Origin of the sequence: Escherichia sp. MOD1-EC5495, assembly GCF_002965965.1 — a bacterium.
Classification (GTDB): Bacteria; Pseudomonadota; Gammaproteobacteria; order Enterobacterales; family Enterobacteriaceae; genus Escherichia; species Escherichia ruysiae.
The window spans coordinates 1-56,665 of sequence record NZ_PTRI01000026.1 but is presented as its reverse complement, the minus strand read 5'-3'; the positions used below and the strand labels follow the sequence as shown (position 1 = coordinate 56,665).

Below are 56,665 nucleotides of genomic sequence, written 5' to 3'. Positions count from 1 at the left end.
AACTCGCGACCCCGACCTTGGCAAGGTCGTGCTCTACCAACTGAGCTATTCCCGCGTACTACTTAATTTTTGCTTTCGTAATTTCGCATTTCTGCGTCGTTACGGGAGGCGCATTATACGAGAAATCTTTCCCTCTGCAACCCCCCTAAAAATTTTTTTTTGAGTTTTTATCTCAAGTGCTGAAATTATCAGCAAGACGTTCAATTTAGCGCCAAACCCACGCCGCCGCAAGTGGAATCCGGCGGTTACGTGACCAGGAAAAATTTTACAGCTTGATAAAATGCTCGCGGTAGTAAGCCAGCTCCGCCACCGATTCACGGATATCATCCATCGCCTGATGCGTCCCCTGCTTGGTAAAACCATCAAGAATTTCCGGCTTCCAGCGGCGCGCCAGCTCTTTCAGGGTGCTGACATCAAGATAACGGTAGTGGAAGTAGGCTTCCAGCTCCGGCATGTATTTAAACAGGAAGCGACGGTCCTGACCGATGCTGTTACCGCAAATCGGCGATTTTCCCGCAGGCACCCACTGTTTTAAAAATTCGAGCGTTGCCAGTTCAGCTTCCCGATCGCCCATCGTGCTCGCTTTCACGCGCTCCACCAGCCCGCTGGCGGTATGGGTACGGACATTCCAGTCATCCATCAGCGCCAGCTGTTCATCGGACTGATGTACTGCAATGGTCGGCCCTTCTGCCAGAATATTCAGGTTGGCATCGGTCACCAGCGTGGCAATCTCAATAATGCGATCGCGCTCGGGATCCAGACCGGTCATCTCAAGATCGATCCAAATCAGGTTGTTTTCATTGGCACTCATGCTATTTTCCACCCATTCACAGTGACTATATTGATCCACAATTGCGTGTATCATAGATGTTTTGCCCATCAGGGGCGACCAGGAGTCAGTACGATTGAGTAAAAATAAACTCTCCAAAGGCCAACAGCGCCGTGTGAACGCCAATCACCAGCGTCGTCTTAAAACGTCTAAGGAGAAGCCCGACTACGACGACAATCTGTTTGGCGAGCCTGATGAAGGTATCGTCATCAGCCGTTTTGGTATGCACGCTGATGTGGAATCCGCAGACGGCGAAGTTCACCGCTGCAATATTCGCCGTACCATCCGTTCGCTGGTAACCGGCGATCGCGTGGTCTGGCGTCCGGGTAAACCAGCGGCAGAAGGCGTAAATGTCAAAGGGATCGTGGAAGCGGTGCATGAGCGCACCTCGGTGTTGACGCGCCCGGATTTCTACGACGGCGTGAAACCTATTGCCGCCAACATCGACCAGATTGTCATTGTCTCCGCTATTTTGCCGGAGCTGTCGCTCAATATTATCGACCGTTACCTGGTGGCCTGCGAAACCTTACAGATTGAACCGATTATCGTGCTCAACAAGATAGACCTGCTGGACGACGAAGGCATGGCATTCGTCAACGAGCAGATGGATATTTATCGCAACATCGGTTATCGCGTATTGATGGTTTCCAGCCATACTCAGGATGGGCTGAAACCGCTGGAAGAGGCGTTGACCGGGCGCATCAGCATTTTTGCCGGACAGTCTGGCGTCGGCAAATCCAGTCTGCTTAACGCGCTGCTGGGGCTGCAAAAAGAGATCCTGACCAACGATGTCTCGGACAACTCCGGTCTCGGTCAGCACACCACCACTGCTGCCCGGCTGTATCACTTTCCGCACGGCGGCGATGTCATTGATTCCCCTGGCGTACGTGAATTTGGCCTCTGGCATCTGGCACCGGAACAAATCACTCAAGGCTTTGTCGAATTTCATGATTACTTAGGCCTGTGTAAATATCGCGATTGCAAACACGATACCGATCCGGGCTGCGCAATCCGTGAAGCGGTTGATGAGGGGAAAATCGCGGAAACTCGTTTCGAAAACTATCACCGTATTCTGGAAAGCATGGCGCAGGTAAAAACGCGTAAAAACTTTTCTGATACGGATGACTGACAATTAAGCTAACCGTCGTTAGAATCGTCCCCTTTTTTTCAGGATCCGGCATGAACGCCGGATCAGGAACGACAAAACAATGGCCTGGAGGCTACCTTGTTAAATTCATTTAAACTTTCGCTACAGTACATTCTGCCAAAACTATGGCTTACTCGCCTGGCGGGTTGGGGCGCAAGCAAGCGGGCAGGATGGCTGACAAAACTGGTTATCGATCTGTTCGTTAAATACTACAAGGTCGACATGCAAGAGGCACAAAAGCCGGACACCGCCAGTTACCGCACCTTTAACGAATTTTTTGTCCGTCCGTTGCGTGACGAAGTACGCCCAATCGATACCGATCCAAATGTCCTGGTCATGCCTGCCGATGGCGTTATTAGCCAGTTAGGTAAAATCGAAGAAGATAAAATCCTGCAAGCCAAAGGCCACAACTACAGCCTCGAAGCCCTGCTGGCGGGTAACTACCTGATGGCGGATCTCTTCCGCAATGGTACGTTTGTGACCACTTACCTCTCCCCGCGTGACTACCACCGCGTGCATATGCCGTGCAACGGCATTCTGCGGGAGATGATCTACGTGCCGGGCGATCTCTTCTCTGTGAACCATCTCACCGCTCAGAACGTGCCGAATCTGTTTGCCCGTAACGAACGCGTAATCTGCCTGTTCGATACCGAATTTGGCCCGATGGCGCAGATTCTGGTCGGTGCGACGATTGTTGGCAGCATTGAGACGGTCTGGGCGGGCACCATTACGCCACCGCGCGAAGGCATCATCAAACGCTGGACCTGGCCTGCAGGGGAAAACGACGGCTCCGTGGCACTGCTGAAAGGCCAGGAAATGGGTCGCTTTAAACTCGGCTCTACCGTTATCAACCTGTTTGCACCGGGTAAAGTGAATCTGGTTGAGCAACTGGCAAGCCTTTCTGTCACTAAGATTGGTCAGCCACTGGCAGTATCTACCGAACCCTTTGTTACCCCAGAAGCTGAACCTGCCCCGCTTCCTGCTGAAGAGATCCAGGCAGAACACGACGCCAGCCCATTGGTTGACGACAACAAAGACCAGGTCTAATCCATCAAAGGAAACGCTGACGTGCGCCTGATTATCACTTTTCTGATGGCCTGGTGCCTCAGTTGGGGGGCGTACGCCGCGACGGCCCCCGATAGCAAACAAATCACCCAGGAACTGGAGCAGGCAAAAGCGGCGAAACCCGCGCAGCCAGAAGTCGTAGAGGCGCTCCAGTCTGCCTTAAATGCGCTTGAGGAGCAAAAAGGCTCCCTTGAGCGCATCAAGCAATATCAGCAAGTTATCGATAATTACCCCAAACTCTCCGCTACTCTGCGCGCGCAGTTGAACAACATGCGTGATGAGCCGCGCAGCGTGTCGCCGGGGATGTCTACCGACGCGCTGAATCAGGAAATTCTCCAGGTCAGCAGTCAATTGCTGGATAAAAGCCGTCAGGCTCAGCAAGAACAGGAGCGCGCCCGCGAGATTGCGGATTCGCTGAATCAACTGCCGCAACAGCAAACCGACGCCCGCCGCCAGTTGAATGAAATCGAGCGTCGTCTCGGGACACTTACGGGAAATAGTCCACTTAATCAGGCGCAAAATTTCGCGTTGCAGGCCGACTCCGCGCGTTTGAAGTCATTGGTCGATGAGCTCGAACTGGCACAACTTTCTGCCAATAACCGTCAGGAACTGGCGCGTCTGCGTTCGGCACTGGCAGAAAAAGAGAGTCAACAACTGGATGCGTATTTGCAGGCATTGCGTAACCAGTTGAATAGCCAACGCCAGCTTGAGGCTGAACGGGCACTCGAAAGCACTGAATTACTGGCAGAAAGCAGTGCCGATTTGCCGAAAGATATCGTCGCTCAATTCAAAATTAACCGCGAACTGTCGGCGGCGTTGAATCAGCAGGCGCAGCGGATGGATCTCGTCGCTTCACAGCAACGTCAGGCTACCAGCCAGACGTTACAGGTTCGGCAGGCGCTGAATACACTACGCGAACAATCACAATGGCTGGGTTCGTCAAACCTGCTCGGCGAAGCACTGCGGGCGCAGGTGGCACGGCTGCCAGAAATGCCCAAACCGCAGCAACTGGATACTGAAATGGCGCAGTTGCGCGTGCAACGGTTACGTTATGAGGATCTCCTCAATAAACAGCCGCTGCTACGGCAAATCCATCAGGCCGACGGTCAACCACTTACCGCCGAACAAAACCGTATTCTTGAAGCACAATTGCGTACTCAGCGTGAGTTACTGAACTCCTTACTCCAGGGTGGCGACACGCTACTGCTTGAACTGACCAAGCTGAAAGTCTCCAACGGACAACTGGAAGATGCGCTGAAAGAGGTCAATGAAGCGACGCACCGCTATCTGTTCTGGACCTCTGACGTGCGCCCGATGACCATCGCCTGGCCGCTGGAGATCGCTCAGGATCTGCGCCGTCTGATCTCGCTGGACACCTTCAGCCAGTTAGGTAAAGCCACCATGATGATGCTGACCAGCAAAGAGACGATTTTGCCGCTGTTTGGCGCGTTGATTCTGGTCGGTTGCAGTATTTACTCGCGCCGCTATTTCACCCGTTTTCTTGAACGTTCGGCAGCGAAAGTCGGCAAAGTCACCCAGGATCACTTCTGGCTGACGTTGCGCACCCTTTTCTGGTCGATTCTCGTCGCATCACCGCTGCCAGTGCTGTGGATGACGCTGGGTTACGGCTTGCGCGAGGCGTGGCCTTATCCGCTGGCGGTAGCGATTGGCGATGGCGTAACGGCCACCGTGCCGCTGCTGTGGGTAGTGATGATTTGTGCCACCTTTGCCCGCCCGAACGGCTTGTTTATCGCTCATTTTGGCTGGCCGCGCGAACGGGTTTCCCGTGGGATGCGCTACTATCTGATGAGCATCGGGCTTATTGTGCCGCTGATTATGGCGCTGATGATGTTCGATAATCTCGACGACCGCGAGTTTTCCGGTTCGCTGGGACGTCTTTGCTTTATCCTCATTTGCGGTGCACTGGCGGTAGTCACACTCAGCCTGAAAAAAGCCGGTATCCCGCTGTATCTCAACAAAGAGGGCAGCGGTGACAACATTGCTAACCATATGTTGTGGAACATGATGATTGGCGCGCCGCTGGTCGCTATTCTCGCCGCAGCGGTGGGTTATCTGGCAACGGCGCAAGCTCTGCTGGCAAGGCTGGAAACATCGGTCGCCATCTGGTTCCTGTTGCTGGTGGTTTATCATGTTATCCGCCGCTGGATGCTGATCCAGCGACGCAGGCTGGCGTTTGACCGGGCGAAGCATCGCCGGGCAGAGATGTTAGCGCAACGTGCGCGTGGCGAAGAAGAAGCGCATCATCACAGTAGCCCGGAAGGGGCAATTGAAGTCGATGAAAGCGAAGTCGATCTCGATGCTATCAGCGCACAATCCTTACGGCTGGTGCGTTCAATCCTGATGCTGATCGCCCTGCTTTCGGTCATTGTGCTGTGGTCGGAAATCCATTCCGCTTTTGGCTTCCTCGAAAATATTTCGCTATGGGATGTCACATCCACAGTGCAGGGCGTGGAAAGTCTGGAACCGATTACCCTCGGTGCGGTGCTGATTGCCATTCTGGTGTTTATTATCACCACGCAGCTGGTGCGCAACCTGCCCGCGCTGCTGGAGCTGGCGATTTTGCAGCACCTCGATTTAACGCCGGGTACGGGCTACGCCATCACCACCATCACCAAATATCTGCTGATGCTGATTGGCGGGCTGGTCGGCTTCTCGATGATTGGTATTGAGTGGTCGAAATTGCAGTGGCTGGTCGCTGCGCTCGGTGTTGGTCTCGGCTTTGGTTTGCAGGAGATTTTCGCCAACTTTATCTCTGGCCTGATTATCCTGTTCGAAAAACCGATTCGCATTGGCGATACGGTGACGATTCGCGATCTCACCGGTAGCGTGACGAAAATTAACACCCGTGCCACCACCATCAGCGACTGGGACCGTAAAGAGATTATTGTGCCAAACAAGGCGTTTATTACTGAGCAGTTTATCAACTGGTCGCTCTCTGACTCAGTCACACGCGTGGTGTTGACGATTCCGGCTCCTGCCGATGCCAACAGTGAAGAAGTGACGGAGATCCTGCTAACCGCAGCACGCCGCTGTTCGCTGGTAATCGACAATCCGGCGCCGGAAGCCTTCCTGGTGGATCTGCAACAGGGGGTTCAGATTTTCGAATTGCGTATTTACGCCGCTGAAATGGGACACCGGATGCCGCTGCGCCATGAGATCCACCAGTTGATTCTGGCAGGCTTCCACGCCCACGGTATTGATATGCCATTCCCGCCCTTCCAGATGCGTCTGGAAAGCCTGAACGGTAAACAAACGGGAAGAACATTAACTTCTGCGGGTAGACGTCGCCAGGCGGGAAGTTTGTAATGTGTGAAGCTGCCAAATGACGCCAACGTGACTAATTTAGCAGCTTAGCATCATCTTCAGTTATCTCCGGCTCCGGAGAGTATCATCCATAACGCATTTCTTCCTGACAACTCATCGCCGGACTGGCGATGAGTTGTTATTGCAGACAATCAATCTAAAGTTAACTCAGGCTGACTCGCCATGCGGCTGCAATAGTTCTGGTAAATCGCCATCGCTAACAGAGAGAAGAAGACAGGGCCGCCAATCATCCACAATGTGCTGTCCCAGTCTCCGGCCTCAACCACTGGCTGGATGATGGTGAAGACGTTCGCAAAAGTCACCACCAGTACGACAACCACCGTCGCGATCATTGCCGACATATGCGTTTTGAAAATCACAAACGGTCTGTCGAGATCCTGACGCGCTTTAAAGAACGGGAAAGCCAGCGCGAGGAACAGATACGGAATGGTCATGGAAACGTTCGCCATCAGCGTCAGCTTGTTAAAGAATGCCGATGCGGTGCCGCCGCCAAAGGAAACCAGCAGGATGAAGACAGTAACCAACCCACACTGCATCCACATGGCAATGGACGGCATCCCCATGGCGTTCAGGCGCGTCATCGGCTCCGGCCACAAGGCTTTCGGCGTTCCCTGGATGATTGCTTTCAGTGGTGAATAGCAGAGCGTAAAGAACGCACCGGTGTAAGCGAGGAACATGGAAAGTCCGGTAATACGCGCAAACCATACGCCCAGCGACAATGACGCTTCAGGTGATAAATGCAGCGCGTTACCCAGCGACATCCCCAGGCTCTTCATCAGCACATAGGTAATATTGCCGAGGTTAACAGAACCATTACTTAATACCTGCTGCCAGTTAGTGCTGACGCCCCATAAGAATATTGCCAACGAATAACCGATTGAAATAACAATAGCGGCAAAAACAATACCTTTAGCAAAGTTCTTTTCTGGGTTTTCCGTTTTATCTACCAGTCCACCTACAGCCTCAATTCCGCCATAAGCAAAAATGGCAAATACGACAAAAGATAACATCGCCAGTCCGGACTGATATCCCGGATTCGGTGATGCCAGGAAATTAATATCCTGCGCGAAATGCCCACCATTTAATAACAAAATAGTAATGCTTACTAACAGCAATACTAAATTAAGACACATTACTGCAATACCGCCCACCGCAGTAATACGGGCAATTTTATTAATCCCTTTCGAGGCAACGACGGTAACCAGAATCATCCATGCTACAGCCAGCAGCCCAACCACCTGCGTAGGCTCAAGCCCAGCAATGCGCCAGTGCTGGGTCATATCGCTACCATAGAGGAAAGTAGAAAACGGCACCCAGACTTTAGCGGAGGTACTCACCATCCAAATGATATAAGAGGAAAACCACATAAATGTGCCGATGAAAGCAAAACGTGGTCCAACGCTATTATTCATCCAGGAATAGATACCGCCTTCTTCTTTGCGATAGGCAGCCCCCATTTCAGCCATCATTAAGGCGAATGGAATAAAGAATAATAATGCAGAAAATATATACCACGGAATCGCACTATATCCCATTAAATAATAAGCCGAAGGGCTATTCGCAAAACCGAATACTGAAGTAAAGATCATCAGTATGAGTCCAATTAGACTCATCTTTTTTATCGTGTGAGGCATGAAATCATCCTTCATTTCAGCGCGCATATTAAACGCGCCAACTAACTGCACTACCCACCGATTGGTGGGCAACAATAAAACTAAAACAGAATTGATACCCGGATGATAGCAAACATCCAGTCTTAAATTGTGCGCTTTAGCGGAAAAATGAAAACATATGCTACAGAATGGCGCTGACTACGCCATTCTATGTTGATTTATGGCTAATTTTTCAGAATTATGCCCGGTCGACACTAAAGGCGATCACTTCTGCCAGTGTCTCCGCGCCCAGTGCTAACATCACCAGGCGGTCAACACCTAACGCCACGCCGGAACAGTCGGGCATACCAACTTCAAGAGCTTCGATCAGGTTATGGTCGATAGGATGCTGCGGTAAACCACGTGCCGCACGTTTACGGTTATCCTGTTCAAAGCGTTGTTGCTGTTCACGGGCATCCGTCAATTCATGGAAACCATTCGCCAGCTCAATACCTTTGTAGTAGACCTCGAAGCGTTCTGCGACTCGATGATCCTCGGTACTGATTTGTGCCAGTGATGCCTGAGTGGCTGGAAAATGGTACACAAAAGTTGGTTTCTCTTTACCAATGTTCGGTTCCACACCAAAGGTAAACAACAGTTGCAGCAGCGTGTCGCGGTCTTCTTCGGTATCTGCAACGTTGCTGAGATCCAGCTTTGCCGCCACTTCCCGCAACTGCGTTTTATCAGCAGAGAGCGGATCAATTTCCAGATAACGCAAGAAGGCTTGCTGATAAGAAAGGCTTTCTGCTGCCGGGCAGTCCAGCACCTGTTGCAGAAGATCGTCCACCTCGTTCATCAACCGGTACATATCATAGTGCGGTCGATACCACTCCAGCATCGTGAACTCAGGGTTGTGATAACGACCCATCTCTTCATTACGAAAGCTGCGGCACAGCTGGAATACCGGACCACAACCGGCAACCAACAGGCGTTTCATATGGTATTCCGGGCTGGTCATTAACCAGAGATTCATCCCCTGCGAATGCCCGGGGCCAACGAAACGTGTCTCAAACGGGACCAGATGAATATCGGTTACCGTCGCCTGGCTCATACAAGGCGTCTCCACCTCCAGCACTCCACGATCGGCAAAGAAACGACGGATCTCCGCCATAATCGCCGCGCGCTTTAATAAGTTAGGAATGGATGCGCTCGGCTGCCAGGATGCCGTTTCGCTCATAGTAAAATCTCCAGTTTTTAACAAGGGCACGAAGTCTACTCGCAACGCGACGGCGAGACAAATTTTACGCAGGAATCAATCAACGGTGGGCAGTGACTAAAAAAACCACAACATGATGCTTTAGTAATTAAATTAATCATCTTCAGTGATAATTTAGCCCCCTGGCACGCTAAAAAAATCGATCTCGTCAAATTTCAGACTTATCCATCAGACTATACTGTTGTACCTATAAAGGAGCAGTGGAATAGCGTTCGCAGACCGTAACTTTCAGATACTTACCCTGAAGTACGGTGCTGCGGGATAAAAACAATCTGGAGGAATGTCGTGCAAACCTTTCAAGCCGATCTTGCCATTGTAGGTGCCGGTGGCGCGGGATTACGTGCTGCAATTGCTGCCGCGCAGGCAAATCCAAATGCAAAAATCGCACTAATCTCAAAAGTATACCCGATGCGCAGCCATACCGTTGCCGCTGAAGGGGGCTCAGCCGCTGTCGCGCAGGATCATGACAGCTTCGAATATCACTTTCACGATACAGTAGCGGGTGGCGACTGGTTATGTGAGCAGGATGTTGTGGATTATTTCGTCCACCACTGCCCAACCGAAATGACCCAACTGGAACTGTGGGGATGCCCATGGAGCCGTCGCCCGGATGGTAGCGTCAACGTCCGTCGCTTCGGCGGCATGAAAATCGAGCGTACCTGGTTCGCCGCCGATAAGACCGGCTTCCATATGCTGCACACGCTGTTCCAGACTTCTCTGCAATTCCCGCAGATCCAGCGTTTTGACGAACACTTCGTGCTGGATATTCTGGTCGATGATGGTCATGTTCGCGGCCTTGTAGCCATGAACATGATGGAAGGTACGTTGGTGCAGATCCGCGCTAATGCAGTAGTTATGGCAACCGGCGGTGCGGGTCGCGTATATCGCTACAACACCAATGGTGGCATCGTAACTGGTGACGGTATGGGTATGGCACTGAGCCATGGCGTTCCGCTGCGTGATATGGAATTTGTTCAGTATCACCCTACCGGCCTGCCGGGTTCCGGTATCCTGATGACCGAAGGTTGCCGTGGTGAAGGCGGTATTCTGGTCAACAAAAACGGCTACCGTTATCTGCAAGACTACGGTATGGGCCCGGAAACGCCGCTGGGCGAGCCGAAAAACAAATACATGGAACTGGGTCCGCGTGACAAAGTTTCTCAGGCCTTCTGGCACGAATGGCGTAAAGGTAACACCATCTCCACGCCACGCGGCGATGTGGTTTATCTCGACCTGCGTCATCTGGGCGAGAAAAAACTGCACGAACGTCTGCCGTTCATCTGTGAACTGGCGAAAGCGTACGTTGGCGTCGATCCGGTTAAAGAACCGATTCCGGTACGTCCGACCGCGCACTACACCATGGGCGGTATCGAAACCGATCAAAACTGCGAAACCCGTATTAAAGGTCTGTTTGCCGTTGGCGAATGTTCCTCTGTTGGTCTGCACGGTGCAAACCGTCTGGGTTCCAACTCGCTGGCGGAACTGGTGGTCTTCGGTCGTCTGGCGGGTGAGCAAGCAATGGAACGCGCATCTACTGCTGGTAATGGCAACGATGCGGCAATCAATGCCCAGGTTGCTGGCGTTGAGCAGCGCCTGAAAGATCTGGTTAACCAGGATGGCGGCGAAAACTGGGCGAAGATCCGCGACGAAATGGGCCAGTCCATGGAAGAAGGTTGCGGTATCTACCGTACACCGGAACTGATGCAGAAAACCATCGACAAACTGGCGGAACTGCAAGAACGCTTCAAGCGCGTGCGTATCACCGACACTTCCAGCGTGTTCAACACCGACCTGCTCTACACCATTGAGCTGGGTCATGGGCTGAACGTTGCTGAATGTATGGCACACTCCGCGATGGCACGTAAAGAATCTCGCGGCGCGCACCAGCGTCTGGACGAAGGTTGCACCGAGCGTGACGACATCAACTTCCTCAAACACACCCTCGCCTTCCGCGATGCTGATGGCACTACTCGCCTGGAGTACAGCGACGTGAAGATTACTACGCTGCCGCCAGCTAAACGCGTTTACGGTGGCGAAGCGGATGCAGCCGATAAGGCGGAAGCAGCCAATAAGAAGGAGAAGGCGAATGGCTGAGATGAAGAACCTGAAAATCGAGGTGGTGCGCTATAACCCGGAAGTCGATACCGCACCGCATAGCGCATTCTATGAAGTGCCTTATGACGCAACCACCTCATTACTGGATGCGCTGGGCTATATCAAAGACAACCTGGCACCAGACCTGAGCTACCGCTGGTCCTGCCGTATGGCGATTTGTGGTTCCTGCGGCATGATGGTTAACAACGTACCGAAACTGGCATGTAAAACCTTCCTGCGCGACTACACCGACGGTATGAAGGTTGAAGCGTTAGCTAACTTCCCGATCGAACGCGATCTGGTCGTCGATATGACCCACTTCATCGAAAGTCTGGAAGCGATCAAACCGTACATCATCGGCAACTCCCGCACTGCGGATCAGGGTACTAACATTCAGACCCCGGCGCAGATGGCGAAGTATCACCAGTTCTCCGGTTGCATCAACTGTGGTCTGTGCTACGCCGCGTGCCCGCAGTTTGGCCTGAACCCAGAGTTCATCGGTCCGGCTGCCATTACGCTGGCGCATCGTTATAACGAAGATAGCCGCGACCACGGTAAGAAGGAGCGTATGGCGCAGTTAAACAGTCAGAACGGCGTATGGAGCTGTACTTTCGTGGGCTACTGCTCCGAAGTCTGCCCGAAACACGTCGATCCGGCTGCGGCCATTCAGCAGGGCAAAGTAGAAAGTTCGAAAGACTTTCTTATCGCGACCCTGAAACCACGCTAAGGAGTGCAACATGACGACTAAACGTAAACCGTATGTACGGCCAATGACGTCCACCTGGTGGAAAAAATTGCCGTTTTATCGCTTTTACATGCTGCGCGAAGGCACGGCGGTTCCGGCTGTGTGGTTCAGCATTGAACTGATTTTCGGGCTGTTTGCCCTGAAAAATGGCCCGGAATCCTGGGCGGGATTCGTCGACTTTTTACAAAACCCGGTTATTGTGATCATTAACCTGATCACTCTGGCGGCAGCTCTGCTGCACACCAAAACCTGGTTTGAACTGGCACCGAAAGCGGCCAATATCATTGTAAAAGACGAAAAAATGGGACCAGAGCCAATTATCAAAAGTCTCTGGGCGGTAACTGTGGTTGCCACCATCGTAATCCTGTTTGTTGCCCTGTACTGGTAAGGAGCCTGAGATGATTAATCCAAATCCAAAGCGTTCTGACGAACCGGTATTCTGGGGCCTCTTCGGGGCCGGTGGTATGTGGAGCGCAATCATTGCGCCGGTGATGATCCTGCTGGTTGGTATTCTGCTGCCACTGGGGCTGTTTCCGGGTGATGCACTGAGCTATGAGCGCGTTCTGGCGTTCGCACAGAGCTTCATTGGTCGCGTATTCCTGTTCCTGATGATCGTCCTGCCGCTGTGGTGTGGTTTACACCGTATGCACCACGCGATGCACGATCTGAAAATCCACGTGCCTGCGGGCAAATGGGTTTTCTACGGCCTGGCTGCTATCCTGACAGTTGTCACGCTGATTGGTATCGTTACAATCTAACGTATCGCCAATGTAAATCCGGCCCGCCTATGGTGGGCCGTTTTGTATGGAAACCAGACCTATGTTCAAAACGACGCTCTGCGCCTTATTAATTACCGCCTCTTGCTCCACATTTGCTGCCCCTCAACAAATCAACGATATTGTGCATCGCGCAATTAATCCGCTTATAGAGCAACAAAAAATCCCTGGTATGGCGGTTGCGGTGATTTATCAGGGCAAGCCCTATTACTTTACCTGGGGCTATGCGGACGTAGCAAAAAAGCAGCCCGTCACACAGCAAACGTTGTTTGAGTTAGGTTCTGTCAGCAAAACATTTACGGGTGTGCTCGGTGGCGACGCTATTGCACGAGGGGAAATCAACCTAAGCGATCCCGCGACAAAATACTGGCCTGAACTTACTGCTAAACAGTGGAACGGGATCACGCTATTACATCTTGCAACCTACACCGCTGGCGGCCTGCCGTTACAGGTGCCCGATGAAGTGAAGTCCTCAGGCGACTTGCTACGTTTCTATCAAAACTGGCTGCCCACCTGGGCACCAGGAACACAGCGTCTGTATGCCAACTCCAGTATCGGTTTGTTCGGCGCGCTGGCTGTGAAGCCATCTGGTTTGAGCTTTGAACAGGCGATGCAAGCTCGTGTCTTCCAGCCACTCAAACTCACCCATACGTGGATTAATGTGCCGCCCGCAGAAGAAAAGAATTACGCCTGGGGATATCGTGAAGGTAAGGCAGTGCATGTTTCGCCAGGGGCGTTAGATGCTGAAGCGTATGGTGTGAAATCAACCATTGAAGATATGGCTCGCTGGGCGCAGAGCAATATGAATCCCCGTGATATCAACGACAAAACACTTCAGCAAGGTATCCAGTTGGCGCAGTCGCGCTACTGGCAAACTGGCGACATGTATCAAGGTCTGGGCTGGGAAATGCTGGACTGGCCGGTGGATCCAGACAGCATCATTAATGGCAGCGACAGTAAAATTGCGCTGGCAGCACGACCAGTAAAAGCGATTACGCCCCCTGCCCCTGCGGTACGTGCATCATGGGTACATAAAACAGGCGCGACCGGCGGGTTTGGTAGCTACATCGCATTTATTCCAGAGAAAGAGCTGGGGATTGTGATGCTGGCTAACAAAAACTATCCGAATCCAGCGAGAGTCGCTGCCGCCTGGCAAATTCTCAACGCTTTGCAATAACAACGCAGATGGTCCGAATTTTCGGACCTTTTATCCGCTTTTCCTTGCTGTCATCTACACTTAGAAAAAAACCAGTAAGGAAACATCTATGCGCCTGCTCCCTCTCGTTGCCGCAGCGACAGCGGCATTTCTGGTCGTTGCCTGTAGTTCACCTACACCGCCGCGTGGCGTTACTGTGGTAAATAATTTTGATACCAAACGCTATCTGGGTACGTGGTATGAGATTGCCCGTTTTGATCACCGTTTTGAACGTGGACTGGAGAAAGTGACCGCGACGTATAGCCTGCGGGATGACGGCGGCCTGAATGTCATTAATAAAGGCTATAACCCTGACAGAGAAATGTGGCAGCAGAGTGAAGGGAAAGCGTACTTTACCGGCACACCAACTCGCGCCGCGCTGAAAGTGTCGTTCTTTGGCCCTTTCTATGGCGGCTATAACGTCATTGCGCTAGATCGGGAGTACCGCCATGCGCTGGTTTGCGGCCCGGATCGCGATTACCTGTGGATACTCTCCCGCACCCCAACCATTTCTGACGAAGTTAAACAGGAGATGCTGGCAGTCGCGACCCGGGAAGGGTTTGATGTCAGTAAGTTTATTTGGGTACAGCAACCCGGCAGTTAATGGGTGCTAAGTTTCAGACCAATAATCCCCAGTACGATTAACGCCAGACTCGCCAGGCGCATCGGGTTAGCGGACTCACCGAGCAGTACAATGCCGGTAATCGCCGCACCGACTGCGCCAATTCCCGTCCAGACCGCATAAGCCGTCCCTACAGGTAACGATTTCATCGCCCAGGCAAGTAGCGCCATACTGATGATCATCGCCGTCACGGTAATAACACTTGGCGTCAGGCGACTAAAACCGTGGGTATATTTCAGGCCAACGGCCCATACCACTTCCAGCAGACCAGCAATAACTAAGATAATCCAGGACATATCAGACTCCGGAGAATTGGGGCCGTCCCCGGTGAAAAGACGCGTTTGCAGGTCGTCCTGCAAAGCTGATGGTGAAGGAGGTATTTTGCCGATTTAAGAGGAAATTTCAACGGTTACGGCAGTGATTACCGCCGAGAAAAACAAACGGCACGACAAATCTGCCGTACCGTTATTGCTTATTGCTGCGCTTTCGTCGCTGCGCCAGAAATCGCGTTACCGCCATCAGAGATGTCTTCACCAACGCCACGCGTGGTGTTGCAGGCGGTTAATACTGTTGAAAGCACCAGAACAGAAAAGATCGCTGCAATTGTCTTCTTAACCATAACGTCTTCCTTTTAGGTAATGTTATTTGTGTTTGCCTATAGCAAATTAATAATAGACAACATCACCAAAAATGACGGAAATCTGATGATTTTTAGGAAGTGAAGAATAAATTAGCTGGCAGCGCGGGAGATGGAATTACCAAGATGTTTGATGTCTTCGCCGAAACCCCGAGCGGTGTTACAGCCCGTAAGCAGCGTGCTGGCAAGCAAAACAAGAACGATAAGGCGTTTCATCATCTCTGACCTGAATAAGTGATGGTGCAGCCAGCAGGCCGCACCACAACCGCATTACTTCACGCGAGAGACGTATTCACCAGAGCGGGTATCCACTTTGATGACTTCGCCGATCTGTACGAACAGCGGAACTTTAACCACAGCACCAGTAGACAGGGTAGCCGGTTTGCCGCCAGTACCTGCGGTATCGCCTTTCAGACCCGGATCGGTATCAACGATTTCCAGTTCAACGAAGTTCGGCGGAGTAACGGAGATCGGCTGACCATTCCACAGAGTTACAATACACTCTGCCTGATCCAGCAGCCATTTAGCGTTGTCGCCAATTGCTTTCGCATCAGCAGACAGCTGCTCGAAGGTTTCGTTGTTCATGAAGTGCCAGAACTCACCGTCGTTGTACAGGTAAGTCAGGTTCATATCGACAACATCAGCGCCTTCAGCGGAATCAGTAGATTTGAAAGTTTTTTCTACGCGAGTACCAGTCAGCAGACGACGCAGTTTAACGCGAGCAAATGCCTGGCCTTTACCCGGTTTTACGAATTCACTCGCTTCAACCGCGTAAGGTTCGCCGTCTAACATGATTTTAAGACCAGCACGAAAATCGTTGCTATAGTACGTTGCCATAAGGCCCTCTGAAATTTGTTAATTGGTAGCTAAGCCACAAAATGGCGCATATTGTAACCCTAAATACCCCATCCAGAGAAGATTGGTTAACGCAACTTGCCGATGTTGTGACCGATCCTGATGAACTTCTGCGTCTTTTGAATATAGACGCGGACGAAAAACTGTTGGCCGGACGCAGCGCCAAAAAGCTGTTTGCCCTGCGCGTGCCCCGCTCATTTATCGATCGCATGGAGAAAGGCAATCCTGACGATCCACTTTTGCGTCAGGTACTTACCTCGCAAGATGAGTTTGTCGTCGCGCCCGGATTCTCCACCGACCCGCTGGAAGAACAGCACAGCGTAGTGCCTGGTTTGTTGCATAAATACCACAACCGGGCGCTACTGTTGGTTAAAGGCGGCTGCGCGGTAAATTGTCGCTACTGTTTCCGTCGCCACTTCCCGTATGCCGAAAATCAGGGCAACAAACGTAACTGGCAGGCGGCACTTGAGTATGTTGCGGCGCATCCGGAACTGGACGAGATTATTTTCTCCGGCGGCGATCCGTTGATGGCGAAAGATCACGAGCTGGACTGGCTGCTGACGCAACTGGAAGCAATCCCGCATATCAAACGTCTGCGCATCCACAGCCGTCTGCCGATTGTGATCCCGGCGCGCATCACAGAGGCGCTGGTTGAACGCTTTGCCCGTTCTACGCTGCAAATCTTGCTGGTGAACCACATCAACCATGCCAATGAGGTAGATGAAACATTCCGTCAGGCAATGGCTAAGTTGCGCCGCGTGGGCGTGACTTTGCTGAACCAGAGCGTTCTGTTACGTGGCGTGAATGATAACGCACAAACGCTGGCAAACCTGAGTAATGCGTTGTTCGATGCCGGCGTGATGCCGTATTACCTGCATGTGCTCGATAAAGTACAGGGCGCGGCGCATTTTATGGTGAGTGATGACGAAGCACGGCAGATTATGCGTGAGTTGCTGACACTGGTGTCCGGATATCTGGTGCCGAAACTGGCGCGCGAGATTGGCGGTGAACCCAGCAAAACGCCTCTGGATCTCCAGCTACGCCAGCAGTAACTGATTAACAGGGAAGTTAAACAGAAAATTGCCTGATGCGCTTCGCTTGTCAGGCCTACATCGTGCATTGAAACTCAATGAGCTGTAGGCAGGATAAGGCATTTATGCCGCATCCGCCAAGAGCAACGAATACGAGAACAGAGACAGGTCATTAAACAGGGAAGTTTAATCTTTGCCCGTTGCATAACCTTTAATTATTCATTTACGTTGCTATTTTTACTCTTTATATAGCCAACACCAATAATTAACTTTTCTTTTCTGTTTATATATAGAGTGAGCACTGCTATTTATGTTATTTTAACAACTATTACTAGCAAGCCCATTTACCTGGCTTATTAATTAAAATTAATTATTTGATTGAGAAATGGTTAGGGAGAACCTACATGGCCATAAGCATCAAGGGTGTTAATACCGGTGTTATTCGCAAGAGTAATAATTTCATTGCACTGGCGCTGAAAATTAAAGAGCCTCGCAATAAAGAATCGTTATTCTTTATGTCTGTTATGGAACTACGCGACCTACTGATTGCGCTAGAAAGTCGTCTGCATCAAAAGCATAAACTGGATGCTGATACACGTATTCAGTATGAGCAGGCTCGCGATAAAGTCATGAAGAAAATGGCAGAGAATATCCCAGAAATTCTGGTTAATGAGCTTAAAAATGCCGATATTAATCGCCGGGTTAACACGCTGGAACTTACCGAAAATCAGGGCGAAAATCTTACCTTTGTATTAACGCTACATGACGGTAGCAAATGTGAGTTAGTCGTTAATGAGTTGCAGATTGAAATGCTGGCGCGAGCAATCATTCATGCAATTAATAATGCTGAAATGCGTGAACTGGCATTGCGTATTACATCGCTATTAGATTTCCTGCCGTTATATGACGTCGACTGCCAGGACAATGGCAATCTGGAATATGACACCTATTCTCAGCCGGAATGGAAACATAATCTGTTTAGCCATTATCTGGCGGTGCTTTATCGCTTTAAAGATGAAAGTGGCAAAGAACAATTTAGCGGCGCGGTGGTGAAAACGCGTGAAGCGACAGCGGGTAAAGAAATTGAGGCTATCACACGCCGGATGCTTGATTTCAGTCCACGGCTGAAAAAACTCGCGGGTGTGCCATCTCAGGTTTACGTTCGTACAGTAGCAGCAAATAACGCCCAACCGCTGACTCAGGATCAATGCTTACGCGCAATACATCACTTACGAGTTCAGTCCATCAGCAAGGCCGCGCCACAGGCGAAATAATCTCATCTTTTTGAATGCGAGGCTGGAGCCATCCAGCCTGGAATTACTGATAACGTGATCGTTGATCATGCCGGATGCGGCGAAAACGCCTTATCCGGCCTACAAATTCTCGAATATTCAATCAGTTGCAATGCTCGATGTAGACCTGATAAGCGAAGCGCATCAGGCAATTACACGTTTGTCAGCCAGCCTCTGAATCACATCAGTTCGGGCACTTATAAACCTGGCCGATAATCTGGCTATCAGTCGGAACAAAACTGGACAACATCCCCTGCGACGGGCTGCTGATACCATAAATCACATTACCGCCCATTGCTGCCGCCTGGTTGCGCAGATCGTTTGCTGCACCGCGCATAGAACCGCCTTCTTCACCGTGTTGCCCGGAAAGCCAGTTACTTTGCTTACCTGTCGCAGTACCAATCAGTTGGCACTCGGCACCTGGCTGCTCGTCAACAATGCGTACACTCTGACCGGCAGCACTCAATTCGTTGCTGGAGCTACAACCCGCCATCAGTAACGCGGCACCGACAATCCCTGCTAAGTATTTTACGTGCATGTTATTCCCCATAATCAATGAGCTGGACGCAACTCGCGTCGTCCGTGTCTGAATCTTATACTAGAAAGATGACCAAAAGAAAAACCCCCAGACATTTCTGCCCGGGGGTTTCTTTATTTCTGCGAGGTGCAGGGCAATTACATCATGCCGCCCATGCCACCCATGCCGCCCATACCGCCAGCAGCGCCTAAGTCAGCTGCATCGTTTTTCGGCAGGTCGGTAACCATGCACTCGGTGGTGATCATCAGACCAGCCACAGAAGCTGCGTACTGCAGAGCAGAACGAGTTACTTTGGTTGGATCCAGGATACCCATGTCGATCATGTTGCCGTATTCTTCGGTTGCTGCGTTGTAACCGTAGTTGCCGTCGCCGCCTTTAACGGTGTTAGCAACAACAGACGGTTCTTCACCGCAGTTCAGGACGATCTGACGCAGCGGAGCTTCCATTGCACGCAGTGCAACTTTGATACCCACGTTCTGGTCTTCGTTCTGACCACGCAGGTCAGCCAGTTTAGACGCTACGCGGATCAGCGCAACACCACCACCAGCAACCACGCCTTCTTCTACCGCAGCACGGGTCGCGTGCAGGGCGTCTTCAACGCGTGCTTTTTTCTCTTTCATTTCAACTTCGGTAGCAGCACCTACTTTGATAACTGCAACGCCGCCTGCCAGTTTCGCTACGCGCTCCTGCAGTTTTTCACGGTCGTAGTCAGAAGTTGCTTCTTCAATCTGCTGACGGATCTGAGCAACACGGCCCTGGATTGCAGCTTCTTCACCCACGCCATCGATGATGGTGGTGGTATCTTTGTTGATCACAACACGTTTAGCCTGACCCAGGTCTTCCAGAGTCGCTTTTTCCAGCTCCATACCGATCTCTTCAGAGATTACAGTACCGCCAGTCAGGGTTGCGATATCCTGCAGCATTGCTTTACGACGATCGCCGAAGCCCGGTGCTTTAACCGCAGCGACTTTCACAATGCCGCGCATGGTGTTAACAACCAGAGTTGCCAGTGCTTCGCCTTCAACATCTTCAGCGATGATCAGCAGCGGTTTGCCTGCTTTTGCAACAGCTTCCAGAACTGGCAGCATTTCGCGGATGTTGGAGATTTTCTTGTCAGCCAGCAGGATGAACGGGCTTTCCAGTTCTACTGCGCCAGTTTCCGGCTTGTTGATGAAGTAAGGAGACAGGTAGCCACGGTCGAACTGCATACCTTCAACCACGTCCAGTTCGTCCTGCAGACCAGTACCGTCTTCAACGGTGATAACGCCTTCTTTACCGACTTTGTCCATCGCTTCAGCGATCAGTTTACCTACGGTTTCGTCGGAGTTAGCGGAGATAGTACCAACCTGAGCAATAGCTTTAGAGTCAGAGCACGGTACGGACAGCGTTTTCAGTTCTTCAACTGCAGCGGTAACGGCTTTGTCGATACCACGTTTCAGATCCATCGGGTTCATGCCCGCAGCAACAGCTTTCAGACCTTCAGTGATGATAGCCTGAGCCAGTACGGTTGCAGTGGTAGTACCGTCGCCTGCAGCGTCGTTCGCTTTAGAGGCAACTTCTTTCACCATCTGCGCACCCATGTTTTCGAACTTGTCTTCCAGTTCGATTTCACGAGCAACGGAAACACCATCTTTGGTGATGGTCGGTGCACCGAAAGATTTATCCAGAACTACGTTACGGCCTTTCGGACCGAGGGTAACTTTCACTGCATCTGCCAGTACGTTTACGCCGCGCAGCATTTTCACACGAGCGTCGTTACCGAATTTTACGTCTTTAGCTGCCATTATCTTTATTCCTTAAATTCGTATGTTCAGTGTCGTGCGCGGATTACGCTTCAACAATTGCCAGAATGTCGCTTTCGGACATGATCAACACTTCTTCATTGTCGATCTTCTCAGATTTCACACCGTAGCCATCGTTGAAAATAACGATGTCGCCAACTTTCACGTCCAGCGGCTTCACTTCGCCATTTTCAAGGATACGGCCATTGCCGACAGCCAGCACTTCGCCACGGGTAGATTTAGCCGCTGCAGAGCCGGTCAGAACGATGCCGCCAGCAGATTTAGTTTCAACTTCTTTACGCTTGACGATCACGCGATCATGCAATGGACGAATATTCATTGATAACTCTCCTTTGAGAAAGTCCGTATCTGTTATGGGTGACGCCGGAGCTTACGTGGTTTCCCGGCTGGTGACCAGAGAAATGGGGATGAGGCATCTCCCCTTCAAGGGGGAAAATGAAAAAAAATTCTGATCAGCACAAAATCGGGTGAAAACCCTGATTCACCTCACGTTTCATCGCAATTTCGACATCGCCGTCATAAGCGAATCTGATTGTGCTACCATCGAAATCCTGCGCAGTTGCCCAATATTTGGGCGCAATCGGACTTCAACCCATGAGTGGACTCAAACAAGAATTGGGGCTGGCCCAGGGTATCGGCCTGCTATCGACGTCATTATTAGGCACTGGCGTGTTTGCCGTTCCGGCGTTAGCTGCTCTGGTGGCAGGCAATAATAGCCTGTGGGCGTGGCCAGTTTTGATTATCTTAGTGTTCCCGATTGCAATTGTGTTTGCGATTCTGGGTCGCCACTACCCCAGCGCGGGCGGCGTCGCGCACTTCGTCGGTATGGCGTTCGGCTCGCGACTTGAGCGAGTCACCGGCTGGCTGTTTTTATCGGTTATTCCCGTGGGTTTGCCCGCCGCGCTACAAATTGCCGCCGGGTTCGGTCAGGCGATGTTTGGCTGGCATAGCTGGCAACTATTGTTGGCAGAACTCGGTACACTGGCGCTGGTGTGGTATATCGGTACTCGCGGTGCCAGTTCCAGTGCTAATCTACAAACGGTCATTGCCGGGCTTATCGTCGCACTGATTGTCGCCATCTGGTGGGCGGGCGATATCAAACCTGCGAACATCCCCTTCCCTGCGCCAGGTGATATCGAACTTTCCGCGTTGTTTGCTGCGTTATCGGTGATGTTCTGGTGCTTTGTCGGTCTGGAGGCGTTTGCCCATCTCGCTTCGGAATTTAAAAATCCAGAGCGTGATTTTCCGCGCGCTTTGATGATTGGTCTACTGCTGGCAGGATTAGTCTACTGGGGCTGTACGGTAGTCGTCTTACACTTCGACGCCTATGGTGAAAAAATGGCGGCGGCTGCATCGCTTCCCAAAATTGTGGTGCAGCTATTCGGTGTAGGGGCGTTATGGATTGCCTGCGTGATTGGCTATCTGGCCTGCTTTGCCAGTCTCAACATTTATATACAGAGCTTCGCCCGCCTGGTCTGGTCACAGGCGCAACATAATCCTGAGCACTACCTGGCACGCCTCTCTTCTCGCCATATCCCGAATAATGCCCTCAATGCGGTGCTCGGCTGTTGCGTAGTAAGCACGTTGGTGATTCATGCTTTAGGGATCAATCTGGACGCACTCATTATTTATGCCAACGGCATCTTTATTATGATTTACCTGTTGTGCATGTTGGCAGGCTGTAAATTATTGCAAGGACGTTATCGCGTACTGGCGGTGATTGGCGGGCTGTTATGCGTTCTGTTACTGGCAATGGTCGGCTGGAAAAGTCTCTATGCGCTAATCATGCTGGCGGGGTTATGGCTGTTTTTGCCAAAACGAAAAACGCCGGAAAATGGCATAACCACATAATCCGGCGTTTTGACATTAATCCTGGCGATCGTCTTTATGATCAAGACGGTCGTGGTCATTATCCTTTCGCTGATACTCACCATCAAAAGTATTACCACCACCGGTCCCGGCGCTAAAACCGCCGCCCGGCATTCGGGAGAAACGCAAATGCGGCATCAGCTTCACTGTCAGATGCTTTTGCACCGGCGGTAATAAAAGAAGAAGACCGAGGAAATCGGTGAAAAAACCCGGCAATAAAAGCAGCAAACCGGCAATGATCAACGAAACACTTTTAATCATCTCCGCCGCTGGGTTTTCACCCGCCGCCATTTTTTGCTGCATCAGCACGAAATTCTTAAAGCCCTGGTTACGTACCAGTGACATACCGATAACCGATGTGAATATAACCAATACGAGGGTCAGCAATACCCCCAGAACATGGGCAACCTGAATAAAAATTGAAATCTCAATATAGACATAAAGGAAGATGGCAATAAAAGGTAACCAGCGCAAAGGTTTCTCCTGTAATAGCAACCGGTTAAATCCGGACGCCTGAATGGGTTGCGAATCGCGTTCAGCTTATATTGTGGTCATTAGCAAAATTTCAAGATGTTTGCGCAACTATTTTTGGTAGTAATCCCAAAGCGGTGATCTATTTCACAAATTAATAATTAAGGGGTAAAAACCGACACTTAAAGTGATCCAGATTACGGTAGAAATCCTCAAGCAGCATATGATCCCGGGTATTCGGCCGATGCAGGGGATAATCGTCGGTCGAAAAACATTCGAAACCACATATATTCTGTGTGTTTAAAGCAAATCATTGGCAGCTTGAAAAAGAAGGTTCACATGTCAAACAACATTCGTATCGAAGAAGATCTGTTGGGTACCAGGGAAGTTCCAGCTGATGCCTACTATGGTGTTCACACTCTGAGAGCGATTGAAAACTTCTATATCAGCAACAGCAAAATCAGCGATATTCCTGAATTTGTTCGCGGTATGGTAATGGTTAAAAAAGCCGCAGCTATGGCAAACAAAGAGCTGCAAACCATTCCTAAAAGTGTAGCGAATGCAATCATTGCCGCATGTGATGAAGTCCTGAATAACGGAAAATGCATGGATCAGTTCCCGGTAGACGTCTACCAGGGCGGCGCAGGTACTTCCGTAAACATGAACACCAACGAAGTGCTGGCCAATATCGGTCTGGAACTGATGGGTCACCAGAAAGGTGAATATCAGTACCTGAACCCGAACGACCATGTTAACAAATGTCAGTCCACTAACGACGCCTACCCAACCGGTTTCCGTATCGCGGTTTACTCTTCCCTGATTAAACTGGTAGATGCAATTAACCAACTGCGTGAAGGCTTTGAACGTAAAGCTGTCGAATTCCAGGACATCCTGAAAATGGGTCGTACCCAGCTGCAGGACGCAGTACCGATGACCCTTGGTCAGGAATTCCGCGCTTTCAGCATCCTGCTGAAAGAAGAAGTGAAAAACATCCAACGTACCGCTGAACTGCTGCTGGAAGTTAACCTCGGCGCAACGGCAATCGGTACTGGCCTGAACACGCCGAAAGAGTACTCTCCGCTGGCAGTGAAAAAACTGGCTGAAGTCACTGGCTTCCCATGCGTTCCGGCTGAAGACCTGATCGAAGCGACCTCTGACTGCGGCGCTTACGTTATGGTTCACGGCGCGCTGAAACGTCTGGCTGTGAAGATGTCCAAAATCTGTAACGACCTGCGCTTGCTCTCTTCTGGCCCACGTGCCGGCCTGAACGAGATCAACCTGCCGGAACTGCAGGCGGGCTCTTCCATCATGCCAGCTAAAGTAAACCCGGTTGTTCCGGAAGTGGTTAACCAGGTATGCTTCAAAGTCATCGGTAACGACATCACTGTTACCATGGCAGCAGAAGCAGGTCAGCTACAGCTGAACGTTATGGAGCCGGTCATTGGCCAGGCCATGTTTGAATCCGTTCACATCCTGACCAACGCTTGCTACAACCTGCTGGAAAAATGCGTTAACGGCATCACTGCTAACAAAGAAGTGTGCGAAGGTTACGTTTACAACTCTATCGGTATCGTCACTTACCTGAACCCGTTCATCGGTCACCACAACGGTGACATCGTGGGTAAAATCTGTGCCGAAACCGGTAAGAGTGTACGTGAAGTCGTTCTGGAACGCGGTCTGTTGACTGAAGCGGAACTTGACGATATTTTCTCCGTACAGAATCTGATGCACCCGGCTTACAAAGCAAAACGCTATACTGATGAAAGCGAACAGTAATCGTACAGGGTAGTACAAATAAAAAAGGCACGTCAGACGACGTGCCTTTTTTCTTGTGAGTAGTAACTTAAAAATAACAATCTAATATCAACTTGTTAAAAAACAAGGAAGGCTAATATGCTAGTTGTAGAACTCATCATAGTTTTGCTGGCGATCTTCTTGGGCGCCAGACTGGGGGGAATAGGTATTGGTTTTGCAGGCGGATTGGGGGTGCTGGTTCTTGCCGCTATCGGCGTCAAACCTGGTAACATCCCGTTCGATGTCATTTCCATTATCATGGCGGTTATCGCCGCTATTTCTGCCATGCAGGTTGCTGGCGGTCTGGACTATCTGGTTCATCAGACAGAAAAGCTGCTGCGCCGTAACCCGAAATACATCACGATCCTCGCTCCGATCGTGACTTATTTCCTGACAATCTTTGCGGGTACTGGCAACATCTCTCTGGCAACGCTGCCAGTGATCGCTGAAGTTGCGAAGGAACAAGGCGTTAAACCTTGCCGTCCACTGTCTACTGCAGTGGTTTCCGCGCAGATTGCGATCACCGCATCGCCAATCTCAGCGGCAGTGGTTTACATGTCTTCCGTAATGGAAGGTCATGGCATCAGCTACCTCCATCTGCTCTCTGTGGTCATCCCGTCCACCCTGCTGGCGGTTCTGGTGATGTCCTTCCTGGTCACTATGCTGTTCAACTCCAAACTGTCTGACGATCCGATTTATCGTAAGCGTCTGGAAGAAGGCCTGGTTGAACTGCGCGGTGAAAAACAGATTGAAATCAAATCCGGTGCAAAAACTTCCGTCTGGCTGTTCCTGCTGGGCGTAGTTGGCGTGGTTATCTATGCAATCATCAACAGCCCGAGCATGGGCCTGGTTGAGAAACCGCTGATGAACACCACCAACGCAATCCTGATCATCATGCTCAGCGTTGCAACTCTGACCACCGTTATCTGTAAAGTTGATACCGACAACATCCTCAACTCCAGCACCTTCAAAGCAGGTATGAGCGCCTGTATTTGTATCCTGGGCGTTGCATGGCTGGGCGATACTTTCGTTTCCAACAACATCGACTGGATCAAAGATACCGCTGGTGAAGTGATTCAGGGTCATCCGTGGCTGCTGGCTGTCATCTTCTTCTTTGCTTCTGCTCTGCTGTACTCTCAGGCTGCAACCGCAAAAGCACTGATGCCGATGGCTCTGGCACTGAACGTTTCTCCGCTGACCGCTGTTGCTTCTTTCGCTGCGGTGTCTGGTCTGTTCATTCTGCCGACCTACCCGACGCTGGTTGCTGCGGTACAGATGGATGACACGGGTACAACTCGTATCGGTAAATTCGTCTTCAACCATCCGTTCTTCATCCCAGGTACTCTGGGTGTTGCCCTGGCCGTTTGCTTCGGCTTCGTGCTGGGTAGCTTCATGCTGTAATGACAAATCGCGGGGCGTTCACGCCCCGCTTTCTTTCCCGCCGACTAACATCCTTCCCTCGTCCGTTGTATAGTGACCTTTCTCTTGCGGTTCCATCTGTTCTTGCGAGGTGTTTATGCTTGATGATAAAAGTTCGAATACCGCGTCTGTCGTGGTGCTGTGTACTGCGCCGGATGAAGCGACAGCCCAGGATTTAGCCGCCAAAGTGCTGGCAGAAAAACTGGCGGCCTGCGCAACCCTGATCCCCGGCGCAACCTCTCTCTATTACTGGGAAGGTAAGCTGGAACAGGAATATGAAGTACAGATGATCTTAAAAACCGACAAAGCTCACCAGCAGGCGCTGCTGGAATGCCTGAAGTCTCATCATCCGTATCAAACCCCGGAGCTTCTGGTTTTACCTGTTACACACGGAGACACAGATTACCTCTCATGGCTCAACGCATCTTTACGCTGATCCTGCTACTTTGCAGCACTTCCGTTTTCGCCGGATTATTCGACGCGCCAGGACGTTCACAATTTGTCCCAGCGGATCAGGCTTTTGCTTTTGATTTTCAGCAAAACCAACATGATCTTAATCTAACCTGGCAGATCAAAGACGGTTATTACCTTTACCGTAAACAGATCCGCATCACGCCTGAACAAGCGAAAATTGCCGACGTGCAGTTACCGCCAGGCGTCTGGCATGACGATGAGTTTTACGGCAAAAGCGAGATTTATCGCAAGCGGCTGACGCTTCCAGTGACCATCAACCAGGCTACGGCTGGCGCGACATTAACTGTCACTTACCAGGGCTGCGCTGACGCTGGTTTCTGCTATCCACCAGAAACCAAAACCGTACCGTTAAGCGAAGTGGTTGCCAACAACGCAGCGCCACAGCCGATGTCTGTTCCGCAGCAAGAGCAGTCCGCCGCGCAATTGCCCTTTTCTGCGCTCTGGGCATTGTTGATAGGTATCGGCATAGCCTTCACCCCCTGCGTACTACCGATGTACCCACTGATTTCCGGCATCGTGCTGGGCGGTAAACAGCGGCTCTCCACCGCCAGAGCATTGTTGCTGACCTTTATTTATGTGCAAGGGATGGCGCTGACCTACACGGCGCTGGGTCTGGTAGTTGCCGCTGCCGGATTACAGTTTCAGGCGGCGCTACAGCACCCTTACGTGCTCATTGGCCTCGCCATCGTCTTTACGTTGCTGGCGATGTCGATGTTTGGCTTATTTACCCTACAACTCCCCTCTTCACTGCAAACGCGCCTCACGCTGATGAGCAATCGCCAACAGGGCGGCTCGCCCGGCGGTGTGTTTGTTATGGGGGCGATTGCCGGTTTGATCTGCTCACCATGCACCACCGCGCCACTTAGCGCGATTCTGCTGTATATCGCCCAAAGCGGTAACATGTGGCTGGGCGGCGGCACGCTTTATCTCTATGCGCTGGGCATGGGTCTACCGCTGATGTTAATTACCGTCTTTGGCAACCGTCTGCTGCCGAAAAGCGGTCCGTGGATGGAACAGGTCAAAACCGCGTTTGGTTTTGTGATCCTCGCGCTGCCGGTCTTCCTGCTTGAGCGGGTGATTGGTGATATATGGGGATTACGCTTGTGGTCGGCGCTTGGCGTCGCATTCTTTGGCTGGGCCTTTGTCACCAGCTTACAGGCCAAACGCGGCTGGATGCGCGTAGTGCAAATAATCCTGCTGGCAGCGGCGCTGGTTAGCGTGCGCCCACTCCAGGATTGGTTATTTGGTGCGACGCATACCGCGCAAACTCAGGCGCATCTCAACTTTACACCAATCAAAACGGTGGATGAGTTAAATCAGGCGCTCGTTGAAGCCAAAGGCAAACCGGTAATGTTAGATCTCTACGCCGACTGGTGCGTTGCCTGTAAAGAGTTCGAGAAATACACCTTTAGCGACCCACAGGTGCAAAAAGCGTTGGCTAACACGGTCTTACTTCAGGCCAACGTCACCGCCAACGACGCACAAGATGTGGCGCTGTTAAAACATCTAAATGTCCTTGGCCTGCCGACAATTCTCTTTTTTGACGAACAAGGCCAGGAGCATCCACAAGCACGCGTCACGGGCTTTATGGATGCTGAAACCTTCAGCGCACATTTGCGCGATCGCCAACCGTGAACGACACTTGCAGTGGGAAAGACGGAGGAAAATAGCGTGCAACGTGAAGATGTACTGGGAGAAGCCCTGAAATTATTAGAATTACAAGGGATTGCCAACACCACGCTGGAGATGGTTGCTGAACGTGTGGATTATCCGCTGGATGAGCTAAGGCGATTCTGGCCGGACAAAGAGGCGATCCTCTACGACGCGCTGCGCTATCTTAGCCAACAGATAGATGTCTGGCGTCGTCAGTTGATGCTGGACGAAACTCAAACCGCCGAACAAAAGCTGCTGGCGCGTTATCAGGCGTTATCAGAGTGCGTTAAAAACAACCGCTATCCGGGCTGTCTGTTTATCGCTGCCTGTACGTTTTATCCCGATCCTGGCCACCCTATTCATCAACTGGCCGATCAGCAAAAAAGCGCGGCCTACGATTTCACCCACGAACTATTAACCACGCTGGAAGTTGACGATCCGGCGATGGTGGCAAAGCAGATGGAACTGGTGCTGGAAGGTTGCCTGAGCCGAATGCTGGTGAATCGTAGCCAGGCGGATGTCGACACCGCACACCGGCTGGCGGAAGATATTCTGCGCTTCGCCCGCTGCCGCCAGGGTGGCGCACTGACCTGACAAAAACACAGAAAAGAAGCAATTTGCCGCAATCTTAAGCAGTTGAATCGCTTTTACTGAAATTAGGTTGACGAGATGTGCAGATTACGGTTTAATGCGCCCCGTTGCCCGGATAGCTCAGTCGGTAGAGCAGGGGATTGAAAATCCCCGTGTCCTTGGTTCGATTCCGAGTCCGGGCACCAAAATTTATAACCCTCGCTACGGCGGGGGTTTTCTTTTTTTGAGCCAACACGTTTTGGTTTATAAGTAGTTACCCTTTTTAAATTTCCTCCGACCCCGCTCCCCGGTGGTACAAAATGGGCCTTATTATAAAGCCTATCAAATACCGGAATGGCACCTGACACATCCGAAAAACAGTTCCTCAGATTGTAGTGATGTGACGCCCTTTCCTGGAGCAGTCAGTGCCATACTTTTACTGTCTGCGTTTGCTACGGGAGTAAATCACATGAGTACGATCAGAGTTGCTGGTATTGATATCGCCAAATCAGTTTTTCAGGTCTGTGTCTGGATGGTCGATGCCTCCGTCGCATGGAACACCACGCATTTCCCATGCCATTTCCAGCGTTTTTATAGTCAGTCTGCTGTCCGGTGAGAACGACATTGCCCATCCCACAGGCTTTATGGCGAACAGATTAAGTATTACTGCGAGATATCCCCATCGTTTACCTGTCCAGATATACGTCACGTCGCCACACCACACTTGATTTGGCTCTGTCACGGCGAACTGCCGGCAACATGTTCATGACCGCCACGCTTGTACCGGCAAGTCGGCTACTGGCAACTGACCAGCCCCAACTCTTTCATAGCCAGCGCCCCATCTGATAGCCTCTCTGGGTTGCCATTGTGGCGATGATTCTTACTCCGACCGAACCATGGCTGATGCCATGTAGCTCAAGTACCTGACTGCATAATACAGCCCGTCTGCCGTCTGGTTTTCCAGAACGTTTTTTCCAGTATTTGTAGCTACTGCGATGAACCCCGAATACATGGCAGAGAGTGGCCACAGGATAACGCGCCCTGCGTTTCCCGATTATCGGGAACTGTTCAGGGAGTCCGACATCAAGAGCGTGGTAGCGTTTTTTAATATTTCGTTTCCATTTAAATTCGTTATAGCTTTTTCTTTTAAAGGTAAAAGCGACAGCGAAACCATCTGCGATGGCTGGCGTTAACGTTGCGTTCTGATCCAAAAGCCAGGGGATGTCTCCTGGCTTTTTCCTGCGAAGTACCTTAAAGGTATCGAAGCATGATTTAGGATATATTATCTATATAACTCATCATGACTGTTTTTTGACTTTCAAAGAAAATTGTTTCGGCGTAATGCCAAAGAACTCTTTAAAGTTACGAATAAAATAAGACGTACTGGTATAACCCACTTCATTGGCAATACTGTTTATATGCTTTTCGGTAGTCGTGATGAGTTTAGCCGCCTGATGCATGCGGATATCCAACACCAGCGAATTAAAATTATTACTCTCTTTCTCAAGCTTCTTACGAATCGACACCGCCGACATATGCAAAATGCCTGCAAGATCCACCAGCTTCCACGATTTTGTGAGATCGGCTTCAATGATTGTCTTTAATCGCTCAGTAAAGGTAGTATCCGTTGATACCGACAGAGAATAAACTAACGATTCAATGTCCCTGATTTTAGAAAGAAGATAAGTAATCTTATAAACTTGTCTGTGTTGAGGAACGTCACTCCCAATTAATCGTTTGAATATTTTAATATCTGTTTCATCAACAGAACAGGTGAATATTTTACGTCGCATCTGGCTGACATTTTGCGGTTCCAACAAAAGCGGCTCCATCACCTTACAGATACAACTGAGCACATCACTGTCAATGTGATAGATCTCGTAGGGTACACCTTGGCCTAATACTTTTAATGCAACATCAATCACTGTGTTTTTTTCGACATAACAAAGTGATTCAGGGGGTACATTAAAGGATTGCCCATCTTTCGTTTTTACAAGCAGTTGTGCATCGTGCAAATAAATAATAGCACAGTTGTAAAAGCGAATTTTCTTCAGCACTAACACATTGTTATGCGCATAACTTTCCTTAACCGGGAAAGTAAGGTTACTTAAAGCACTTTGACTATTCATACAGTCACCCCCATGCTTTATATGCATATAATTTCACGGGTTATCAGCCATGTAAACTCGGAATTTTTTATTTATCGAAATATCTTATAATTTTAATTATTCATTTTTTAACTATACATCTCTTTAAAATACAAAGCATTACAAACTGACCTTGTCGTGATTATTAACAATTTTAATATTTCAAAAAGAAAACAATACGTAAATGCAGCAATCACACATTTGGCAAAAGAAAAGAATTTTTAAGTAAGACTGGAAGCTTTCTGGTGGACTCCGCACCCAGTTTTAGTTTTATCGAACGTATTTTATAATAAATACTGTACTCTTTGAGCTGTGTTATCGTCGCTATCTCTCTAATTTTCTTCCTCTTAAAAAAATACAAATAGACTATTTTCCTCTCATCCTCCGTAAAGTTGTTAAACACCGAAACAGGCGAGGGACTACGACTCTCAAAAACACATAGTTTCTTCTGTCTCCAGGATATTTGCTCAAGGTATAAACATATGACTGGGTGTTTCTCCATAAGAAAGCAATAAGAGAAGTAATCATCCCTGTCGCAAATCAGGTAGACTTTACGATATTTATTACGCATCTCTTGGGCTGAATCAACATCTCTGTACTCGAAACATTTAATATCTGAATTATCGTCAGAGAGCAATGATAACCCATAATTAAAAAATGTATTTTTACTTGCCAACAAAAAAGCAACAGGCATAAGAACCCTTATTCATAAAATATATTAGGCGCCTTAACTAAAAGTGACTATAATGTATAGAAACGTCAAAAACCATCCTAAAAAATAACGCTATGCGATAAAATTATGTTAACCCAAAATGGTTGTAAATACATTTAATTCTCACTTACAATTAATTTATTAAAAAGTCTGAACTATCCGCTCAGACTTTTATGTTCTTAAAAATCAAAATCAGAATGAATAACGGACATTGGCATTAATTGCCTTATCAATATCGTAATGACCGAAAGCTGAACGCTCTACATTGAGACTAATCCTGGTGTTTTCTTTAATTTCAGCATTGACACCTAAATTAAAATTTACACGGCTATCTTTACCGTTTCTGATAGATGTTTCCCCGGCAAGATCACGAACGACCGTTTTCTCAGGATTAAACAGGTCATACTGATAATGAACGCCCGCTAGCGCAGTCAGCTTATAGTCTCCACCTGTAAAGGTTTTACCGATTTCAACGCCAGTACGACCAATCAATGGGTTCTCCTGTTTACGCTGCATACTGATGTCATAACCTTCAGACTGCCAGGCAAAACGGTTTCCTGACACCGCGCCATAGACCAGTTCCGTCTGCGGCTCGATAAATGCCTCTCCCGGAAGCAAGAAGCGCCAGCCCGTTTCCGTCCCCAGATACCAGGAGTGCGAACTGTAATCCTGCTCCGACATCGATACTTCCGTTGCCGAGTAGTGGTTGTCGTGGCGAACATACTTACCGATCACATCTATATACAGCCCGGAATCAAACATCGTGGACGCATAGAGACCAATACCGGCTGATTTCGTCTGACCGGACCAGCCTGTGCCATGACTATTACTGTTAGTGAATGTTGCTGTCACACCGGTAAACAGATCGCCACCGTTAAATGACTGTTTTCTGTCAGCCCCTATCTGCAGGTGCGTCCAGCTGTTGGAATAACCCGCATCTGCGGACCCCGTACCACTATAGATGCGCGCCCATGTGCCAGTATCTCCATGAGTATTACGCAGATCACCCATACGGTAGTTCAGATTGTTCATTTCCGTCAGGAAGCTTTTATATCCAACGTCCATTACGGATTTACCTGCCTGAAGCGCCGCTTTATCCTGCTGAACGTCAAATCCTTCCAACCGCCATTGCTTGCTGTTCGCCGTTTCCACCATACTCAGTTGCGGTGTATAGGTATGGAAACCCGTACGTTGTGTGATTGGCTTTAGCATAAACACATCGCTTTCCGTAGCTTTCGGCGCGTTAACCAGTGGGAGAGTTGAAGTTGCTTCGCTGGCAGCAGAAAGCGTCGGGACAACAACCAGCGAGTTATTTTTCCCATTCAGCGACTGGTTAACCGTTACCGTATCCGCTGTTTTACCGTTGGTATTGATGATGAACATGCTGTTATTGGCAGTCAGAGTATCCACATTCAGCGCACCGGCTGCGCCGGCATTGCTGAAGCTCACTTGCGCCCCCTTCAGCTCGAGGGATTTCACAGCAGACTGACCCTCTGCCCGCCAGAGGGTATTCGTCATCATCACACGTGCCAGTGGCGCACTCAGGTTGCCACTATAAGCTGTGAACAGATTCTGATCGGCTTTATTCGTTACACCAAAATTCAAACTAGCAGCATCATTTGCCTGAATATTACCTGCCATTACGCTACCCGCGCCGGCATTCAGCGTTGAGCCCTGCCCGATAAAGCTCCAGCGCCCGGCGGTGTACTTTCCAGGTAACATTGAAAGTGTTGACCCCGCACCGGCTGTCACTTCTCCGTCAGAGATCAGCCCCGATGTCGCCGTCAGATTCGCGCCATCCGCCAGCGCGAGTGCTGAGCGGGTGAAACGACTGAACACATTGAGGGTGGCATCGCCAGAGGTCACGGTCGTCGTACTGTCAGTGCTCTCTATACCGCCAGAAAAATGTTCATTAATAGTAAGCGTGGAACCATTTTTCAACGTTACCCGTCCGTTGAACCGGCTCTGGTCAGTCTCAGTTGTCGCTTTTGACTGACCCAGTGAGGGCGTAGTTTGTACACCATTCCCGTCATTAATATCGATGTAGAGATCTTCACTACCCAACGTTACGGTGGAGTGGTTCGCATTGATGTTCGTGCTGAGACTGGCGTTTCTCGCCAGGTCAAACGCTGCATTATTCAGGTTAAGCTGCTGCATACTGAAATGTCGTGTTTCCCAGTCATCCTGAGTAAAAGACACGGGCTGAGTCAGTACAGAATTGTCGCCAAGCGTCTTAAGTTTATCTGCCACGGCCTGAGTACTGACAGCATGAATAACTGGATGCCCCTGAATAAACAACCGGCCATTTTCTTGGGTGAAGCTCCCTTGCGTGTTCATCCCGCCGTCCATGACAAAGTCATTCTGCGTTCCGGGCGTAACAGTATTTTTGACATCAACATTGCCGGTAAAGTGGCCGTGCCAGATATTGGCAACTGCCGCGGTGGTATCTGCTTTATTGAAATCCAGATTCACCGTAGCTTGCGATCCACTGTTCGTCAGCACAGCGCCTTCATCTGCGCCGTTGAGCTTATGGAAAGTGAGACTGTTACCATTGATATCGAGCTTACCACCGCGGTAATCCCACAAGATATTATCAGGGTTAACCTGCTTATCATCATGCAGTACAACTGTTGGGCGTCCGCTAACAATATCAACAATATTAAATGCCTGGACGTTCCCATCGCTGTCCGGTCGCTGCGCCAGAATCACCGTCCCTTCACCAACATTCAGCCCTCCGGGGTTAATACCCGAGCCGTTCACCTTCAGTGTCCCGGTTCCGAGCTTGTGCAGATTATCACCCTGAACGCCGTTCACCTGCCAGTCGACGGTACGATCGCCATTAACAATGATCCCGCCGCCTTTCCAGGTTTCATCGGCACTGGCGCTAACAGTGTAATTCGCATCAAAAGTCAGTGTCCCTGCCCCCTGATCCACAGCGTTGTTCAGCGTGATCTGTCCATCAGAACCGAGGAAGGTCAGATTTTTACCGTTATTGAGATTTGAGCCATTTACGCTGCCATGCATATCCCAGCGCTGGCTTCCCTGGGTGAGATTCCCGGTACCGGTTTGACTATCAAAATTCCAGAGAATTTGCTCAGAAGATGTATTATTGACCGCAGGATCGGAATCCTGATCGAGAACGCTTTTAACATAGTCGACGGGGATGACGGCCCAGTTATTTCCGTTACCACCCGCACCATTACCCGCAGTTAATACGCCAACCAAAGTCCATTTATTAATGGTTGTATCAAAGCCAAACAAGGGGGAACCGCTGTCGCCAGCTTCACCATACGTCGCCATCGGTCCGTTTGCAGAGTTATAAATTTGTCCAGAGGAGGTCGAGATCATCTGACCATTTTGATAAGAATGAAGCGAACCCACGGTACCGCCAGTAAGATAGCTATAAGCTCCCCAGATATGCTGAAGTTGCCCAGATGGCGTTTTGATGTACTGCGTCCCAGATCCTACACGATAGAAAGCAGGAAAACGCGTTTTATCGTTATAGATGTTATTCACGGTACCAGCATGAGTCATTTCTGACGGGTTAACCTCCGTCACAATCTTGTTCAGTCTTGGCGCATGGAAGTCCAGTCCCCAGTGATTATTTCTGTCGACGATCGTATACGTGTAGTTGCCGTATCGGACTGACTGATAGCCGCCATTATGCTTAACACTTACCACATATTGCGGGCTGACTAAGGTGGCGACACCTGTTTTATCTACGGAGCTAAAATCAGCCATTGGCGCTTTATCCAAGACGCTCGCTGGGTGACCGTTTTTATCGTATAACGTGATACCGGTAGCGCCAGCCTGAAAAACACCACGGTTTTGCGCAAAGTCACGGTAAGTTTGATAAGGAAGGATGTTGCCTACGTCTGAGGCGTAAATTCTAGCAGGAAAAGAAACCGCCATAAGTCCAGATATCAGTAGGGAACATATTACCTTTTCTTTACGCCAACGACAGATTCGATGATTTTTTTTTACCCCACTACAAAGTTCTGATACAACAACAAGCTCCCCGCAAGAATTAAATTTAACCGTATATATCTTGTTCATGCAATTCTCCAGCTATATTTGAAATATGTACTAATTAAAGTATGAAACACAAATAGGCATAGCAAGAAGAAAAGAATAGTTTCAATTTTATTATCACATACAAACAAAATAAGAAGCACAAAAAAAACAACAAAAAAAGATAAATAAAAAGAAGTAAAAATACAAATAAAAAAAACAAAAAAAACAAAAAAACATTGCATTTTATCAATTCCAGTCATTTACAATGATTAATCATTCAAATATGACAGCTATCCACACCAAATAATTTTAAATGTATACGTTGATTAGCAAAAAACATTCAAATAACCTAATAAGGCAATGCAGCCTGTCTTCAAAAGGAAATCCCATCCGCTAAGACAGCGCAGCAGCATTACTTAATCCAAACAATTAGATCATCAGATGAGATTCATATTATGAAGATGAAAAAAACATTTTTTTTGATGAGTTTATTATCGACTATGGCTGCCGGTACAGCAATGGCAGCCTCGGGCGATACAATTGGTACGGGTACAGTAGCAGTAACTGGCACAACGGGTGCTTCAACTTGTTCAGTTGTTTTTCCTACAAGTGTAACCATGCCAACCATTACGACTTCATTGTTTCAGAACGTTGGAAACGGAAGTGCAATCCTCCAGCAACAGGCAGGTAATATCCAATTTAATGGATGTAATGGTCAATCAGTTAATATTAAAGTAGCAGCTAATGATGGTACGATTACCGGTAGTAAGAATATCGTTTATCCGAACCTTAATAATAAGGCTCAGTCTTGGTTTGGGTTGACTTTTGGTATCTCAACAGATCAAGGCTCAACCTTTACAAACCTTAAACTAGATAACAGCCCAAGTACAGCAATTGCTGTTGATAGTGATGTGTTTACTGTGCCGGTTCGTGTTGAAGCAGTTAAAATGACTAGCAATAATGGCATTAGTATATCACAAGGCAATTATAGCTCTAATTTCGTTGTGACCGCAACTTACGCTTAATTTTAATTACAATAAAGCATGACTTTAAACAGTCATGCTTTAACCTCTAACTTGGGTTATTTAATGAAAAAACATATCGTTGGTTATTTTATATACATTGTTTTTTTGCCATTTCCCTCCATAGCTCAGAACATTGAAGGGATAAATTTAGATCTGACCAGAGTTATATTAGATTCTCAGCAGAAAAGTACATCCATAAAAGTTAATAACTTTAATAACAAAACTTGGCTATTGCGTTCGTGGATATCGGAATATAATAGCGATGAAAAAAATAAAAGTTTTATTTTAACACCTCCACTTTATAGAGTTTCACCTGGCGAAAGCATACAATTGAGGATTGATAAAATTTCTCAATCATTGCCAATGGATAAAGAATCTGTTTTTATAATCAATGTTTTGGCAATACCAGCCATACAAAAAGATAATAGCACCACTTCCCAGGATTCAACAAAATTGCAACTTGCAATAAACAATAGAATAAAATTATTTTATCGACCACATAATCTTAATAAGCAGAATATAGTTGATGCAGCGTTCAAATCGCTGAAGATTTCAAAAAACCAAAATAATGTGCAAATAAAAAATCCAACCCCCTACTACATTACGATGGATGACGTAAAAATAAATGGTAAAAAAGTAACTTCTATTGAAGATTTTATGGTAGCTCCTTATTCAACATTGAATATTCCAGAAAGGAATGCTATTTCGTTTAGCTTTACTACGATAAACGACTATGGTGGAAAATCCTCAGTCACAGTAATTAATTTTTGAGGTCATGTTTTAGCTAGTCTGGAGGCTCTTTGAAAGGTATAATTAAACACCCTCTACTTTTGATAAGGGTCGCAGTTCTGTTTCCGGCGTTTAGTTGGGCTTCAGTTAATTCCATATATACCAGTAATACTGGTTTTACATTTAATGCAGATTTTCTAAAACTATCCGATGGGGGAAATGCTAAAAACATCGATCTGAGCTACTTTGCTAATGCAAGTGGTGCCGTGCCTGGAAAATATACCGTTGATGTTATTCTTAATAACAAATTAATTGATAGCGCAGTTAGCATTAATTTTTTGCCTCATAATGCTACACTTTGTGCAGCATTAACATTCCAGCAACTTGATCGTTGGGGGATTGATATTGGAAAAATAGAAGCACCTCGTCCCGGGAAAGAGGCGTGTATAAATAAGTTAATTGCGGGTGCAGGTGAAAATTTTGATATTAATAATCATCGGTTATTTTTAACTATCCCTCAAAGTTATCTTAAGCCTCAGGACTGGCTGAGCACACCGCCGTATCTATGGGATGATGGCTTACCCGCTTTGATGGTTAATTATAACTTCAATGGCCTAAAACAAAATAATAATGACTATAACAGTCGTAGCCAATTTTTATCACTAGATAACTCATTAAATCTGGGTGGGTGGCGCCTGCGCCAAAGAGGAAACTGGTCAACCAACTCTTCTGATAAAAATAGCCACTGGCAGCCAGTCAGTGTTTATTTACAGCATGGTTATGCTTTCTTACAAGGCGGGCAATTTACAATTGGGCAGACATCAACGGATGGTGCGATTTTTAACAGCTTTCCTTTTGAAGGCGCACAATTCTCCTCTGATGATGGTATGATTGCTGCAGAACTCAGCCAATACAGTCCCGTTGTAAGAGGTATTGCCTATTCACAAGCACAGATATCAGTAAAACAAAACGGCATTTTAATTTACCAAAAAAGTGTTCCTCCAGGCCCTTTCGAATTACGAGATTTCAATCAAATTTTCACAGGCGATCTGGAAATTGAAATTCGTGAAGCAGATGGCAGCGTTCGCCGTTACACCCAAGCGACAGCCGTGCTACCAATCCTCCAGCGAGAGGGGCGATTTCGTTATAACCTAGCATTTGGTAAATATTATTCAGATTTCACCAACTCTGAGGATAGCACCAATCCACAGTTTGCTCAGTCCTCTGTAGCAATAGGTTTACCTGATGAATACACTCTCTATGGCGGAGGGATTTATGCGGATGATTATACGGCAGCGCTTTTTGGAGTGGGTAAATATTCAGATGTATGGGGCGCCTTTTCTGTTGATGTGACGCACGCAAGATCAAAGTTTACTCGGAACTATAGCGCATTAGGTACTCAGCAGGGAGAATCTTATCGATTTATGTATTCACGCGGTTTTGGTGAGACTAATACTACATTAAATATCACCGGGTATCGTTATGCAACGCGTGGCTATTACAATTTTGATGAACTACAACAGCTTCAATCAGGATATGCAAATGACAGAAGCGTAAACAGCTATCACCAACATTCCCGTGTTTCAACAACGATTAATCAGGATCTTCAGAACTGGGGACAAATCAATCTTTCAGCCAGCAAGGATCAGTACTGGGATATGGCGGATGGTTATAATATCTCTGCGTCTTATTCTCTACCATTCCGCTATATCTCAGCAATGGTATCGCTTGGATATAATAAAAATCCGACCTACCGCGATGTAGATAAATCACTTTTCTTCTCTATCTCCGTTCCGTTAAGTAACTTTTTGAGCGGTAATAATATGTTCTTAACGGCTAACACGATTACAAACAATGGCCAAGTACAGCAACAGATTGGCCTCAATGGCGCTACCCGCAACGGGGAATTCAATTATGCAATTGCTCAAGGTTGGCAAAACCATAATCATGGAAAAGCAGGCAATATCAATCTTAATTATCGTGGCCCATACGGCTACATTTCCGGCAGCTACGCCTACCAAAAAGACACCAGTCAATGGACTTATGGTCTCAACGGTGGCATAACCATACATCCACACGGAATTACCCTTTCGCAACCGCTTAGTTTAAATAGTGCCAGTGCGCTGATTCAGGCGCGCGATGCCGAAAGTGTAAAAGTGTTAAATGGTGCGGGAATTTATACTGACTGGCGCGGTTATGCCATCGTTCCTTATCTTAGCCCTTACAATCGTAACCAAATATCACTGGACGTGAATAGCGTGAAGGATGATGTCGAGTTATTAAATACAGATGTTACGGTAATACCTAGTCGCGGAGCGTTAGTATCCGCGCCGTTTAAAGTAAATATAGGTAATAAGGCTCTGATTACTTTAACACAGAAAAACGGTACCCCCGTTCCCTTTGGTAGTCTGGTTACTTTGGATTCAGAAAACAGCATCAATAGCAGTATCGTCGCTGATAATGGGCAGGTGTACATGTCAGGCTTACCTAAGGAAGACACTCTCGTGGTTAAATGGGGTGATGAGCCCTCACAACAGTGCAAAGTGAATTACAAACTTAAGGATACAAAGATTAAATTCAATGAGTTTACTGCTCAATGTATTTAAATTTTCTTGAATAATGAATAGCCCCGTTTGAGGGCAATGCCGATCAGTTAAGGATCAGTTGACCGATCCTTAAACTGCGGCACTATAACGGCTTCCACAACAGGGAGCCGTTTTATTATGTCACTTCTCAATGATCTGCTCGATTTCAGTGACCATCCGCTTATGCCACTTCCCTCTGCACAACTTTTTGCAGAGCACCTTCCCGTCGAGTGAATACAGCACTGCCTGACGCTTTCTGCTCATGTGACCATTCGCCGCCGTCGTTTACCGGGGGACATGGTTATCTGGATAGTGGTGGCCATGGCCTTCTTCCGCAATGAGCCCATTACCGATGCGGTTCGCCCTCTGAACCTGAGCGTAGATGGCGAAGCAGGGGTGAACCTGCAGGCCCGCAGTGCTGTCATCCTGGCGCGTCAGCGCCTGGGTGCCGCCCCGGTGGAATGGCTCTTCCGCCAGACCGCACAGACATGGGGCGCGGAACGTTGCCTGAAGGATGACTGGCACGGCCTGCAGCTTTTTGCCATTGATGGCACGCAGTTCAGGACACCGGATGAACCTGAGTTGCGTGAATATTATGGCTCTGCCAACACATCCACTGAGCGGCAGAGCGCCTACCCGGTTATGCGTCTGGTGGCGTTAATGAATCCGGGAAGTTACATTCTGCTGAATGCTGTGACCGCGCCTTACCGGCGGAGCGAAACCGTGCTGGCCCATTCCATGCTCACCACCATCCCGGATAACTCCATTACGCTGTTTGACAGGCTCTTTTACAGCGCAGACCTGCTGCTGACGCTGAACCAGCAGGGTTGTAACCGCCACTGGCTACTGCCTGCGTGGAAGAATATCGCGGCAGAAACAGAAGAAAGTTACGGTCCCGGTGACAGACTTCTGAAACTGAAGGTGTCACCACAAGCAAGGAAAAAGAATCCTTCACTGCCAGAGTTCTGGTACGCCAGGGCGGTGACTTATGAGGTAAACGGAGTGGAGAAAACGGTGCTGACATCACTCCCGGCAGACCGCTACAAAGCAAAAGAGGTGGCGGAACTTTACCATTCACGATGGGAAGTCGAAGTCGGGTTCAGAAACCTGAAAAGCAGCCTGCTGAACAATGCCCTGGTACTGAGAAGCCGTAAGGCTGAGCTGTAGTGGCACACTAAATTTGGCCACCTGATTAAAGGTAATATTCTCACCACAACACAAAACAGGTGACTTAATGAACAAGAAAACCAAACGAACCTTCACCCCTGAGTTCAGGCTGGAATGTGCACAGCTGATTGTTGATAAGGGCTACTCATATCGACAGGCCAGTGAAGCGATGAATGTCCGTTCAACCACGCTTGAAAGCTGGGTACGCCAGCTCAGGCGAGAGCGCCAGGGGATTACGCCCTCTGCCACACCCATTACTCCAGACCAGCAACGTATCCGCGAGCTGGAAAAGCAAGTTCGCCGTCTGGAGGAACAAAATACGATATTAAAAAAGCTACCGCGCTCTTAATGTCCGACCCGCTGAACGGTTCACGATAGCCGCCAGACTGAGTGACAGCCACACGGTTGTCAGCCTGTGTTCTGCTCTGGAAATACACCGCAGCAGTTACCGGTACTGGCGAAAACGACGCGATACGGTTAATCCGGCGCGAGTCAGGTTGTGCAGCGAAATACGCCGGGCGTGGAACCAAAGTCGGGGCTCTGCGGGCGCGCGCACTCTGGCTGAAATGCTGACTCAAAACGGCGTCCCGATGAGCCGTTACCGTGCCGGGCGTCTGATGAAATATCTGAACCTGAGCAGTTGTCAGCCCGGAAAACATCAGTATAAAAATGCCCGTCAGGAGCATACCGGCCTGCCGAATCTGCTCAAGCGTCAGTTCGCAGTACCGGAGCCAGACCGGGTATGGTGTGGAGATATTACGTATCTCTGGGCAGGAAATCGCTGGTGCTATCTGGCGGTTGTTATGGATCTTTTTGCCCGCAGGGTTATCGGCTGGAGTCTGTCAGCGCATGCCGATACCGCACTGATAAGCAGTGCCCTGCGGATGGCCTATGAGACGCGTGGCCAACCCCGGGATGCCATGTTCCATAGCGACCAGGGAAGCCAGTATACAGGCCTTAAATATCAACAACTTCTCTGGCGTTGCAGAATAAATCAAAGCGTCAGTCGGCGGGGAAACTGCTGGGATAACAGCCCCATGGAACGCTTCTTCCGCAGTCTGAAAACAGAATGGGTGCCAGCGAATGGTTACGCAGGCAAGGACGAGGCCCGGCAGCAAATTAATGATTACATATTGAACTACTACAACAGCGTCAGACCTCACCATTATAACGGTGGGCTGACGCCGGAAGAGTCAGAGAACAGATACCATTTTTACTGTAAAACCGTGGCCAATATTACTTGACCACTACATATCACGTGAGACACCCATGATTTTACAGGCCTTAGACACATTACTGAGTTCTTCAGCCAGATTGAGCAAACCGGCTTTGTGTTTGATGACGGGATTGTTAGTATGAAGCATGAGAGTTACCTCGTGTTTTGTATACGGATTCGACACCCATGTCAAAACCGGTAACTCTCAACCTTTCAAGGCCATGTGTCAGATCAAGTCGTGACTAATACAGGTTAAGATATCAAAAACCCGTTATCCGGTGAAACGCAGTGCCGCTCCTCTTAAGTGAACGGCATTGCCTACAAGGCGGGTTTTTGCTTTTGGGAATACGTCCTTCCTGCCTTCGCCCCATCAACTGCGAATATCATCATACTCACGCGTTTTATCAAATTCGTGTTTCGCAAACGGGCACAGTGGGATAATTTTCCGTTTTTCCTGGCGCATTTTTTCCACGACTTTCGCTACCAGTTGTTTACCAATCCCCTGTCCTTTCAGGCTTTCATCAACATCGGTATGTTCAATAATCGCTAAATTCTCTCCGGTCGGCACAAAGACAATTTCAGCTATTTGATTTCCCTGCGCATCATTGATGTAAAATTTATTATGACCCTCACGTATTTCCATTTTCCCCTCACTTATTTATGACGGTATTTCAGTGCACCGCTGGGACATGTATCAATAACATTCACGACGGTAGCGACGTCTACTTCATCCGGCATGATCCACGGTTTACGTTTAAGATTAAACAGTTTGCTATTACCGCGCACACAATTACCGGAATGCTGACATATTGCGGTGTTGAAATAGACATCGACCTTTTCGCCGGTATAGCAGCGATAACCAACGTCCAGTAGTTCCTGATCCATGACCTTCCCTCCCTCATAAGTATGGTTTTCGCTATAAGCATAGCTCTCGAATCGCCAGACGACACCGGAAGTTTCAGTTACCAAATCCGCTTCCCCGGATGGCCAATCCCCTTACTCCCTTTGAATTACCCGCAGCATCAGAGATAATGCTTAGGAAATTTGTCATACAAGGAAGCTGATGAGACATTCACTGCCCTGCCGCATGTTACGCAAACGTCCGATGAAACTCAGTACCACGGTGATCTTAATGGTCAGCGCAGTGCTGTTCTCGGTGCTGCTGGTAGTGCATCTGGTTTACTTCTCGCAAATCAGCGATATGACGCGTGACGGGCTGGCTAACAAGGCGCTGGCCGTGGCGCGTACCCTTGCCGACTCGCCAGAAATTCGTCAGGGCTTGCAGAAAAAACCGCAGGAGAGCGGTATCCAGGACATCGCCGAAGCTGTACGCAAACGCAACGATCTGCTGTTTATTGTCGTTACCAATATGCAAAGCCTTCGCTACTCGCACCCTGAAACCCAACGCATTGGTCAGCTCTTTAAAGGGGACGACATCCTGAAGGCGCTCAACGGCGAGGAAAATGTCGCGATTAATCGCGGTTTTCTGGCACAGGCTTTACGCGTATTTACCCCTATCTACGACGAAAATCATAAGCAGATCGGCGTGGTGGCGATTGGTCTGGAGCTAAGCCGCGTAACGCAGCAGATCAATGACAGTCGCTGGAGCATTATCTGGTCAATTTTATTCGGTGTGCTGGTTGGCGGGCTGGGTACATGGATTTTAGTCAAAGTACTTAAGCGCATCCTGTTCGGCCTGGAGCCTTACGAAATCTCAACTCTGTTTGAGCAACGCCAGGCAATGCTGCAATCAATCAAGGAAGGTGTCGTTGCCATAGACGCGCGCGGCGAGGTCACACTCATCAATGATGCTGCGCAAGAACTGCTTAATTATCACAAATCCCAGGATGACGAAAAGCTATCGACACTGAGTCAGGCATGGTCGCAGGTGGTGGATGTCTCGGAAGTATTACGTGACGGCACGCCGCGACGAGATGAAGAGGTTACCGTCAAAGATCGGCTATTACTCATCAACACCGTACCCGTACGCAGCAATGGCGTTATCATCGGAGCCATCTCTACCTTCAGGGACAAAACGGAAGTTCGTAAGCTAATGCAACGGTTGGATGGGCTGGTCAACTATGCCGACGCACTTCGTGAACGCTCCCACGAATTTATGAACAAATTACACGTGATTCTCGGATTATTACATCTGAAGAGTTATAAGCAGTTGGAAGATTACATTCTAAAAACAGCCAACAACTATCAGGAAGAGATTGGCTCTTTGCTGGGTAAAATCAAATCTCCGGTTATCGCTGGTTTTTTAATCAGCAAGATTAACCGCGCGACCGATTTAGGCCATACGCTGATATTAAATAGTGAGAGCCAGTTGCCAGACAGCGGTAGTGAAGATCAAGTCGCAACGTTAATTACCGCACTGGGAAATCTGATAGAAAACGCGCTGGAGGCATTAGGGCAAGAACCCGGTGGTGAAATCAGCGTTACGTTGCACTACCGTCACGGCTGGCTGCACTGTGAAATTAACGATGATGGTCCGGGAATTTCCCCCGACAAAATCGATCACATTTTTGAAAAAGGTGTCTCGACAAAAGGAAGTGAACGAGGCGTCGGTCTGGCACTTGTCAAACAACAGGTTGAAAATCTCGGCGGCAGCATTGCCGTGGAATCGGAACCCGGGATTTTCACACAATTTTTTGTCCAGTTACCCTGGGATGGGGAGAGGTCGAGCAAATGATCAATGTATTAATTATCGATGACGACGCAATGGTGGCGGAGTTGAATCGCCGATACGTGGCGCAGATCCCTGGTTTTCAATGCTGCGGAACAGCCTCGACACTGGAGAAAGCCAAAGAGATTATCTTCAACAACGAAACACCTATCGACCTGATCTTGCTCGATATCTATATGCAAAAAGAAAACGGGCTCGATTTACTGCCTGTCCTGCACAACGCTCGATGCAAAAGCGATGTGATTGTCATCTCCTCGGCTGCTGATGCCGCAACCATTAAGGATTCTCTGCATTATGGCGTCGTTGATTATCTCATCAAACCGTTCCAGGCATCACGTTTTGAAGAGGCACTCATCGGCTGGCGACAAAAGAAAATGGCGCTGGAGAAACATCAATACTATGACCAGACCGAACTGGATCAGCTAATTCATGGCAACTCATCTAACGAACAGGATACCCGCCGACTGCCGAAAGGCTTAACGCCGCAGACTTTACGCACGCTGTGCCAGTGGATTGACGCTCACCAGGACTATGAATTTTCAACCGACGAGCTGGCCAACGAGGTTAACATCTCTCGCGTTTCCTGCCGCAAATATCTGATCTGGCTAGTAAATTGTCACATCTTAGTTACCAGTATCCATTATGGCGTCACCGGTCGTCCGGTTTATCGCTACCGTATTCAGGCAGAGCATTACTCATTACTGAAGCAATATTGCCAATAACGCGTTATTAGTTATCTGGAAGTAACAATTATTGCAGTAATGCAAACCAGCACTGGCACAAGTTACATCAGCCATCAGTAAAACTTGTGCCAGATCAAATATAATTATCCCTCTTCATCCCCTGCGAATTAATATCAATTCGGATAAATAGAGTTTTTAATTTCAAAACGCTAACAAAAGTTAATTAACTATTATGTCACCCGTATTATGTGTATTTTTACCCACAAATAGGTAGATCAGAATAATCTATAAACTTGATGATATCTGTCTGTAGAACAAAAATTATACCAATAAATATCAACAAGATAGAGCAAAACAGATCTTTAACATCTGCGAAACACAAACTATAACCCCATCGCCAGAGAGTATTTTCCTCTGAAAAAGTCACTTATCACAGTGCATAAATTTACCGCTGTCTGAATCAGCCAATATTCACTGTGAAGTATTTACTCAAGCCAGTAACGACCAAACGGATATTTAGTCAGTCTCTGATAACAGTTCATCCAAAACAGAATGTGGCTGTGATCTATTTGGCAAGAATTTAAATGGGATTATCGCGAGGGTTTACACATGTTATTTACCATCCAACTTATCATAATACTGATATGTCTGTTTTATGGTGCCCGAAAGGGCGGTATCGCGCTGGGTTTATTAGGCGGTATCGGCCTGGTCATTCTGGTGTTCGTCTTCCATCTTCAGCCGGGTAAACCACCGGTTGATGTCATGCTGGTCATCATCGCGGTGGTAGCGGCATCGGCGACCCTGCAAGCCTCTGGCGGCCTGGATGTTATGCTGCAAATTGCCGAAAAACTGCTGCGTCGCAATCCGAAATATGTTTCCATCGTCGCACCGTTTGTCACCTGTACGCTGACCATTCTTTGCGGTACGGGTCACGTGGTTTACACCATCCTGCCGATCATCTACGACGTTGCGATTAAGAACAACATCCGTCCGGAACGCCCAATGGCGGCGAGCTCTATCGGCGCGCAGATGGGGATTATCGCCAGTCCGGTGTCGGTTGCCGTTGTATCGCTGGTCGCAATGCTGGGGAACGTAACCTTTGATGGTCGTCACCTTGAGTTCCTCGACCTGCTTGCGATTACCATCCCCTCTACCTTGTTAGGTATCCTGGCGATCGGTATTTTCAGTTGGTTCCGTGGTAAAGATCTGGACAAAGACGAAGAGTTCCAGAAATTCATCTCCGTACCAGAAAACCGTGAGTACGTTTACGGTGACACCGCCACGCTGCTGGATAAAAAACTGCCGAAAAGCAACTGGCTGGCAATGTGGATCTTCCTCGGGGCAATCGCGGTGGTCGCACTTCTTGGTGCTGATTCTGACCTGCGTCCGTCTTTTGGCGGCAAACCGCTGTCGATGGTACTGGTTATCCAGATGTTTATGCTGTTGACCGGGGCGCTGATTATTATCCTGACCAAAACCAATCCCGCGTCCATCTCAAAAAATGAAGTCTTCCGTTCCGGTATGATTGCCATCGTGGCGGTATACGGTATCGCGTGGATGGCGGAAACCATGTTCGGTGCGCATATGTCTGAAATTCAGGGCGTACTGGGCGAAATGGTGAAAGAGTATCCGTGGGCTTATGCCATTGTTCTATTGCTGGTCTCCAAGTTTGTTAACTCCCAGGCCGCTGCACTGGCAGCAATTGTTCCGGTTGCACTGGCGATTGGCGTTGACCCGGCATACATCGTGGCTTCAGCACCGGCTTGCTATGGTTATTACATCCTGCCGACCTATCCGAGCGATCTGGCAGCGATTCAGTTTGACCGTTCCGGAACCACCCACATCGGCCGCTTCGTCATCAACCACAGCTTTATTTTGCCAGGGTTGATTGGTGTGAGCGTATCGTGCGTCTTCGGCTGGATCTTCGCTGCGATGTACGGGTTCTTGTAATTGCACTCTGCGTGCTGCCCGTCGCTGTGCGGCACGCCATTTTCGTATAACAAATACAGAGTTACAGGCTGGAAGCTATGTCAAATAAAGAGTTTATTTATCAGACGCCTTTCCCGATGGGGAAAGACAATACCGAGTACTATCTGCTCACATCCGATTACGTTAGTGTTGCCGAATTTAACGGCGAAACCATCCTGAAGGTGGAACCTGAAGCCCTGACCTTGCTGGCGCAGCAAGCCTTCCATGACGCTTCTTTCATGCTCCGCCCGGCACACCAGCAACAGGTTGCTTCTATTCTTCACGACCCTGAAGCCAGTGAAAACGATAAGTATGTGGCGCTGCAATTCTTGAGAAACTCAGAAATCGCCGCCAAAGGTGTATTGCCGACCTGCCAGGATACCGGCACCGCCATCATCGTCGGTAAAAAAGGTCAGCGAGTGTGGACCGGCGGCGGTGATGAAGAAGCCTTATCAAAAGGCGTCTATAACACTTATATCGAAGATAACCTGCGCTATTCACAAAACGCACCGCTGGACATGTACAAAGAGGTCAACACCGGCACTAACCTGCCTGCGCAAATCGACCTGTACGCGGTAGATGGCGACGAGTACAAATTCCTCTGCGTCGCCAAAGGCGGCGGTTCTGCCAACAAAACGTATCTCTATCAGGAAACCAAAGCCCTGCTGACTCCGGGTAAACTGAAAAACTTCCTCGTTGAGAAAATGCGTACCCTCGGCACCGCAGCCTGCCCGCCGTACCATATCGCGTTTGTGATTGGCGGCACGTCTGCGGAAACCAACCTGAAAACCGTCAAGTTGGCAAGTGCTCACTATTACGATGAGCTGCCGACTGAAGGGAACGAACACGGTCAGGCGTTCCGCGATGTTCAGTTAGAACAAGAACTGCTGGAAGAGGCTCAGAAGCTCGGCCTCGGCGCGCAGTTTGGCGGTAAATACTTCGCTCACGACATCCGCGTAATCCGCCTGCCGCGTCACGGCGCATCCTGCCCGGTGGGTATGGGCGTCTCCTGCTCCGCTGACCGCAACATTAAAGCGAAAATTAACCGCGAAGGTATCTGGATAGAAAAACTGGAACACAACCCAGGTCAGTATATTCCTGAAGAGCTGCGTCAGGCGGGTGAAGGCGAAGCGGTGAAAGTCGATCTCAACCGTCCGATGAAAGAGATCCTCGCCCAGCTTTCGCAGTATCCGGTATCCACCCGCTTGTCACTCACCGGCACAATTATCGTCGGTCGTGATATTGCGCACGCCAAGCTGAAAGAATTGATCGACGCCGGTAAAGAACTGCCGCAGTACATCAAAGATCACCCGATCTACTACGCAGGTCCGGCAAAAACGCCAGCCGGTTATCCATCGGGTTCTTTAGGCCCAACCACTGCAGGCCGTATGGACTCTTACGTGGATCTGCTGCAATCCCACGGTGGCAGCATGATCATGCTGGCGAAAGGTAACCGCAGTCAGCAAGTCACCGACGCGTGTCATAAACACGGCGGCTTCTACCTCGGTAGCATTGGCGGCCCGGCGGCAGTGCTGGCACAGCAGAGCATTAAGCATCTGGAATGTGTCGCTTATCCGGAACTGGGTATGGAAGCTATCTGGAAAATCGACGTAGAAGATTTCCCGGCGTTTATCCTGGTCGATGACAAAGGCAACGACTTCTTCCAGCAAATCGTCAACAAACAGTGCGCGAACTGCACTAAGTAACTTCTTTGGCCCAGCGCCTGGCGGCATACTGCCAGGTGATCCCCCTGGGCCACCTCTTTTGCGATTGTAATTTCATGCTTGCTGGTGAATAGTCAGTATTTTCCCTGACTTGCGAACTCACCATGACCCGCACACTCAAGCCGTTAATTCTTAACACTGGCGCACTGGCGCTGACGTTAATCCTGATTTACACCGGAATTTCGGCTCATGACAAACTCACCTGGTTGATGGAAGTGACGCCGGTAATTATTGTCGTACCGTTGCTGCTTACCACCGCCAGACGTTATCCGTTAACGCCGCTGCTCTATGCACTGATTTTCTTTCACGCCATCATCCTGATGGTCGGCGGTCAGTACACCTACGCGAAAGTCCCCATCGGTTTTGAAGTACAGGAATGGTTGGGGTTAAGCCGTAATCCGTATGACAAGCTGGGGCATTTTTTCCAGGGGCTGGTGCCTGCACTGGTGGCGCGAGAAATCCTCGTGCGTGGAATGTACGTGCGCGGACGCAAAATGGTGGCGTTTCTGGTCTGCTGCGTAGCACTGGCGATAAGCGCCATGTATGAGTTGATCGAGTGGTGGGCGGCGCTGGCGATGGGTCAGGGAGCGGATGATTTTCTCGGCACCCAGGGCGACCAGTGGGACACGCAATCCGATATGTTCTGCGCGCTGCTGGGCGCATTAACTACGGTGATATTGCTTGCTCGACTTCACTGTCGCCAGCTCCGGCGCTATGGCTTAATTACCAAAGCGCCGGACGCGATTACCTCTTAAGGGTGCAACCAGCCTGGCAGCCAGTCGCCGTGGGCGGCAATCAGATCGTCAACAAGGACATATATTTCGTCAATGCCCAGCACGGCGGCGGTGTGCGGGTCCATCATCGCGGCGTGGTAAACACGGTCACGGTTTTCGGTGAGAATGGCTTCGGTAAGCAGCGTCTGTACGTTAATATTGGTTTGCATCAGGGCTGCCAGATGCGACGGTAGCGTACCGACTTTGGTCGGCTGAATGCCATTAGCATCAACCAGGCAGGCCACTTCCACACAACATCCTTGCGGCAGGTTATCAATCAAGCCATCGTTACGGACGTTGCCATAAATCACGCTCGGTTCGCCGGTCCAGATAGCGTTCATGATGGTGCTGGCATATTCCCGTGACGGTTTAATATCAATCCGGGAGGCGTTCTTATACTCCTCCAGCTCTTTGTGCCAGTTCTCCAACTGCTCGACGCAGCGTTTCGGGTACTCATCCAGCGGTACTTTATAACGCTCAATCAAATCCTCACGGCCTGGCTTAATAAACCACGGCGTATATTCGGCAAAATGTTCTGACGACTCCGTGACGAAGTAGCCCAGCTTTTTGAACATTTCATAGCGCACAATATTCTGGCAGCGAGGATTACCATGAATATTCGGCTTCGGTGCCTGACCTGCGTCATACGCTGCCAGCAGTTCCGGGTAGAGATTCACGTAACTGCCGTCGGCGGTTTTGCGCTCCAGTTCCAGGTAAAACGCCATATGGTTGATACCCGCACAACGATAACGCAGCGTAGCGGGGTCAATATTGAGGTCACGCGCCAGCTCTTCCGCCGTTCCCTGCACCGAATGGCACAGCCCTACCTGTTTGATATGCGGATAGCGGGCATACATCGCCCAGGTATTCATCGCCATCGGGTTAACGTAGTTGAGCATGGTGGCATCGGGGCAGACTTCTGTCATGTCTTCGCAAATTTGCCACAGGTGCGGAATGGTACGCAGCGCGCGCATAATGCCGCCCGGCCCCAACGTATCGGCAATAGTTTGTTCCAGACCATGGCGCTTACAGACCTCGAAATCAGTCACCGTGCAAGGTTCATAACCACCAATCTGAAATGCCACCACGACAAAATCGGCATCCTGTAAGGCTTCTTTCTGTTGCGTGTGGCAGGTGATTTTGCCGCTGGCTCCTGCTGAATCCATCAGCTTACGCACCACAATGTGCGACTCTTCCAGGCGAGTTGGATCAATGTCCATCAGAGCAATATGCGCCGTTTTCAGCGCCTCGCGATGAAACACATCACCAAGAATATTTTTTACGAAAATTGTCGAACCAGCGCCGATAAAAGTAATTTTGGGTGCAGACATCATTCAGGTCTCCAGGCTTGCTTGAATGATTTCATCATGACAGGCGATTTCGCAGAAAGCCTCCGGCTTCCCGATTGAGCATTCCTAAAAACTCAGATCTGGGGTTACTTAGCAGTAAATCTGAGTTTTTGGGACTAAATTACCTAAAAAACAGAGTAATTAGCCCTTAGAAAATCCTCTCTCTTTACGTTTTGTGTCGTCATTCGCAGTCATCCTCAGCCACTCATGCCATAATTCTGATAATCCAGGAAAGAGAGCCATCCATGAATACAGATACCTTTATGTGTAGCAGCGATGAAAAACAGACCCGCAGCCCGCTGTCTCTGTATTCAGAATACCAGCGGATGGAGATAGAGTTTCGTGCACCGCATGTCATGACCACCAGCCACTGGCATGGTCAGGTTGAGGTAAATGTGCCTTTCGATGGCGATGTGGAATACCTGATTAACAATGAAAAAGTGAATATCAATCAGGGGCATATCACACTGTTCTGGGCCTGTACGCCACACCAACTAACCGATACCGGAACCTGTCAGAGCATGGCGATTTTTAATCTGCCGATGCATCTGTTTCTCTCCTGGCCTCTGGATAAAGACCTTATAAACCACGTCACTCACGGCATGGTGATTAAATCGCTGGCGACACAGCAACTTAGCCCCTTTGAAGTGCGCCGCTGGCAGCAGGAATTGAACAGCCCGAATGAGCAAATCCGCCAGCTCGCCATTGATGAAATTGGCCTGATGCTCAAGCGATTTAGCCTCTCTGGCTGGGAACCGATTCTGGTCAATAAAACCTCGCGCACGCACAAAAACAGCGTCTCGCGCCATGCGCAATTTTACGTCAGCCAGATGCTGGGCTTTATTGCAGAAAACTATGACCAGGCGCTGACCATCAACGACGTGGCTGAGCACGTCAAACTAAACGCCAACTATGCGATGGGGATATTTCAGCGAGTCATGCAGTTGACGATGAAACAGTACATTACCGCGATGCGCATCAACCACGTTCGCGCGTTACTGAGCGATACCGATAAAAGTATTCTCGATATTGCCCTGACGGCAGGTTTTCGTTCAAGCAGTCGTTTTTACAGTACTTTCGCCAAATATGTCGGTATGTCGCCGCAACAATACCGCAAACTTAGCCAACAGCGCCGCCAGACACTTCCCGGTTAAAAACGATATCAGTATCAGCCAAAAAAATAATTTAGCTGTCGATAATAAACATTGAAAATTAATTGAAAAATTAATATAAGCTTCTGTTTATAATAACAAAAAATCAAAACCGCTTATTTTTCAATCGCTTTACAGCCTGAAATGCCCGGAAGATACTTGCCCGCAACGAAGATTCCTTCACAACCGGGTAAACAATGATGAAAGTATTAATTGTTGAAAGCGAGTTTCTACATCAGGACACCTGGGTCGGTAGCGCCGTTGAACGTCTGGCGAATGCCTTGAGCCAACAAAATGTTACCGTCATTAAATCAACCTCATTTGATGATGGTTTTGCCATTCTCTCTTCAAATGAAGCTATTGATTGTCTGATGTTCAGTTATCAAATGGAGCATCCAGACGAACATCAAAACGTCAGAGAATTGATCGGTAAACTTCATGAACGCCAGCAAAACGTGCCGGTATTCCTGTTAGGCGATCGGGAAAAATCAATCGCCGCTCTGGATCGCGACCTGCTGGAGCTTGTCGATGAATTCGCCTGGATTCTGGAAGATACTGCCGATTTTATTGCCGGACGCGCCATCGCCGCGATGACCCGCTACCGTCAACAGCTGTTACCGCCACTGTTCAGCGCGCTGATGAAATATAGCGACATCCATGAGTATTCCTGGGCCGCGCCGGGTCACCAGGGCGGTGTAGGGTTCACTAAAACGCCAGCCGGACGTTTCTACCATGACTATTATGGTGAAAACCTGTTCCGCACCGATATGGGTATCGAACGAACTTCTCTCGGTTCTTTGCTTGACCATACTGGCGCATTTGGCGAAAGCGAAAAATATGCCGCGCGCGTATTTGGTGCCGATCGCTCCTGGTCAGTCGTTGTCGGCACTTCAGGTTCTAACCGCACCATCATGCAGGCTTGCATGACCGATAACGACGTGGTCGTTGTTGACCGTAACTGCCACAAATCCATTGAACAAGGCTTAATGCTGACTGGCGCGAAACCGGTATACATGGTGCCAAGCCGCAACCGCTACGGTATTATCGGGCCAATCTACCCGCAGGAAATGCAGCCTGAAACCTTGCAGAAGAAAATCAGTGAAAGTCCGCTGACTAAAGACAAAGTCGGGCAAAAACCGTCTTACTGCGTGGTGACCAACTGCACCTACGACGGCGTGTGTTATAACGCCAAAGACGCGCAGGATCTGCTGGAAAAAACCTCTGACCGTCTGCATTTCGACGAAGCCTGGTATGGCTACGCACGGTTTAACCCGATCTATGCCGATCACTATGCAATGCGCGGTGAACCTGGCGATCACAATGGCCCAACCGTTTTCGCTACCCACTCCACACATAAACTGCTGAATGCGCTGTCGCAGGCATCTTATATTCATGTACGTGAAGGCCGGGGCGCGATTAACTTCTCCCGCTTTAATCAGGCATACATGATGCATGCCACCACTTCCCCGCTGTATGCCATCTGCGCATCAAACGATGTGGCTGTATCAATGATGGACGGCAACAGCGGTCTGTCACTGACTCAGGAAGTGATCGATGAAGCGGTCGATTTCCGCCAGGCAATGGCACGGTTGTATAAAGAGTTTACTGACGAAGGTAGCTGGTTCTTTAAACCGTGGAATAAAGAAGTGGTTACCGATCCGGAAACCGGCAAAACCTATGACTTTGCCGACGCGCCACGCAAACTGCTGACCACCGTTCAGGACTGCTGGGTAATGCATCCGGGCGAAAGCTGGCACGGCTTTAAAGATATCCCGGACAACTGGAGTATGCTCGACCCGATTAAAGTCAGCATCCTCGCACCGGGGATGGGTGAAGACGGTGAACTGGAAGAGACTGGCGTACCTGCCGCACTGGTTACCGCATGGCTTGGTCACCACGGCATCGTGCCAACTCGCACCACCGATTTCCAGATTATGTTCCTGTTCTCAATGGGTGTGACCCGAGGGAAATGGGGAACTCTGGTTAACACCCTCTGTTCCTTCAAACGCCACTACGACGCCAACACACCGCTGGCGCAGGTGATGCCGGAACTTGTTGAACAATATCCTGACACTTACGCGAACATGGGGATTCACGATCTGGGCGACAAAATGTTTGCCTGGCTGAAAGAAAACAACCCAGGTGCACGGTTAAACGAAGCCTATTCTGGCCTGCCGGTGGCTGAAATCACTCCGCGTGAAGCGTACAACGCGATTGTCGACAACAACGTCGAGCTGGTATCCATTGAAAATCTGCCAGGACGCATTGCGGCGAACTCAGTCATCCCGTATCCGCCAGGAATCCCGATGCTGCTGTCTGGTGAAAACTTCGGCGATAAAAACAGTCCGCAGGTAAGTTATTTACGCTCGCTGCAATCCTGGGATCATCATTTCCCTGGATTTGAACACGAAACTGAAGGTACTGAAATTATTGACGGTATTTACCACGTAATGTGTGTGAAAGCGTAACCACTATTCCGCTGAAGGCGTAATTGTTTTAATAACATTACGCCGCCTGGCCTGAGGCCTTTTGAGTATGGCAACGTTTTCATAAAAATTGCTGCAAACAAAAATGTCATACTTTTTGCGCGGTCCCACCCCGCGCTTTTTTTGTTTATTATTTACCCTTCACCACTCTGTAAAATTTTTTGTACATGAGAAATTACTATAAAAATTTGTAATATTAGTAAAACACGTTATTTTTATGCATGTTTTGATTCGTCATACAATTATATAACCAGTCCCCGGTATCTCTCTATGTTGGCGAGATCCACTATTTTTCTTTGCATTTCAGGAGTACATGTATGAGGATTTGCAGCAACCAACCTTGTATAGTTTTATTAACTGAAAAAGATGTCTGGCTAAGAGTGAATGGGAAAGAGCCTATAAGTTTGAAGGCTAACCATATGGCGTTATTAAGTTGTGAAAATAATATTATCGACGTCTCCTCTCTGAATAACACTTTGATTGCGTATATTAGCCTCGACATCATCAAAGATTATCTCCGTTTTCTGAATAAAGATCTCTCGAAAATACCGGTCTGGCAACGTAGCGCCACACCGATTATTTCCCTGCCATGCCTTACACCAGAGGTGTTTCGCGTTGCGGCGCAACATAGCACAGCGCCTGCTGAAACAGAGTCGGAAAAAGAACGAACACGTGCATTATTATTCACTGTGCTCTCTCGCTTTCTCGACAGTAAAAAATTCCTTTCTCTACTTATGTATATGTTACGTAATTGTGTTAGCGACAGCGTTTATCAAATCATTGAAAGCGATATCCATAAAGACTGGAATCTTAGTATGGTAGCCAGTTGTTTATGTCTTAGCCCAAGTTTGTTAAAGAAAAAGCTGAAAAGCGAAAACACCAGTTATAGCCAAATAATAACCACCTGCCGGATGCGTTATGCTGTTAATGAATTAATGATGGATGGAAAAAATATCTCACAGGTGTCACAGTCCTGTGGCTACAACAGCACGTCTTACTTTATTTCTGTATTTAAAGACTTCTATGGCATGACGCCACTCCATTATGTTAGCCAACACAGAGAACGTTCTGTCGCCTGATTTATAACCTTTACGAAGAGATTAGACTGGCCCCCTGAATCTCCAGACAACCAATATCACTTAAATAAGTGATAGTC

At 49.0% G+C, this 56,665-nt stretch carries 45 protein-coding genes, 1 tRNA gene and 3 pseudogenes; 31 read left to right on the top strand and 18 right to left on the bottom strand.

What is annotated here, in order from left to right; all coding sequences use genetic code 11:
* Nucleotides 1–265 precede the first annotated feature (265 nt).
* Entirely contained in the window at nt 266–811 is a 546-nt protein-coding gene (gene orn / locus BEG40_RS18625) for an oligoribonuclease (protein WP_001295188.1), read from the bottom strand.
* Nucleotides 812–905: 94 nt separating this feature from the next.
* Between orn and rsgA the strand changes: the two genes are divergently transcribed.
* The 3 genes from rsgA (at nt 906) to mscM (ending at nt 6,368) form a co-directional block, all read left to right on the top strand.
* Nucleotides 906–1,958 carry a small ribosomal subunit biogenesis GTPase RsgA gene (gene rsgA, locus BEG40_RS18620; RefSeq protein ID WP_000041984.1) on the top strand — a complete coding sequence of 351 codons (1,053 nt, stop codon included), beginning with the start codon at nt 906–908 and terminating at the stop codon, nt 1,956–1,958.
* A gap of 96 nt (nt 1,959–2,054) precedes the next feature.
* The gene (gene asd, locus BEG40_RS18615; protein WP_105285912.1) at nt 2,055–3,023 is read left to right on the top strand and encodes an archaetidylserine decarboxylase; all 969 of its coding nucleotides are present in this window, start codon (nt 2,055–2,057) and stop codon (nt 3,021–3,023) included.
* A 21-nt stretch (nt 3,024–3,044) separates the two neighbouring features.
* A complete protein-coding gene (mscM, locus tag BEG40_RS18610) occupies nt 3,045–6,368 on the top strand; it encodes a miniconductance mechanosensitive channel MscM (protein ID WP_001236820.1) in 3,324 nt (1,107 codons plus the stop codon).
* Nucleotides 6,369–6,517: 149 nt separating this feature from the next.
* Here mscM and yjeM read toward each other — a convergent pair whose 3' ends face one another.
* Nucleotides 6,518–8,020 (bottom strand): glutamate/gamma-aminobutyrate family transporter YjeM, encoded by a 1,503-nt coding sequence (gene yjeM, locus BEG40_RS18605; protein ID WP_010349887.1) that lies wholly within the window; start codon nt 8,018–8,020, stop codon nt 6,518–6,520.
* 217 nt (nt 8,021–8,237) lie between these two features.
* Complete coding sequence (epmA, locus tag BEG40_RS18600) at nt 8,238–9,215, bottom strand: elongation factor P--(R)-beta-lysine ligase (protein ID WP_000004775.1); 978 nt, start codon at nt 9,213–9,215, stop codon at nt 8,238–8,240.
* A 324-nt stretch (nt 9,216–9,539) separates the two neighbouring features.
* Between epmA and frdA the strand changes: the two genes are divergently transcribed.
* The 6 genes from frdA to blc all read left to right on the top strand — a co-directional run bounded on the left by frdA (nt 9,540) and on the right by blc (nt 14,668).
* Nucleotides 9,540–11,348: a fumarate reductase (quinol) flavoprotein subunit gene (gene frdA / locus BEG40_RS18595; protein WP_001192968.1), complete on the top strand. Its 1,809-nt coding sequence runs from the start codon at nt 9,540–9,542 to the stop codon at nt 11,346–11,348.
* Nucleotides 11,341–12,075, top strand: a complete 735-nt coding sequence (frdB, locus tag BEG40_RS18590) for a fumarate reductase iron-sulfur protein (RefSeq protein ID WP_000829498.1) — start codon at nt 11,341–11,343, stop codon at nt 12,073–12,075. The genes frdA and frdB overlap by 8 nt, the downstream gene beginning before the upstream one ends.
* Before the next feature lie 10 nt (nt 12,076–12,085).
* Entirely contained in the window at nt 12,086–12,481 is a 396-nt protein-coding gene (frdC, locus tag BEG40_RS18585) for a fumarate reductase subunit FrdC (RefSeq protein ID WP_000208763.1), read from the top strand.
* 10 nt (nt 12,482–12,491) lie between these two features.
* Nucleotides 12,492–12,851, top strand: a complete 360-nt coding sequence (frdD, locus tag BEG40_RS18580) for a fumarate reductase subunit FrdD (RefSeq protein ID WP_001299198.1) — start codon at nt 12,492–12,494, stop codon at nt 12,849–12,851.
* Nucleotides 12,852–12,912: 61 nt separating this feature from the next.
* A complete protein-coding gene (locus tag BEG40_RS18575; protein ID WP_105285911.1) occupies nt 12,913–14,046 on the top strand; it encodes a BlaEC family class C beta-lactamase in 1,134 nt (377 codons plus the stop codon).
* Between the two features lie 88 nt (nt 14,047–14,134).
* A complete protein-coding gene (gene blc / locus BEG40_RS18570) occupies nt 14,135–14,668 on the top strand; it encodes a lipocalin Blc (protein WP_105285910.1) in 534 nt (177 codons plus the stop codon).
* Here the strand turns inward: blc and sugE are convergent.
* The 4 genes from sugE to efp all read right to left on the bottom strand — a co-directional run bounded on the left by sugE (nt 14,665) and on the right by efp (nt 16,160).
* Complete coding sequence (gene sugE, locus BEG40_RS18565; protein ID WP_000118476.1) at nt 14,665–14,982, bottom strand: quaternary ammonium compound efflux SMR transporter SugE; 318 nt, start codon at nt 14,980–14,982, stop codon at nt 14,665–14,667. The genes blc and sugE overlap by 4 nt on opposite strands.
* Before the next feature lie 176 nt (nt 14,983–15,158).
* Nucleotides 15,159–15,305, bottom strand: a complete 147-nt coding sequence (gene ecnB, locus BEG40_RS18560) for a lipoprotein toxin entericidin B (RefSeq protein WP_000239596.1) — start codon at nt 15,303–15,305, stop codon at nt 15,159–15,161.
* Nucleotides 15,306–15,416: 111 nt separating this feature from the next.
* Nucleotides 15,417–15,542, bottom strand: a complete 126-nt coding sequence (gene ecnA / locus BEG40_RS18555) for a lipoprotein antitoxin entericidin A (RefSeq protein WP_000977757.1) — start codon at nt 15,540–15,542, stop codon at nt 15,417–15,419.
* Nucleotides 15,543–15,593: 51 nt separating this feature from the next.
* Nucleotides 15,594–16,160 (bottom strand): elongation factor P, encoded by a 567-nt coding sequence (gene efp, locus BEG40_RS18550; RefSeq protein ID WP_000257278.1) that lies wholly within the window; start codon nt 16,158–16,160, stop codon nt 15,594–15,596.
* A gap of 41 nt (nt 16,161–16,201) precedes the next feature.
* Between efp and epmB the strand changes: the two genes are divergently transcribed.
* Both epmB and BEG40_RS18540 read left to right on the top strand, forming a co-directional pair.
* Nucleotides 16,202–17,230, top strand: coding sequence for an EF-P beta-lysylation protein EpmB (epmB, locus tag BEG40_RS18545; protein WP_000940511.1), 1,029 nt, complete (start codon nt 16,202–16,204; stop codon nt 17,228–17,230).
* A 383-nt stretch (nt 17,231–17,613) separates the two neighbouring features.
* Nucleotides 17,614–18,483, top strand: coding sequence for a YjeJ family protein (locus BEG40_RS18540; RefSeq protein ID WP_105285909.1), 870 nt, complete (start codon nt 17,614–17,616; stop codon nt 18,481–18,483).
* Between the two features lie 202 nt (nt 18,484–18,685).
* Here the strand turns inward: BEG40_RS18540 and BEG40_RS18535 are convergent, their stop codons facing one another.
* The 3 genes from BEG40_RS18535 to BEG40_RS18525 form a co-directional block, all read right to left on the bottom strand.
* Nucleotides 18,686–19,039 (bottom strand): DUF4156 domain-containing protein, encoded by a 354-nt coding sequence (locus tag BEG40_RS18535; RefSeq protein ID WP_000558209.1) that lies wholly within the window; start codon nt 19,037–19,039, stop codon nt 18,686–18,688.
* Nucleotides 19,040–19,176: 137 nt separating this feature from the next.
* Complete coding sequence (gene groL / locus BEG40_RS18530) at nt 19,177–20,823, bottom strand: chaperonin GroEL (protein ID WP_000729121.1); 1,647 nt, start codon at nt 20,821–20,823, stop codon at nt 19,177–19,179.
* A 43-nt stretch (nt 20,824–20,866) separates the two neighbouring features.
* Nucleotides 20,867–21,160, bottom strand: coding sequence for a co-chaperone GroES (locus BEG40_RS18525; RefSeq protein WP_001026276.1), 294 nt, complete (start codon nt 21,158–21,160; stop codon nt 20,867–20,869).
* A 275-nt stretch (nt 21,161–21,435) separates the two neighbouring features.
* Between BEG40_RS18525 and yjeH the strand changes: the two genes are divergently transcribed.
* A complete protein-coding gene (yjeH, locus tag BEG40_RS18520) occupies nt 21,436–22,692 on the top strand; it encodes an L-methionine/branched-chain amino acid transporter (protein ID WP_105285908.1) in 1,257 nt (418 codons plus the stop codon).
* A 15-nt stretch (nt 22,693–22,707) separates the two neighbouring features.
* On the opposite strand, the gene BEG40_RS18515 is transcribed toward yjeH, so the two are convergent.
* Nucleotides 22,708–23,184 carry an FxsA family protein gene (locus tag BEG40_RS18515; protein ID WP_001267449.1) on the bottom strand — a complete coding sequence of 159 codons (477 nt, stop codon included), beginning with the start codon at nt 23,182–23,184 and terminating at the stop codon, nt 22,708–22,710.
* 336 nt (nt 23,185–23,520) lie between these two features.
* Here BEG40_RS18515 and aspA point away from each other — a divergent pair, with 336 nt between their 5' ends.
* The 6 genes from aspA to BEG40_RS18485 all read left to right on the top strand — a co-directional run bounded on the left by aspA (nt 23,521) and on the right by BEG40_RS18485 (nt 29,297).
* On the top strand, nt 23,521–24,957 hold the full coding sequence (gene aspA, locus BEG40_RS18510) for an aspartate ammonia-lyase (protein ID WP_010349613.1): 1,437 nt from the start codon (nt 23,521–23,523) through the stop codon (nt 24,955–24,957).
* 117 nt (nt 24,958–25,074) lie between these two features.
* Entirely contained in the window at nt 25,075–26,376 is a 1,302-nt protein-coding gene (gene dcuA / locus BEG40_RS18505; RefSeq protein ID WP_000961959.1) for an anaerobic C4-dicarboxylate transporter DcuA, read from the top strand.
* Nucleotides 26,377–26,491: 115 nt separating this feature from the next.
* Nucleotides 26,492–26,830: a divalent cation tolerance protein CutA gene (gene cutA / locus BEG40_RS18500; RefSeq protein WP_000883313.1), complete on the top strand. Its 339-nt coding sequence runs from the start codon at nt 26,492–26,494 to the stop codon at nt 26,828–26,830.
* Nucleotides 26,806–28,503, top strand: a complete 1,698-nt coding sequence (dsbD, locus tag BEG40_RS18495; protein WP_105285907.1) for a protein-disulfide reductase DsbD — start codon at nt 26,806–26,808, stop codon at nt 28,501–28,503. Before cutA ends, dsbD begins: the two co-directional genes overlap by 25 nt.
* A 36-nt stretch (nt 28,504–28,539) precedes the next feature.
* On the top strand, nt 28,540–29,115 hold the full coding sequence (locus BEG40_RS18490; protein WP_001188520.1) for a transcriptional regulator: 576 nt from the start codon (nt 28,540–28,542) through the stop codon (nt 29,113–29,115).
* 106 nt (nt 29,116–29,221) lie between these two features.
* A tRNA-Phe gene (locus BEG40_RS18485) sits at nt 29,222–29,297 on the top strand.
* A gap of 279 nt (nt 29,298–29,576) precedes the next feature.
* Here BEG40_RS18485 and BEG40_RS18475 read toward each other — a convergent pair.
* The 3 genes and pseudogenes from BEG40_RS18475 to BEG40_RS18460 all read right to left on the bottom strand — a co-directional run.
* Nucleotides 29,577–30,200, bottom strand: a pseudogene (locus BEG40_RS18475) (DDE-type integrase/transposase/recombinase); the annotation flags it as partial.
* 189 nt (nt 30,201–30,389) lie between these two features.
* Nucleotides 30,390–31,220 (bottom strand): AraC family transcriptional regulator, encoded by an 831-nt coding sequence (locus BEG40_RS18470; protein ID WP_105285906.1) that lies wholly within the window; start codon nt 31,218–31,220, stop codon nt 30,390–30,392.
* Between the two features lie 922 nt (nt 31,221–32,142).
* On the bottom strand, nt 32,143–36,006 hold the full coding sequence (locus BEG40_RS18460) for a S6 family peptidase (protein WP_123058476.1): 3,864 nt from the start codon (nt 36,004–36,006) through the stop codon (nt 32,143–32,145).
* Between the two features lie 413 nt (nt 36,007–36,419).
* Here BEG40_RS18460 and BEG40_RS18455 point away from each other — a divergent pair, with 413 nt between their 5' ends.
* The 5 genes and pseudogenes from BEG40_RS18455 to BEG40_RS18430 all read left to right on the top strand — a co-directional run bounded on the left by BEG40_RS18455 (nt 36,420) and on the right by BEG40_RS18430 (nt 42,714).
* Nucleotides 36,420–36,989 carry a hypothetical protein gene (locus BEG40_RS18455; protein WP_286135154.1) on the top strand — a complete coding sequence of 190 codons (570 nt, stop codon included), beginning with the start codon at nt 36,420–36,422 and terminating at the stop codon, nt 36,987–36,989.
* Between the two features lie 63 nt (nt 36,990–37,052).
* On the top strand, nt 37,053–37,760 hold the full coding sequence (locus tag BEG40_RS18450; protein ID WP_105285903.1) for a fimbrial biogenesis chaperone: 708 nt from the start codon (nt 37,053–37,055) through the stop codon (nt 37,758–37,760).
* A 29-nt stretch (nt 37,761–37,789) separates the two neighbouring features.
* The gene (locus BEG40_RS18445) at nt 37,790–40,324 is read left to right on the top strand and encodes a fimbria/pilus outer membrane usher protein (protein ID WP_105285902.1); all 2,535 of its coding nucleotides are present in this window, start codon (nt 37,790–37,792) and stop codon (nt 40,322–40,324) included.
* A 117-nt stretch (nt 40,325–40,441) separates the two neighbouring features.
* A pseudogene (locus BEG40_RS18440) lies at nt 40,442–41,467 on the top strand (IS4 family transposase); the annotation flags it as partial.
* A 70-nt stretch (nt 41,468–41,537) separates the two neighbouring features.
* Nucleotides 41,538–42,714, top strand: a protein-coding gene (locus BEG40_RS18430; RefSeq protein WP_105285900.1) for an IS3 family transposase whose coding sequence is annotated in 2 segments (ribosomal slippage) — nt 41,538–41,806 and nt 41,805–42,714 — 1,179 coding nt in all. Because the reading frame shifts where the segments join, the coding sequence is not laid out codon by codon here.
* Between the two features lie 9 nt (nt 42,715–42,723).
* On the opposite strand, the pseudogene BEG40_RS18425 reads toward BEG40_RS18430, so the two are convergent.
* The 3 genes and pseudogenes from BEG40_RS18425 to yjdI all read right to left on the bottom strand — a co-directional run.
* Nucleotides 42,724–42,834: pseudogene (locus BEG40_RS18425) on the bottom strand (helix-turn-helix domain-containing protein); the annotation flags it as partial.
* A gap of 222 nt (nt 42,835–43,056) precedes the next feature.
* Complete coding sequence (locus BEG40_RS18420) at nt 43,057–43,329, bottom strand: GNAT family N-acetyltransferase (RefSeq protein ID WP_000405640.1); 273 nt, start codon at nt 43,327–43,329, stop codon at nt 43,057–43,059.
* Nucleotides 43,330–43,340: 11 nt separating this feature from the next.
* Complete coding sequence (gene yjdI, locus BEG40_RS18415) at nt 43,341–43,571, bottom strand: 4Fe-4S mono-cluster protein YjdI (RefSeq protein WP_000371865.1); 231 nt, start codon at nt 43,569–43,571, stop codon at nt 43,341–43,343.
* Nucleotides 43,572–43,749: 178 nt separating this feature from the next.
* Here yjdI and BEG40_RS18410 point away from each other — a divergent pair, with 178 nt between their 5' ends.
* From BEG40_RS18410 to BEG40_RS18390, 5 genes are all read left to right on the top strand, one after another.
* Nucleotides 43,750–45,381: a sensor histidine kinase gene (locus BEG40_RS18410; RefSeq protein WP_105285899.1), complete on the top strand. Its 1,632-nt coding sequence runs from the start codon at nt 43,750–43,752 to the stop codon at nt 45,379–45,381.
* Nucleotides 45,378–46,097, top strand: coding sequence for a two-component system response regulator DcuR (dcuR, locus tag BEG40_RS18405; RefSeq protein WP_021551520.1), 720 nt, complete (start codon nt 45,378–45,380; stop codon nt 46,095–46,097). The genes BEG40_RS18410 and dcuR overlap by 4 nt, the downstream gene beginning before the upstream one ends.
* 570 nt (nt 46,098–46,667) lie before the next feature.
* A complete protein-coding gene (gene dcuB / locus BEG40_RS18400; RefSeq protein ID WP_000899528.1) occupies nt 46,668–48,008 on the top strand; it encodes an anaerobic C4-dicarboxylate transporter DcuB in 1,341 nt (446 codons plus the stop codon).
* A 77-nt stretch (nt 48,009–48,085) separates the two neighbouring features.
* Complete coding sequence (gene fumB / locus BEG40_RS18395; protein WP_105285898.1) at nt 48,086–49,732, top strand: class I fumarate hydratase; 1,647 nt, start codon at nt 48,086–48,088, stop codon at nt 49,730–49,732.
* A 122-nt stretch (nt 49,733–49,854) separates the two neighbouring features.
* The gene (locus BEG40_RS18390) at nt 49,855–50,505 is read left to right on the top strand and encodes a DUF2238 domain-containing protein (RefSeq protein WP_105285897.1); all 651 of its coding nucleotides are present in this window, start codon (nt 49,855–49,857) and stop codon (nt 50,503–50,505) included.
* Here BEG40_RS18390 and melA read toward each other — a convergent pair.
* Nucleotides 50,502–51,857 carry an alpha-galactosidase gene (melA, locus tag BEG40_RS18385; RefSeq protein ID WP_105285896.1) on the bottom strand — a complete coding sequence of 452 codons (1,356 nt, stop codon included), beginning with the start codon at nt 51,855–51,857 and terminating at the stop codon, nt 50,502–50,504. The genes BEG40_RS18390 and melA overlap by 4 nt on opposite strands.
* A gap of 260 nt (nt 51,858–52,117) precedes the next feature.
* Between melA and melR the strand changes: the two genes are divergently transcribed.
* The 3 genes from melR (at nt 52,118) to adiY (ending at nt 56,588) form a co-directional block, all read left to right on the top strand.
* Nucleotides 52,118–53,026, top strand: a complete 909-nt coding sequence (melR, locus tag BEG40_RS18380) for a transcriptional regulator MelR (protein ID WP_001090774.1) — start codon at nt 52,118–52,120, stop codon at nt 53,024–53,026.
* A gap of 197 nt (nt 53,027–53,223) precedes the next feature.
* Entirely contained in the window at nt 53,224–55,491 is a 2,268-nt protein-coding gene (gene adiA / locus BEG40_RS18375; RefSeq protein WP_077629234.1) for an arginine decarboxylase, read from the top strand.
* A gap of 335 nt (nt 55,492–55,826) precedes the next feature.
* Entirely contained in the window at nt 55,827–56,588 is a 762-nt protein-coding gene (gene adiY, locus BEG40_RS18370) for a DNA-binding transcriptional activator AdiY (RefSeq protein ID WP_001217092.1), read from the top strand.
* Nucleotides 56,589–56,665 lie beyond the last annotated feature (77 nt).

Coding starts and splice junctions, on each gene's coding strand:
- orn (WP_001295188.1), bottom strand. CDS start 811: ATGAGTGCCAATGAAAACAACCTGATTTGGATCGATCTTGAGATGACC.
- yjeM (WP_010349887.1), bottom strand. CDS start 8,020: ATGCCTCACACGATAAAAAAGATGAGTCTAATTGGACTCATACTGATG.
- epmA (WP_000004775.1), bottom strand. CDS start 9,215: ATGAGCGAAACGGCATCCTGGCAGCCGAGCGCATCCATTCCTAACTTA.
- frdB (WP_000829498.1), top strand. CDS start 11,341: ATGGCTGAGATGAAGAACCTGAAAATCGAGGTGGTGCGCTATAACCCG.
- frdC (WP_000208763.1), top strand. CDS start 12,086: ATGACGACTAAACGTAAACCGTATGTACGGCCAATGACGTCCACCTGG.
- frdD (WP_001299198.1), top strand. CDS start 12,492: ATGATTAATCCAAATCCAAAGCGTTCTGACGAACCGGTATTCTGGGGC.
- BEG40_RS18575 (WP_105285911.1), top strand. CDS start 12,913: ATGTTCAAAACGACGCTCTGCGCCTTATTAATTACCGCCTCTTGCTCC.
- blc (WP_105285910.1), top strand. CDS start 14,135: ATGCGCCTGCTCCCTCTCGTTGCCGCAGCGACAGCGGCATTTCTGGTC.
- sugE (WP_000118476.1), bottom strand. CDS start 14,982: ATGTCCTGGATTATCTTAGTTATTGCTGGTCTGCTGGAAGTGGTATGG.
- ecnB (WP_000239596.1), bottom strand. CDS start 15,305: ATGGTTAAGAAGACAATTGCAGCGATCTTTTCTGTTCTGGTGCTTTCA.
- ecnA (WP_000977757.1), bottom strand. CDS start 15,542: ATGATGAAACGCCTTATCGTTCTTGTTTTGCTTGCCAGCACGCTGCTT.
- efp (WP_000257278.1), bottom strand. CDS start 16,160: ATGGCAACGTACTATAGCAACGATTTTCGTGCTGGTCTTAAAATCATG.
- epmB (WP_000940511.1), top strand. CDS start 16,202: ATGGCGCATATTGTAACCCTAAATACCCCATCCAGAGAAGATTGGTTA.
- BEG40_RS18540 (WP_105285909.1), top strand. CDS start 17,614: ATGGCCATAAGCATCAAGGGTGTTAATACCGGTGTTATTCGCAAGAGT.
- BEG40_RS18535 (WP_000558209.1), bottom strand. CDS start 19,039: ATGCACGTAAAATACTTAGCAGGGATTGTCGGTGCCGCGTTACTGATG.
- groL (WP_000729121.1), bottom strand. CDS start 20,823: ATGGCAGCTAAAGACGTAAAATTCGGTAACGACGCTCGTGTGAAAATG.
- BEG40_RS18525 (WP_001026276.1), bottom strand. CDS start 21,160: ATGAATATTCGTCCATTGCATGATCGCGTGATCGTCAAGCGTAAAGAA.
- yjeH (WP_105285908.1), top strand. CDS start 21,436: ATGAGTGGACTCAAACAAGAATTGGGGCTGGCCCAGGGTATCGGCCTG.
- aspA (WP_010349613.1), top strand. CDS start 23,521: ATGTCAAACAACATTCGTATCGAAGAAGATCTGTTGGGTACCAGGGAA.
- dcuA (WP_000961959.1), top strand. CDS start 25,075: ATGCTAGTTGTAGAACTCATCATAGTTTTGCTGGCGATCTTCTTGGGC.
- cutA (WP_000883313.1), top strand. CDS start 26,492: ATGCTTGATGATAAAAGTTCGAATACCGCGTCTGTCGTGGTGCTGTGT.
- dsbD (WP_105285907.1), top strand. CDS start 26,806: ATGGCTCAACGCATCTTTACGCTGATCCTGCTACTTTGCAGCACTTCC.
- BEG40_RS18470 (WP_105285906.1), bottom strand. CDS start 31,220: ATGAATAGTCAAAGTGCTTTAAGTAACCTTACTTTCCCGGTTAAGGAA.
- BEG40_RS18460 (WP_123058476.1), bottom strand. CDS start 36,006: ATGAACAAGATATATACGGTTAAATTTAATTCTTGCGGGGAGCTTGTT.
- BEG40_RS18455 (WP_286135154.1), top strand. CDS start 36,420: ATGAAGATGAAAAAAACATTTTTTTTGATGAGTTTATTATCGACTATG.
- BEG40_RS18450 (WP_105285903.1), top strand. CDS start 37,053: ATGAAAAAACATATCGTTGGTTATTTTATATACATTGTTTTTTTGCCA.
- BEG40_RS18420 (WP_000405640.1), bottom strand. CDS start 43,329: ATGGAAATACGTGAGGGTCATAATAAATTTTACATCAATGATGCGCAG.
- yjdI (WP_000371865.1), bottom strand. CDS start 43,571: ATGGATCAGGAACTACTGGACGTTGGTTATCGCTGCTATACCGGCGAA.
- BEG40_RS18410 (WP_105285899.1), top strand. CDS start 43,750: ATGAGACATTCACTGCCCTGCCGCATGTTACGCAAACGTCCGATGAAA.
- dcuR (WP_021551520.1), top strand. CDS start 45,378: ATGATCAATGTATTAATTATCGATGACGACGCAATGGTGGCGGAGTTG.
- dcuB (WP_000899528.1), top strand. CDS start 46,668: ATGTTATTTACCATCCAACTTATCATAATACTGATATGTCTGTTTTAT.
- fumB (WP_105285898.1), top strand. CDS start 48,086: ATGTCAAATAAAGAGTTTATTTATCAGACGCCTTTCCCGATGGGGAAA.
- BEG40_RS18390 (WP_105285897.1), top strand. CDS start 49,855: ATGACCCGCACACTCAAGCCGTTAATTCTTAACACTGGCGCACTGGCG.
- melA (WP_105285896.1), bottom strand. CDS start 51,857: ATGATGTCTGCACCCAAAATTACTTTTATCGGCGCTGGTTCGACAATT.
- melR (WP_001090774.1), top strand. CDS start 52,118: ATGAATACAGATACCTTTATGTGTAGCAGCGATGAAAAACAGACCCGC.
- adiA (WP_077629234.1), top strand. CDS start 53,224: ATGAAAGTATTAATTGTTGAAAGCGAGTTTCTACATCAGGACACCTGG.
- adiY (WP_001217092.1), top strand. CDS start 55,827: ATGAGGATTTGCAGCAACCAACCTTGTATAGTTTTATTAACTGAAAAA.